Below are 57,671 nucleotides of genomic sequence, written 5' to 3'. Positions count from 1 at the left end.
CCCAGATGCGCTGGCCCACCTTGTAGCTCGGGGCCTGGCCCGGCCAGCCCAGGTAGCGGTTCACCTCGAAGCGGATGAAGGCGTCGTCCATGTTCACGTTCTGCCGCATGAAGTCGAGGGCGTACTCGGCGTCCCACACGCCCGTGCCGTCGAGGCGCGGCTTCTTCAGGTGCACACCGATGTCGAGCACGACGCGCGCCGCGCGCATCCGCTGCCCGTCGAGCATGCCGAGGCGGTCTGCCGGGTCGTCGAGGTAGCCGAGCTCCTCCATGAGGCGTTCGGCGTAGAGCGCCCACCCCTCGGCGTGGCCGCTCGTGCCCGCCAGCTGGCGGCGCCAGGTGTTGAGCTTGGCGCGGTTGTAGACGGCCTGGCCGATCTGCAGGTGATGCCCGGGCACGCCCTCGTGGTAGACCGTGGTGAGCTCGCGCCAGGTGTCGAACTCGGTGACGCCCTCGGGCACCGACCACCACATGCGGCCCGGGCGCGAGAAGTCGTCGGTGGGGCCGGTGTAGTAGATGCCGCCCTCGTGGGTGGGGGCGATCATGCACTCGAGGGCGCGGATCTCTTCGGGGATGTCGAAGTGGGTGGCCCCGAGCTCGGCCACCGCGCGGTCGCTGGTCTCCTGCATCCAGGCCTGGAGCGCCGCGGTGCCGTGGAGCTTGCGCGCCGGGTCTTTCTCGAGGTGGGCGATGGCCTCCTGCACGGAGGCGCCGGGGAGGATCTCCGCGGCGACGGCCTCCTGCTCGCGCACCATGCGAGCGAGCTCCTCGATGCCCCACTCGTAGGTCTCGTCGAGGTCGATCACGGCGCCGAGGAAGCGGCGCGACTGGAGCGCGTAGTGCTCGCGGCCGACCGCGTCGTCGGTGGAGGCGACGGGGGCGAGTTCGTTCTCGAGGAACTGGGCGAGCTTGGAGTAGGCCTCGGATGCGGTGCCCGCACCGCGCTCGAGGTCGGCCTTCAGCGAGGCCGGCAGTTCGCCCTCCTTCGGCGCCGCGGACTCGGCCAGCGCGCCGAAGAAGCTCTCCGGGCCCGAGTTCTTGCGGGCCTGGCCGAGCACCTCCACCACCTGGCGGCGGGCGGGGGTGACGCCGAGGCGCATGCCCTCGCGTAGGGTGACGATGTAGCCGTCGATCGCCTCCTCGACGGCGGAGAGCCGGCGGGCGACCACCGACCAGTCCTCCGCCGTGTCGGTGGGCATGAGGTCGAACACCTCGCGGATGTCTTGGCTGGGCGAGGCGATGACGTTGAGGTCGCGCAGGTGCAGCCGGGCGTCGGAGCTCGCGAGGGTGAGCCGGAGCTCGGCGCCCAGATCGGTCTTGGTGACCTCGTCGACCTCGTCGACGGGCTCGGCGGAGGCCAGTTCGGCGAGCACCGAGGAGACCGCGGCCATCTCGTGCCGGTGGCCCTCGGGCGAGAGGTCGCCGTAGCGGTCGTTCACCTCGGTGCGCCCGATGTAGGTGCCGAGCACGGGCTGCAGCTCGACCAGGGTGTCGACCCAGCGCTCCGCGATGCGGTCGATCTCGGTCTGCGGGCGGAGGCCGCCGTCGGGGGGTGTGGGTACGGTCGAGGTGCTCATGATCCGACCCTACGGCACCCCTCCGACATCGGGTTCGTGAGCTTTCCACAGCCCCTCGCCCGCAATTGACATGCTCGAACATATGTTCGAATATGTCGGCATGACGGATGCCGCACTCGCACTCTCCTCCCCCGCTCCGGCGGGCGAGGAGATCCGGGTGCTGCAGTCGCGCATCCGCGAGATGCAGGCCACCCGGCTCGACACCCGGGCCGTGGCCACCCATCCCGCGCTCGCCGGTCTGCTGCCCGGAGGCTCGTTGCGGGCGGGCGCCGCCTACTCCGTCACGGGGTCGACCGCGCTGGTGATGGCGCTGATGGCGGGCCCGTCGGCCGACGGCGTGTGGTGCGGCGTGGTGGGGCTGCCCGATTTCGGGGTGGAGGCGGCCGCGGGCTTCGGGGTCGATCTCGAACGGCTCGCCCTCGTGCCCCATCCCGGCCCGGAGTGGCTCACCGTGGCGGCGGCGATGGCCGATGTCGTGGGGGTGGTCGTGACGACGGCGCCCTCCCGGGTCGCCCCCTCCGCCGTGGCGCGGCTGCAGGCGCGCATCCGGCAACGGCAGGCCACCCTCATCGTGCTCGGCGACTGGCCGCAGAGCGAGGCGGCGCTGAGCGTCACGGAGAGCCGCTGGGAGGGCATCGGGGCGGGGCACGGTCACCTCTCGGGGCGGCACGTCACCGTCTCGGCCACGGCCAGGAGCGGGTCGGGGCGGCCGCGCCGGGCGAGGCTCTGGCTGCCCGACGGCGGGGAACGGGTGCGCGCGATGGACCGGTTCCCGCCGCACCCTGTGCTGCAGGGGGTCGCGGGATGAGAGCGACGAGAACGATGGTCGTCTGGTGCCCCGACTGGCCGGTGGTGGCGACGGCGGCGTTCCACCGGCTCCCGGTCGACGAGCGCATCGCCGTGACCGACAAGGGCCTGGTGTTCGCCTGCTCGGCGGCGGCGCGCGCCGACGGAGTGCGCCGCGGGCTCCGGCTGCGCGAGGCGCAGGCGCGCTCCCCTCGGCTGCGCGACTTCGCTCTCGATACCGTTCAGGTCGCCCGCGCGTTCGAGCCGTTCATCGCCGCCCTGGAGGAGATGAGCCCGAACGTGCAGGTCGTGCAGGCCGGCAGCTGCGCCGTGCGGGCCAGGGGTCCGCGCCGGTTCTACGGCGGCGAGCACGCCGCCGCGCTGGCGTTCCTCGAGCGCTTCGCCGAGCTGGGGGTGACGGATGCGCGGGTGGGGGTGGCCGACGGGCTCTTCGCCGCCGACCAGGCGGCCAGGCTCCCCGGGGTCGACCTCATCCGCATCGTGCCCGAGGGGTCGTCGCCGGAGTTCCTCGCCCCGCTGCCGCTTCAGCTGCTGCAGGAGGAGGAGCTGAGTCTGCTCCTCTGGCGACTGGGAATCCGCACGCTGGGCGAGTTCGCCGCGCTGCCGGCCGCCGACGTGCGGGCGCGTTTCGGCGAGCCCGGGGCGCGAGCCCATGCCCGGGCGGCCGGGGTCGATCCGCGGCTGGTGGTGCCGCGGGTGCCACCGCAGCTGCGGGAGAGCGTCATCGGCTTCGAGCCGCCGTTGGAACGCATCGATCAGATCACCTTCAGCATCCGCGCCGCCGCCGAGCGGTTCGTCGCCGAGCTCACGCACGCGCGTCTGGTGTGCACCGAGCTCGTGGTGGAGATCGGCACCGAGCGCGGGGAGTCGAGGGAGCGCAGCTGGTTGCACCCCCGCTGGTTCAGCGCCGCCGACGTGGTGGATCGTGTGCGCTGGCAGCTGCAGGGCGGCAGCGCGATCGAGAGCGCGCTCTCGGCACCGGTCACCCGGGTGAGGCTGATCGCCGAGACGGTCGACGACAGCGCGGCGCACGAGACCGGGCTGTGGGGCAGCGGGTCGGAGGAACGGGTGCACCACGGCCTCTCCCGGGTGCAGAGCATCGTGGGCCACGAGGGGGTGCTCACCGCCGCCGTCGGTGGAGGACGGTCGCCGCGCGAGCGGCAGGTGCTGGTGCCCTGGGGAGACCGGGTGGAGACTCGGGCGGGGCGGGCCGTGAGCGGGCGCGAGGGTACCGTGCCGTGGCCGGGCAGCCTGCCGCCGCCCCTGCCCACCACGGTCTTCGAGCTGCGTCGCCCCGTGCTGCTCGTGGCGGCGCGAGGCGAGAGCGTCGAGGTCGACGAGCGGGGTGAACTGAACGGTGAGCCGGTGCGGTTCTCGGAGACCGGGGCGAGTCAAGGGCTCCGTGCGATCGAGGCCTGGGCGGGGCCCTGGCCCGTGGTGGAGCGCTGGTGGGATGCGAGGGCGTCGCGTCGGCTGCAGCGGGTGCAGGTGGTCGATGCCGACGGGTCGGCCTGGTTGCTCGCCCTCGATGACGGGCAGTGGTGGGCGGAGGCGCGCTATGACTGAGCGGTGCGATGCCCGCGGCCGGGGGTGGGGCTGATGGGGTTCGACAATCCCGCCATCCCCTGGTCGGAGCTCGAGCGCACCCTGTCGGGGCGGTCGCGACCCGGTGCGCTCCCCGGAGACGGCGTCACGCAGTCGGCCAAGAGGCACCCCTACGACCCCGGTGACCGTCGACCCGATGTGATCGAGGGGCCCGTGGTGCCGTACGCCGAGTTGCACGCCCACTCCAACTTCAGCTTCCTCGACGGGGCCTCCTCGCCCGAGTCGCTCATCGAGGAGGCCGTGCGGCTGCGGCTGAACGCCCTCGCCCTCACCGACCACGACGGCTTCTACGGCGTGGCGCGCTTCGCCGAGGCCGCCGAGAAGCACGACATCGGCACGGTCTTCGGTGCCGAGCTCTCGCTCGACCTCACCACGCCCCAGAACGGCTTCGCCGACCCGGAGGGCACGCACCTGCTCGTGCTGGCCCGCCAGGAGGAGGGCTACCACCGGCTCGCCGGCGCCATCACCACGGGGCAGCTCGCCACCGATGCCGAGAAGGGCAAACCCCTCTACGACCTGGAGCAGCTCGCCGAGCAGGCCGCAGGTGCCTGGACCGTGCTCACCGGGTGCCGCAAGGGTGCGGTGCGGCAGGCCCTCGAACGGGACGGCTCCACGGGTGCCGGCGCCGAGCTCGACCGCTTGACGGCGCTCTTCGGCCGGGAGAACGTGCTGGTCGAGCTCACCGACCGCTCCGACCCGCTGGACAGCTCGCGCAACGACGCCCTCTTCACCCTCGCCCTCGACCGGGGACTCGGTGCCGTGGCCACCGGCAACGTGCACTATGCCACTCCGCGGCAGCATCGGCTCTCCCAAGCGGTCGCCGCGGTGCGTGCCCGGCGCAGTCTCGACGAGCTCGACGGCTGGCTGCCCGCCGCCCCCACCGCGCACCTGCGTTCGGGGGCCGAGATGACCAGACGGTTCTCCCGCTTTCCGGGGGCGGTGGAGCGCACGGTCGAGGTCGCGGCCGACCTCGCCTTCCCCCTGCGCCGCGCGAAGCCCCGGCTGCCCCGGCAGGAGGTGCCCGAGGGGCACACCCCCATGAGCTGGCTGCGGCACCTGGTGTTCGAGGCGGTTCCGCAGAAGTACCCGCGCGCGAGCCGCGACGATCTCGCCCGCATCGAGAAGGAGCTCGGGGTGATCGAGCAGAAGGACTTCCCCGGCTACTTCCTCATCGTCTGGGACATCGTGCGCGAGGCGAAGTCGCGGGGCATCCTCTGCCAGGGGCGCGGCTCGGCCGCCAACTCGGCGGTCTGCTATCTGCTCGGCATCACCGCGGTCGACGCCATCGCCCGCCACCTGCCGTTCGAGCGGTTCCTCTCGAGCATGCGCGACGAGGAGCCCGACATCGACGTCGACTTCGACTCCGAGCGCCGCGAGGAGGTCATCCAGTACGTCTACACGAAGTACGGTCGGCGGAACGCGGCGCAGGTCGCCAACGTCATCCAGTACCGGCCGAAGTTCGCGGTGCGCGACATGGCGAAGGCCCTCGGCCACAGCCCTGGCCAGCAGGACGCCTGGTCGAAGCAGGTGGAGCGCTGGGGGCCGATGGTCGAGAGCGACGACCACGACATCCCCCCGGCAGTGATCGAGCTGGCCACCGAGGTGCTGAAGTTCCCCCGCCACCTCGGCATCCACTCGGGGGGCATGGTGCTCACCGACCGCCCGGTGGGAGAGGTCTGCCCCATCGAGAACGCCCGCATGGAGAACCGCACCGTGCTGCAGTGGGACAAGGACGACTGCGCCTGGATGGGACTGGTGAAGTTCGACCTGCTGGGTCTCGGGATGCTCTCCGCCCTGCAGTACACGATCGACCTCGTGCGCGAGAGCACCGGGCGCACCTGGTCGCTCGAGAACATCCCCGCCGAGGAGGAGGCCGTCTACGACATGCTCTGCCGAGCCGATTCGATCGGGGTGTTCCAGGTGGAGAGCCGGGCGCAGATGGGCACCCTGCCCCGGTTGCAGCCGCGCACCTTCTACGACCTCGTGGTCGAGATCGCGCTCATCCGGCCGGGGCCCATCCAGGGCGGAGCCGTGCATCCCTACATCCGTCGCAAGCTCGGCGTCGACGAGGTGACCTACCTGCATCCGAAGCTGAAACCGGTGCTCGAGCGCACCCTGGGCGTGCCGCTGTTCCAGGAGCAGCTGATGCAGATGGCGATGGCGGTGGGCGACTGCACCGCCGAAGACGCTGATCTGCTGCGCCGCGCGATGGGCTCCAAACGAGGGCTGGAGAAGATCTCGAGCCTGCGCGAGAAGCTCTACACGGGCATGGCCGGCAACGGCATCACGGGCGCCGATGCCGACGCCATCTACGCCAAGATCGAGGCCTTCGCGAACTTCGGCTTCGCCGAGAGCCACTCCACGAGCTTCGCCCTGCTGGTCTACGCCAGCTCGTGGTTCAAGCTGCACTACCCCGCCGCCTTCCTCGCGGCGCTCCTGCGCGCCCAGCCGATGGGTTTCTACTCGCCCCAGACCCTCACGGCCGACGCCCGTCGCCACGGCGTGGAGGTGCGACGCCCCGACATCCAGCGCTCAGGGGTGCAGCCCGGCCTCGAACCGCTTCTGCTGGCGTCCCCCTCCCCCCAGGCGGCCGAGACCGGGCTCGACGGATGCCTGCACGAGTCCGCTCCCATGCCCCCGACGTTCGATCGCGAGAAGCCCGACGTCTCCGCCGAGCACCGCCGCGACGGCCGGTTCGCCGTGCGCCTCGGGCTGGCCGACGTGCACTCCATCGGCACCGCGCTCGCCGAGAGGATCGTGGCCGAGCGCGAGGCCCACGGCCACTACCTCGACATGGCCGACCTCGCCCGGCGGATCGGCCTCACCACCCCGCAGCTCGAAGCGCTCGCCACCGCCGGGGCCTTCGAGTCGCTCGGCCTCACCAAGCGCGAGGCCCTGTGGGAGGCGGGCAACGCCTCCCAGGAACGTGCGGAGTACCTTCCGGGCACCGTGGTGTCGGTGCAGCCTCCGCTGCTGCCGATGCTGAGCGCCGAGGAGCAGGTGGTCTACGACCTCTGGGCCACCGGCATCTCACCCGACGACCATCCGCTCGCCCACGCCCGCGACGAGTTGCGCGCCCGCGGAGCCCTCACCGTGGCCGACCTCGCCGTCGCCGAGCCCGGGCGGCGCATCGAGGTGGGCGGCGTGGTCACCCACCGGCAGCGCCCGGCGACGGCGAGCGGCATCACCTTCATGAACATCGAGGACGAGACCGGTCTGCTCAACGTCGTCTGCGGCGTCGGGGTGTGGAAGCGCTATCGGAGGCTGGCTCGCGAGGCCCCGGCGCTCATCGTACGCGGCATGCTGGAACGTTCACCCGAGGGCGTCACCAACCTCATCGCCGATCGCTTCGAACCCCTCGTGCTCTCGGCGAAGACCCGCTCCCGCGACTTCCGGTGACGAGACCCGAGGCAGGAGACCCGAGACACGAGACCCGCGGCGCGAGCCCCCTAGTGCGCCGCCGCGTCCCAATCGAGCCCGCGACCCACCTGCACGTCGAGCGGCACCGAGAGCGACGCCGCGCCCGCCATGCGGGTGGTGACGATCGCCTCCAGGGCGTCCCACTCCCCTGCCGCCACGTCGAAGACGAGCTCGTCGTGCACCTGCAGCAGCATGCGCGAGCGCAGCCCGCCCGCCGCGATGTCGGCGTCGATGTCGATCATGGCGAGCTTGATGATGTCGGCCGCCGTGCCCTGGATGGGCGCGTTGAGGGCGGCGCGCTCGTCGTTGTCGCGCAGCACCCGGTTGGCGCTGTTGAGGTTCGCGAACGGCCGTCGGCGCCCGAAGATGGTCTCGGTGTAGCCGTCGACCTTGGCCTGCACCACCACGTTGCGCAGGTAGTCGCGCACCCCGCCGAAACGCTCGAAGTAGTCGGTCATGAGCTGCTTCGCCTCGGCGGTCTCGATGCGCAGCTGCTTCGAGAGACCGAAGGCCGAGAGCCCGTAGGCGAGGCCGTACGACATGGCCTTCACCTTGGTGCGCATGATCGGCGTGACGTCGGCCGGGTCGACCGAGAAGATGCGAGCGCCCACGAAGCGGTGCAGGTCTTCACCGGAGTGGAACGCGTCGATCAGCCCGCTGTCTCCGGAGAGGTGCGCCATGATGCGCATCTCGATCTGCGAGTAGTCGGCCGTGAGCAGGGTCTCGTAGCCCTCGCCCACCTGGAAGGCCTGACGGATGCGCCGGCTCTCCTCGGTGCGCACCGGGATGTTCTGCAGGTTCGGGTCGGTCGACGAGATGCGCCCTGTCGACGAGCCGGTCTGCACGTAGGTGGTGTGCACCCGGTGGTCGGGGGCGATGGCCTTGTCGACGCTCTCGATGATCTGCCGCAGCTTCGTGGCGTCACGGTGCGCGAGCAGCAGGCCCAGGAACGGATGCGGGTTGGTGGCCTGCAGATCGGCCAGCGCCCCGGCGTCGGTGGAGTAGCCCGTCTTGGTGGCACGCGTCTTCGGCATGTCGAGCTGGTCGAAGAGCACCTCCTGGAGCTGCTTGGGCGAACCGAGGTTCACCTCGCGCCCGATGATGCCGAACGCCTCCGTGGCGATGCCCGCCGCGGTCTCGCCGAGCTCGGTCGACAGCGCCGAGAGCTGGCTGTGGCTCACCGTGACACCCGTGAGCTCCATCCGGGCGAGCACCTGCAGCACGGGCAGCTCGATCTCGGTGAGCACCCGCTGGGTGCGCTCGTCGAGCAGGGCGGTGAGCGCCTCGGCGACCCGCCACACGTACCAGGCCTCCTCGGCCGGCCCGAAGGCCGTGTCGGTCTCGGGCACGAGCTGGTTCGGGTCGGGGGTGGGGAGGGTCTCGAGCAGATGCCGGTCGACCAGCTGGGCCAGCGAGCGGTCGGCGCTGGAGTCGGGCTTCAGCAGCCAGGCGGCGATGACCGGGTCGAACGCGAGGCCGCCGAGCGGCAGCCCGGCGGCGGAGAGCGCCTTGATCTGCTTCTTGGCGTCGAACAGGATCTTGGGGCTCGGTCCCGCGAGCCAGCTCTCCAAGGGTGTGTAGTCGGGGCTGTTCGGGATCCACGGGAGGAAGACCGTCTCCGTGGAGGTGCCGAGCCCCACTCCCACGGGGAAGCCGTCGATGGTCTCCACCTGCACGGCGACGGGCGAGTCGCCCTGACGCCCGAACCAGCCCGTCAGCTCCTCGTCGAGCAGCGTCACCGGGGTCGGCGCGTTCTGCACCGCTGCCGCGGCAGCGGCCGCCGCAGCCTGCCCCACCTCGGAGTCTCCCCCGAAGCCCTCGAGCTTGAGCACCCGGTCGAGCAGGGTGCGGAACTCGAGCCGGGCGAAGACCTCGCGCACCTGCTGCTCGTCGGCGGGGCGCCGTTCGAGATCGGCCGGGCCGACCGGCAGCTCGACGTCGGTGAGCAGCCGGTTGAGCTTGCGGTTGCGGATCGCGTTGTCGGCGTACTCCCGCAGGTTGTTGCCCACCACGCCGGTGATCTCGTCCCGGTGCTCGAGGATGGCGTCGAGCGAGCCGAACTGGTTCAGCCACTTCAGCGCTGTCTTCTCGCCCACCTTGGGGATGCCGGGCAGATTGTCGCTGGTCTCGCCGACGAGCGCCGCGATCTCGGGGTACTGCTCGGGGCGGATGCCGTAGCGGTCGTGCACCTTCGCCACGTCGTAGCGGGTGAGGTCGGAGACCCCCTGGCGCGAGGGGTAGAGCAGGGTGACGTCGTCGTTCACGAGCTGGATGGTGTCGCGATCGCCCGAGACCACCAGCACGCGGAACCCCTCGGCGCGGCCCTGGGAGGCGAGGGTGGCGAGGATGTCGTCGGCCTCGAAGTCCTCCTTCTCGAGAGTGGTCACTCCGAGCGCGTGCAGGCACTCCTTGAGGAGAGGCACCTGGCCCACGAACTCCGACGGCGTCTCGCCGCGGGTGCCCTTGTAGTCGGCGTATTCGCGGGTGCGGAAGGAGTGCCGGGAGATGTCGAACGCCACCGCCAGGTGGGTGGGCTTCTCGGCCTTGAGGAGGTTGATGAACATGGCCAGGAAGCCGTGGATGGCGTTGGTGTGCTGGCCGTCACGGGTCTGGAAGCTGTCGACCGGGAGGGCGTAGAAGGCCCGGAACGCGAGCGAATGACCGTCGATGACGAGGAGGGTAGGCTGTTCTTTGTCCGGCACACGGCAAGCCTACACACGGCCTCCGACAGCCACTCGAGACAGGATCCCCATCGATGACGACCTCAGAAACGGCTGCCCAGGAGCCCCTCCCGATCGACGTGATGGAGGTGTTCGGCTACCGCGGCATCGGCGCCCTGGCCGAGCGGATGGGCATCCAGTTCCTCGAGCTGAGCGCCGAGCGCTCGGTGGCCAGGATGCCCGTGGAGGGCAACACGCAGCCGCTCGGCCTGGTGCACGGCGGCGCTTACGTGGTGCTGGCCGAGAGCCTCGGCTCGACCGCGGCGAACCTGCACGCCGGCCCCGAGAAGGTGGCGATGGGCATCGAGATCAACGCCAGCCACTCCGGCTCGGCCACTCAGGGCTGGGTGATCGGCACCTGCACCGCCATCCACCTCGGCCGCAGCCTCACGACCCACCAGATCGAGGTCGACGACGAGAACGGCCGCCGGCTCTCAACGGTCCGCATCACGAACATCATCAAGGACCGACGGCCGAACCAGGTCTTCGAGAAGAGCTAGCGCCGAGAGAACCGAGCCCCTACTTCTTCGGGCTCAGCTGCTCGATGATCGCCTGCGCCACGTCGTGCATGGTGAGCCGGCGGTCCATCGACGCCTTCTGGATCCAGCGGAACGCCTCGGGCTCGGTGAGCCCCATCTTCTCGTTGAGCAGGCCCTTGGCCCGGTCGACGAGCTTGCGGGTCTCGAAGCGCTCGACCAGGTCGGCGACCTCGGCCTCGAGGGTGATGATCTGCGCGTAGCGCGAGAGGGCGATCTCGATCGCCGGCAGCAGGTCGTTGGGGGTGAACGGCTTCACCACGTAGGCCAGGGCACCGGCCTCGGTGGCCCGCTCCACGAGCTCCTTCTGGCTGAAGGCGGTGAGCAGCACGACCGGGGCGATGTGGTCTTTCGAGAGGCGCTCGGCCGCCGAGATACCGTCGAGCTGGGGCATCTTCACGTCCATGATGACGAGGTCGGGGCGGAGCTCGGTGGCCAGGGCGACCGCGGTCTCGCCGTCTCCGGCCTCACCGACGACCTCGAACCCGTTGTCTCGCAGGATCTCGACGATGTCGAGGCGGATCAGGGATTCGTCTTCGGCCACCACTACGCGGCGGGGCGCGATGGTCGTTGGTTCTTGGTCAGTCACGTTTCAACCCTACGGTATTCTTGACCTCGCTCGTAGCAGGCCGGTGTGGCGGAATGGCAGACGCGGCGCACTCAAAATGCGCTGTCCGTGAGGGCGTGTGGGTTCGAGTCCCACCACCGGTACTAGGGGATGGGCGTGGGCGTCACGGTCGGCGTCGGCGTGGGCGTGGCGGCCGCTGCGGCGGCCTCGGAGAAGATGGCGATCGGCACGTACTGGTGCACCACCTGGGTGGTGTACGTGTTCGACAACGGCGCGTTCTCGTAGGAGATCTGCATCGCGAAGTCGAGCATCACACCCTGGGTGTCGCCGGCCAGCACGCCGATCTGCTGCGACTCGAGCTGGAACCCGCCCTTGGGCGAGGTGATCAGCAGCCCCAGCCCCTGGTCGGAGCGCAGCGCCTCGGGGTCGAGGGTGACCTTGATGGGGTCGGTGTTGAGCGTGTACGGCGTCTCGACGGTTCCGGATGCGGTGGTGGTCTGGGCGGTCACCGTGATGTTCGACATGTACACCCGGCGCTTCTGGTCGAACGAGGCCTCGGCCGGCACGCGGTTGTCGTATACGCCGATCACGAACGAGAAGCGCTTGTCGGCGAGTGGGGTCCAGTCGTGGGTCTTCTGCTCGGTCCACACGTCGAGCTGCAGCGCGAGCTGGTCGGCGATGTCGACGGTGGGGTGCACGGAGCCCATGTCGGTGAACACGGAGGCGAACTGCAGCTCGGCCGAGGTGGCGCTGTCCGACGTCGTGCCCGAGGTGGTGCCGGTCTGCGCGGAGTTGCCGGGAACGGTCGGCTGGATGCCGAACAGCGGCATGATCGTCGAGCATCCGGAGAGGGAGACGGCGGTCGCGACGACGGCAACGGCACCGAGGGTGCGGAGGGCGAGGCGCTTGCTGGGCATGTCGGCACACTTTCGTTTCGTGACGGCGGAGGGGCCCACCGAGCGGTGGGACTCCCGAAATCTAGCAGCGCGCATCCGCCCCGAAACGAGGCTGGGCCAAGACCCGATCAACTCCTGATCGAATCTTGGCCCAAACCTGAGCTTGCGCGATCAGGTGTCGAAGGTGTCGGGTTTCAGCGGGTTGTGCGCCGAACCGATGATGTGCACCCGCATGTCGTTGGTGGTGCCCGCGATGCCGGGAGGGGACCCGGAGATGACGATCACCTTGTCGCCGAGCTGAGCGCGGCCGAGGCCGAGCAGCACGTCGTCGACCTGCACCATGAGCTCGTCGGAGTGCGTCACCCGGGGCACGAGGTAGGACTGCACGCCCCAGCTGAGCGCCATGCGGTTGCGGATGCCCGGCAGCGGGGTGAAGCCCAGGATGGGGATGGTCGAGCGAAGACGGGTCATGCGGCGCACCGAGTCACCCGACTCCGTGAACACGCAGAGGAACTTGGCGCCCACGAAGTCGCCCACCTCGGCGGCGGCGAGCGTGACCGCGCCGCCCTGGGTGCGGGGCTTGGTGCCGAGGGCCGGGATGCGCTCCAGGCCGTGCTCCTCGGTGGATTCGATGATGCGCGCCATCGTCTGCACCGTGATGACCGGGAACTCGCCCACGCTCGTCTCGCCGGAGAGCATGACCGCGTCGGCGCCGTCGAGCACCGCGTTGGCGCAGTCGGAGGCTTCGGCGCGGGTGGGGCGCGGCGACGAGATCATCGACTCGAGCACCTGGGTGGCCACGATGACGGGCTTGGCCATGCGGCGGGAGAGCTCCACCGCGCGCTTCTGCACGATCGGCACCGCCTCAAGCGGCAGCTCGACGCCGAGGTCTCCGCGGGCGACCATGATGCCGTCGAAGGCGTCGATGATCTCCTCGAGGTTGTCGACCGCCTGCGGCTTCTCGATCTTGGCGATGACGGGCACACGGCGGCCCTCCTCGTCCATGATGCGGTGCACGTCGACCACGTCGGCGGCGTTGCGCACGAAGGAGAGCGCGATGTAGTCGGCGCCGAGGCCGAGACCCCAACGCAGGTCGGCGACGTCTTTCTCGCTCATCGCGGGCACGTTGACCGCGACGCCGGGGAGGTTGATGCCCTTGTTGTTGGAGACCGCTCCCGGCACCTCGACGCGGGTGGTGACGACGGTGCCGTCGGTCTCGAGCACGCGGAGTCCGACCTTGCCGTCGTCGATGAGGAGGGGGTCGCCCGGCTTCACGTCGCCGGGGAGACCCTTGAACGTGGTGGAGGAGATCTCCTTGGTGCCGATGATGTCTTCGATGGTGATCTTGAAGATGTCGCCCTCGGCGAGCTCGTACGGGCCGTTCTCGAACTTGCCGAGACGGATCTTCGGGCCCTGCAGGTCGACCAGCACAGCCACCGCACGGCCGGAGTCGTCGGCCGCCTGGCGCACGTTGCGGTAGACCTCCTCGTGCACGTCGTAGCTGCCGTGGCTGAGGTTCATGCGGGCGACGTCGACACCGGCGTCGATGATGGCCCGGATGGTCTCGTAACTCGAGGTCGCCGGGCCGAGGGTTGCGACGATTTTCGCGCGTCTCATCTGTGTGTACTGCTCCCAAATCTGCGCCGGAGCGCATGGTGTGGTGGTGGTGGAGTCGGAGTCAGGTGATGTCGAGGGGAGGCTATCAGACCGAGATGGCGCGATCGGTCGGCTTCACCGGGGACGGGAGCTCGGTCGAGCCCTCGAGGTAGCGGTCGACGGCCGACGCGGCGGCACGACCTTCGGCGATCGCCCAGACGATGAGCGACTGCCCGCGCCCGGAGTCGCCGGCGACGAAGACGCCGGGCACCGTGCTCTGGTAGTCGCCGTCGCGCTCGACGTTGCCGCGGCGGTCGAACTGCGTGCCGAGCTGCTCGGTGAGCACCTCGGACTCGGCCCCCGTGAAACCCAGCGCGAGCAGCACCAGGTCGGCGGGGATCTCGTACTCGGTGCCCGCCTTCGGCACCCGGCGGCCGTCGAGGTACTCGGTCTCGGCCACGCGGATGGCGCGCACCTCGCCCGACTCGTTGGAGAGGAACTCGACGGTGGAGGCCAGGAACTTGCGCTCGCCGCCCTCTTCGTGCGCGCTCGCCACCTCGAACAGGGTCGGGAAGGTGGGCCAGGGCTGGTTCTCGGGGCGCTCGACGGGCGGCTGCTTGCCGATCGCGAGGTTGGTGACCGAGAGCGCACCCTGACGGTGGGCGGTGCCGATGCAGTCGGCACCGGTGTCGCCGCCGCCGAGCACGACCACGTGCTTGCCCTCGGCCGTGATCTGGCCGAGCAGGTCGTCGCCCGCGCCGGCCTTGTTCTGCTGCACGAGGTACTCCATGGCGAAGTGCACGCCGTCGAGGTCGCGGCCCGGGATGGGCAGGTCGCGCGGAACGGTCGCCCCGGTGCACACGATCACGGCGTCGTAGCGGGCGCGCAGGTCGTCCCACGAGATGTCGACGCCGATCTCGATGCCGGCGCGGAAGCGGGTGCCCTCGGCCATCATCTGGGTCAGTCGCGCCTCGAGGTGCTTCTTCTCCATCTTGAAGTCGGGGATGCCGTAGCGCAGGAGGCCCCCGATGCGGTCGTCGCGCTCGTAGACGGCGACGGTGTGGCCGGCGCGGGTGAGCTGCTGAGCGGCGGCGAGACCCGCGGGGCCGGAGCCGACCACGGCGACCGTCTTGCCGGTGAGGCGCTCCGGCGGGTGCGGCTGCACCCATCCGTTGGCGAACGCCTGGTCGATGATCGACACCTCGACCTGCTTGATCGTGACAGGGGGCTGGTTGATGCCCAGCACGCACGACGACTCGCACGGCGCCGGGCAGAGCCGCCCGGTGAACTCGGGGAAGTTGTTGGTGGCGTGCAGGCGCTCGATGGCCGCCCGGCCCTCGTCGCGCCAGGTGAGGTCGTTCCACTCGGGGATGAGGTTGCCGAGAGGGCAGCCGTGGTGGCAGAACGGGATGCCGCAGTCCATGCAGCGGCCCGCCTGGCGGCGCGTCGTGGCCGCGTCGCCCTGCTCGTAGACCTCTTTCCAGTCCATCAGCCGCACCGAGACCGGGCGGCGGGCGGGGAGCTCGCGCTCCTGCGTCTTCAGGAAGCCCTTGGGGTCAGCCACCTGTCACCTCCAAAATGCGTCCCCAGACGACGTCGCCGTCGGGGTCGAGTCCTTCTTCCACCGCTTCCTGACGCGTGGCCAGCACGGCCGCGTAGTCGCGGGGAAGCACCTTCGTGAACCGGGCGATCGTCTCGTCGAAGTCGGCGAGCATCCTGGCCGCCAGCGGCGACCCGGTCTCGGCCTCGTGGCGCTCGAGCAGGTCGCGCACGATCTCGACGTCGGCTCCGCCGAGCGGCAGCAGCTGCAGCTCGCCCGAGCTCAGGGAGTCGGCGTTCACGCGCTCCGGGTGGAGCTCGTGGATGTAGGCGGTGCCGCCCGACATGCCCGCACCGAGATTGCGCCCGGTGGAGCCCAGGATGAGCGCGAGCCCACCGGTCATGTACTCCAGCGCGTGGTCGCCCACGCCCTCGACGACCGCGGTGGCGCCGGAGTTCCTCACAAGGAACCGCTCCCCCACGATGCCGCGCAGGAACAGGCTGCCCCGGGTGGCGCCGTAGCCGATCACGTTGCCCGCGATGACGTTGCGTTCGGCCGGGAAGACCGAGCGGCGGTCGGGCCGCAGGATGATCTGGCCGCCGGAGAGGCCCTTGCCCACGTAGTCGTTGGAGTCGCCCTCGAGCCGCAGCGTGATGCCGGAGGGCAGGAAGGCGCCGAGCGACTGGCCGGCCGAGCCGAGCAGCGTGATCTGGATGGTGCCGTCGGGCAGTCCCTGCTCGCCGTGGCGCTTGGTGACCTCGTGGCCGAGCATGGTTCCGACCGCGCGCTCGGTGTTGCGGATCGGCAGCGTGATGGCCACCGGCTCGCCGTGGTCGAGCGCCGACGAGGCCTCGCGGATGAGGCGCACGTCGAAGTGCTTGTCGAGCTCGTGCTCCTGCTGACGCCGGTTGGCGCGCGGCTCGTCGTCGGAGAAGTGCGGGCCGACCAGCACCGGGCTGAGGTCGAGGCCCTCGGTCTTGTAGTGCTCGATGGCGGCGTTCACGTCGAGCAGCTCGTGGTGGCCGATGGCCTCCTCGAGGCTGCGGAAGCCGAGCTCGGCGAGGTACTCGCGCACCTCCTGGGCGAGGAACTCGAAGAAGTTCACCACGAACTCGGGCTTGCCGGTGAACCGGGCCCGCAGCTCGGGGTTCTGCGTGGCGACCCCCACTGGGCAGGTGTCGAGGTGGCAGACGCGCATCAGGATGCACCCCTCCACCACCAGGGGCGCGGTCGCGAAACCGAACTCCTCGGCCCCGAGCAGGGCGCCGACGATCACGTCGCGGCCCGTCTTCATCTGGCCGTCGACCTGCACCACCACGCGGTCGCGCATCCCGTTCAGCATGAGGGTCTGCTGGGTCTCGGCGAGGCCGATCTCCCAGGGCGTGCCCGCGTGCTTGAGCGAGTTGAGCGGGCTCGCGCCCGTGCCGCCGTCGTGGCCGGAGACCAGCACGACGTCGGCGAGGGCCTTCGTCACGCCCGCCGCGACCGCGCCGATGCCGTTCTGGCTCACCAGCTTCACGTGCACGCGCGCCTCGGGGTTGGCCCGCTTCACGTCGAAGATGAGCTGCTTGAGGTCTTCGATGGAGTAGATGTCGTGGTGCGGGGGCGGCGAGATGAGGCCGACGCCCGCGGTCGCGTGACGGGTGCGCGCCACCCAGGGGTAGACCTTCGTGGGCGGCAGCTGACCACCCTCGCCGGGCTTCGCGCCCTGCGCCATCTTGATCTGGATGTCGGTGGCGTGGGTGAGGTACATGCTCGTCACGCCGAACCGGCCCGAGGCCACCTGCTTGATGGCGCTGCGGCGGGCAGGGTCGAGCAGACGCTCGACGTCTTCGCCGCCCTCACCGGTGTTCGATTTGCCGCCGAGCTGGTTCATGGCGATGGCCAGGGTCTCGTGCGCCTCTTTCGAGATCGAGCCGTAGCTCATGGCGCCCGTGGAGAACCGCTTCACGATCGACTCGATCGGCTCGACCTCGTCGATCGGCACGGCCGGGCGCACGCCGTCGCGCAGCTTGAACAGGCCGCGCAGCGTCATGAGGTTCTCGGCCTGGTCGTCGACCAGCTTCGTGTACTCGCGGAAGATGTCGTAGCGGCGCGCACGCGTGGAGTGCTGCAGCCGGAAGACCGTGTCGGGGTTGAACAGGTGCGGCGGCCCCTCGCGGCGCCACTGGTACTCTCCACCGACCGCGAGCGGCTCGTGGGCGGTGACCGCCGCGTCGTCGGGGAAGGCGGCCGCGTGGCGCGCGGCGCTCTCGGCCGCGATGACGTCGATGCCCACGCCGCCGAGCTTCGACGAGGTGCCTGTGAAGTACTCGTCGACGAACTCCGACGAGAGCCCGACGGCTTCGAAGGTCTGCGCGCCCGCGTACGACGACACGGTCGAGATGCCCATCTTCGACATGATCTTGAGCACGCCCTTGCCGAGCGCCTTGATCACGTTCTTGACGGCCTTCTCGGGGGTGACCCCGGCGATCACGCCGGCCCGCACGAGGTTCTCGACCGTCTCCATCGCCAGGTAGGGGTTCACCGCAGAGGCGCCGTAGCCGATGAGCAGCGCCACGTGGTGCACCTCGCGCACGTCGCCCGCCTCCACGATCAGTCCCACCTTCATACGGGTCTGCTTGCGGATGAGGTGATGGTGCACGCCCGCCACCATGAGCAGCGACGGAACCGGCGCGAACTCGCGGTTCGAGTCGCGGTCGGAGAGCACGATGAACTCCGCGCCCGCCTCGATGGCGGCGTCGGCCTCGGCGCACATGGTGGCGATGCGGTTCTGCATCGCCTTCTCACCCTCGTCGAACCGGTAGAGGCCCTTGATGGTGGTGGTGAGACGGCTGCCCGAGTGCGGGTCGATGTGCTGGATCTTCGCGAGCTCGTCGTTGTCGATGACCGGGAAGTCGAGGATGACCTGGCGGGTGTGCCCCGGCGTGGCCGCGAGCAGGTTGCGCTCCGGGCCGAGACCCAGACGCAGGCTCGTGACGACCTCTTCGCGGATGGAGTCCAGCGGCGGGTTGGTGACCTGGGCGAACTGCTGCGTGAAGTAGTCGAACAGCAGTCGCGGCCGGTCGCTCAGCACCGCGATGGGGGTGTCGGACCCCATGGCGCCGAGGGGCTCCGCGGCGTTCTTCGCCATCGGCGTGAGGAGGATGCGGATCTCCTCCTGCGTGTAGCCGAAGGTGCGCTGCCGGCGCTCGACCGAGGCCGGCGTGTGCACGATGTGCTCGCGCTCGGGGAGGTCGCGCAGGTTGATGCGGCCCTCGTCAAGCCAGGAGGCGTACGGCTCGGCGGAGGAGAGCTCGGCCTTGATCTCGTCGTCTTCGATCAGGCGGCCGGCCGCCGTGTCGACGAGGAACATCTTGCCGGGGCGCAGGCGCCCCTTGCGCACGACCTTCGAGGGGTCGATGTCGGGGCTCACGCCGATCTCGCTGGCGAGCACGACCAGGCCGTCGTCGGTGATGAGGTACCGGCCGGGGCGGAGGCCGTTGCGGTCGAGGGTGGCGCCGACGAGCGTGCCGTCCGTGAAGATGAGGGCGGCCGGGCCGTCCCACGGCTCCATGAGCATCGAGTGGTACTCGTAGAAGGCGCGGCGGGCGTCGTCGAAGTCCTTCTGGTTCTCCCACGCCTCGGGCACCATCATCATGATGGCGTGCGGGAGCGAACGGCCCGCGAGGGTGAGCAGCTCCACCACCTCGTCGAAGGAGCCGGAGTCGCTGAGACCGGGCGTGACGATCGGGTAGAGCGGCGAGAGGTCGCCGAGAAGCTCGGACTCGAGCTGCGACTGGCGCGCGCGCATCCAGTTGCGGTTGCCCTGCACCGTGTTGATCTCGCCGTTGTGCGCCATCATGCGCAGCGGCTGGGCCAGCGGCCACGATGGGAAGGTGTTGGTGGAGTAGCGGGAGTGCACGAGCGCGAGCTTCGAGGCGAAGCGCTCGTCGGAGAGGTCGGGGTAGAACGGCTCGAGCTGGAGCGTGGTGACCATGCCCTTGTAGGTGACGGTGCGGCACGACAGCGACATGAAGTACACCTCGTGCTGCAGCTCGGCGCGCTTGCGCAGGCGGAACGCCTGCCGGTCGAGCGCGAGGCCCGAGAGCGTGGCACCCGACTCGGTGGTGCGGGTGGACTGCACGAACAGCTGCCAGATGGCGGGCATGGCGTCGCGCGCCAGGCGGCCGAGCTCGGCCGGGCGCACGGGCACCTCGCGCCAGCCGAGGATGTGCAGCTCCTCCTCCTCGGCGAGGGCACGGATGCGGTCCATGGTCTCCTGGCGCTCGGCGGGGTCGAGCGGCAGGAAAGCGTTGCCGACGGCGTAGCGGCCGACGGGAGGCAGCTCGACGGGTGCGACCGCACGCAGGAACGCGTCGGGGATCTGGGTGAGGATGCCGGCGCCGTCGCCGGTGCCCGCGTCGGAGCCGATGGCGCCGCGGTGCTCGAGGTTGCGCAGGGCGCCGAGCGCGGTGTCGATGATGTCGTGACCGGCGGTGCCGCGCAGGGTCGCCACCATGGCGAGACCGCAGGCGTCTTTCTCGGACGCCGGGTCGTACAGGCCCTGGGCGGGCGGGAGTGCGCTGAAGCGGAAGCTCGATTCGGGCTGAGCGGCCATGGAAACCGTCCTCTCCGTGATTCAAGGGGAGCTGGGACGCCGATGGCCCATCAGGATTTCAGGGTGCCCACCGGCGGTGTGGACCGTGTGGTGAACGGATGCGTTCGCGCCTGGTGCTGTGCTCGCGCGAACGGGCACCTCGTTCCGACATCACTTGTGGCGCGCGGTTCGAGTCGATCGATTCTACCCCCCGCGCGGAGCCGCTAGCGTCCGGTGCCCTTCGCGAGCTCGGCGGCGAGGCGGCCCACGGCCGGAACACCGCCCTCCGCGAGCGCTCGCACGAGGGCCGAGCCCACGATCGCGCCGTCGGCGTAGCCCAGGATCTCGGCGATCTGCTCGGCCGTCGACACGCCGATGCCGACCGCGAGGCTGTCGGCGCCCTGCTCGCGCAGGCGCGACACGAGGGTGCGGGCCGCGGCGTCGAGATCGGCCCGGGCGCCGGTGATGCCCATGGTCGAGACCGTGTAGACGAAGCCCCGGCTGTGCTCGATCGCGAGGCGCAGGCGCTCGTCGCTCGAGGTGGGCGCGGCCAGGAAGACGCGGTCGAGCCCGGTGCGGTCACTCGCGGCCAGCCAGTCGGCACCGGAGTCGACCGTGAGGTCGGGGGTGATGAGTCCGGCGCCTCCGGCCGAGACCAGGTCGTCGGCGAAGCGGTCGACCCCGTACTGCAGCACGGGGTTCCAATACGTCATGAGCAGCACGGGCGCGTCGACGCGGGCACGGATGCGCTCCACGGCGGTGAAGGCGTCGCGCAGCCGAACCCCGCCCTCGAGTGCCGCGACGGTGGCGGCCTGGATGACCGGGCCGTCCATCACCGGGTCGGAGTACGGGATGCCGAGCTCGAGCACGTCGACGCCGTTCTCGACCAGGGCGACCGCGGCGTCGACGCTGGCGTCGAGGCTCGGGTAGCCGACCGGGAGGTAGCCGACGAAGGCTCCGGCGCGGTCGGTGTTGGCGCGTGCGATGGTGCTCGCGACCGGGGAGACGGGAGTCACCGGTGACACGGGCGTGACGGTCTCGCTCATGACTGCACGCTCCCCTCGTCGAGCACGTCGAACCAGCGGCCGGCGGTCGCCACGTCTTTGTCGCCGCGACCCGAGAGCGACACCAGGATGGTGGCGTCGGGCCCGAGCTCCTTGCCGAGCTCGATCGTGCCGGCGAGCGCGTGCGCGGACTCGATGGCCGGGATGATGCCCTCGGTGGTGCAGAGCAGCCGGAAGGCGTTCATTGCCGCCTCATCGGTGACCGGGTGATACTGCGCACGCCCGATGGAGGCGAGCCAGGCGTGCTCGGGGCCCACACCGGGGTAGTCGAGGCCGGCCGAGATGGAGTGCGAGTCGAGGGTCTGGCCGTCGTCGTCTTGAAGCATGATGCTGCGCGAACCGTGCAGCACCCCGGGCCGGCCCATCGTGATGGTGGCCGCGTGCTTCTCGGTGTCGACGCCGAGACCGGCGGCCTCGTAGCCGTGCAGCGCCACGGAGGGGTCGTCGAGGAAAGCGTGGAAGATGCCGATCGCGTTCGATCCGCCGCCGACGCAGGCGGTGACCGCATCCGGCAGCGACCCGGTGAGGTCGAGCACCTGCTGGCGCGCCTCTTCGCCGATCACCTTCACGAAGTCGCGCACCATGGCGGGGAACGGATGCGGACCGGCGACCGTGCCCAGCAGGTAGTGGGTGGTCTCGACGTTGGCCACCCAGTCGCGGAACGCCTCGTTCAGCGCGTCTTTGAGGGTGCGGGTGCCGCTCGTGACGGGGACGACCTCGGCGCCGAGCAGGCGCATCCTGGCCACGTTGAGGGCCTGGCGCTCGGTGTCGACCTCGCCCATGTAGACCACGCAGTCCATGCCGAACAGGGCGGCCGCCGTGGCGGTGGCCACACCGTGCTGGCCGGCGCCGGTCTCGGCGATGAGGCGCTTCTTGCCGATGCGCTTGGCCAGCAGCGCCTGACCGAGCACGTTGTTGATCTTGTGCGAGCCGGTGTGGTTGAGGTCTTCGCGCTTGAGGATGACGCGCGCTCCCCCGGCGTGCTTCGCGAAACGCGGCACCTCGGTGATGATCGACGGCCGTCCGGTGTAACTGCGGCCGAGCTCGGCGAGCTCGGCGTGGAACTCGGGGTCGAGCTTGGCGAGCTGGTAGGCCTCGTCGAGCTCGTCGAGGGCGGCGATGAGCGACTCGGGCATGAAGCGCCCGCCGAAGTCGCCGAAGAAGGGCCCGGCCTCCTGGCGGAGTGAGGTGGTCATACGGAGAGGAATTCCTTGAGGGTGGTCACCGGGTCGTCGCCGGTGACGAGGGCTTCGCCGATGAGCACCACGTCGGCGCCCGAGGCGCGGTAGTGGGCCACGTCGGCCGGGTGCTTGACCGCCGACTCGGCCACCTTGATCGTGCCGGCCGGGATGCGGTCGGAGAGGCGGCCGAACAGGTCGGCGTCGAGCTCGAAGGTGCTGAGGTCACGGGCGTTCACGCCCACGATCCGGGCACCGATGTCGACGGCGCGCGACACCTCGACGGCGTCGTGCGTCTCGACCAGGGCGACCATGCCGAGCGAGGTGGTGAAGGCGTGCAGGCGCTCCAGCGTGAGCTGGTCGAGGGCGGCCACGATGAGCAGCACGATGTCGGCACCCGAGGCGCGGGCCTCGAGCACCTGGTACTCGGTGCCGATGAAGTCTTTGCGCAGCACCGGCACGTCGACCGCGGAGCGCACGGCTTCGAGATCGGCGAGCGACCCCTTGAACCGGCGGCCCTCGGTGAGCACGCTGATCGCGCTCGCTCCGCCCGAGGCGTAGAGCGACGCCAGGGCGGCCGGGTCGGCGATCGAGGCGAGCTCACCGCGCGAGGGGCTCGCCCGCTTGACCTCGGCGATGACCTTGACGGTCTCGGCCGGCGCGAGCGCGGCCAGGGCGTCGAGCGCCGGTGTCTGCGCCAGCGCGCGGGCCTCGAGCGCCGCGATGTCGAGCGCCGACTCCCGCGCGGAGGCGTCGTCGAGCGCTCCCGCCATCAGTTCGGCGAGCAGATCGACGGGCACGGAGCTCAGTGCTCCTTCGCCAGCGTCTTCGCCCCGTTCACGCCGTAACCGGCCTTCGAGAGGATGAAGCCGAGGAGGAAACCGAGGAGCGTGATGCCCGCCGAGGTCCACACCAGCCACTGCACGTCGAAGAAGAACGCGACCGTGCCGATGGCGATGCCGAGCAGCGACACCACAACGGCGGTCCATGCGGCGACCGAGTGGCCTTCGCCCAGTTCATCCTCTTCGTGGCTCATGGCTCTCTTCCTGTCGAATCGGTGAGTACCCGTGAAGTCTATCGGGTGGGGTCGGATCCCCGCGTCAGCTCGTCCCAGTCGTCGACCGCGGCGTCGCGCCGGGCGGCCGCGTCGACCGGTGCGGCGCGCTGGACGGACTCCGCGTCAGCGCCGGTTCCCTCGGTCTCGTCGTCGAACAGCTCAGACGGATCGGCGCTCTGCCGCCCGTCGGCCGACTCGAAGCGCACGGCCTGGTACTTGCGGCCCGAGGCCGGCCAGCGGCGCACCGTGACGATCACCACGACCCCGGCGACGATCATCCCGGCACCGAGCACCACGGCCACCAACGGCCATGCGCTCTCCGCACCGACGGTGACCAGGCCACGGATCGATTCCTCGCCCGCCACGCCGGTGCTCGTCGTGACGACGGAGGCGCCGGCGCCGACCGGGTCGAGCAGTGCGCCGAGCGCCGACCAGAGCACGCTCACGCCGAGCAGCACCTCGAGGGCGCCGAGCACGAGACGCACCACGGGGCCGGCGATCGCGAGAGCGCCCGCGAGCGCGAGCCCGGCCAGCCCGAGAGCCGAGAGCGCGGGTGCGGCGACCGATCCGGGCACGTCGAGGGTGGTCTCGCCGGAAGACCCCGCGACCAGCACGAGACTCCCCCACGACTGCGACCAGGCCAGGAAGGTGAGCGCGCTCAGCAGCAGCACGCCCAGGATGCTGAACAGCTTGATCCGGCGACCGCTCGAGACCGGGGCGGCGGGCCGGCTCATCAGCGCACCCGCGTCATCGCGTTGGCCACCGCGACGGCCCGCAGCGGGGCGGCCGCCTTGTTCTGGGACTCCTGGAACTCGCTCATCGGGTCGGAGTCGGCCACCAGCCCCCCGCCGGCCTGCACGCGCGCGACCCCGTCGCGGATCATCGCGGTGCGGATCGCGATCGCCAGGTCGGCGTCGCCGCCGAACCCGAAGTAGCCCACCACGCCGCCGTAGAGACCGCGCTGCGACGGCTCGAGCTCGTCGATGATCTCGAGCGCCCGCGGCTTCGGCGCGCCCGAGAGCGTGCCCGCCGGGAAGGTGGCCTTGAACACGTCGATGGCGTCGACGCCGTCGCGCAGCGTGCCCTCCACCGAGGAGACGATGTGCATGATGTGGCTGAACCGCTCCACCCGCATGAACTCCGTCACCTCGACCGACGGTGCCGCGCACACCTTGAGCAGGTCGTTGCGCGCGAGGTCGACGAGCATGAGGTGCTCGGCCTTCTCCTTCTGGTCGCCGAGCAGTTCCTGCTCGAGCTCGAGGTCGCGCTGAGGCGTCTCGCCCCGTGGCTTCGACCCGGCGATCGGGTGGGTGTGGGCGCGCCCCTTCTCGACCTTCACGAGTGCCTCGGGGCTCGAGCCCACGATCTCGTAGGGCTCTCCCGCCGCGTCGACGAGCGTGAGCAGATACATGTACGGGCTCGGGTTGAGCGTGCGCAGAACCCGGTAGACGTCGATCGGATGCGCGGTGCAGTCGAGCTCGAAGCGCTGCGCGATGACGACCTGGAAGATGTCGCCCTCACGGATGTGGTGCTTGGCGACCTCGATGGCGTCGAGGAAGGCCTGCTGCTCGGTGCGGTGCGCGGGGGCTGCGGTGACCGAGAAGTCGGCCGTGGCGAGCCAGGCCTCCGACGGCGCGGCCAGGGCGGCCTGCAGGGCGTCGAGCCTGGCTTGGGACTCGGCCCAGAGCTCGTCGGGCCCCGAGGCGGCGGCGACCGCATCCGATTCCGCGTCGGCGAGCACCGTCGTCACGAGCTGCACTGTGCCTAGCTCGTGGTCGACCACCACCAGCTCCGACACGAACGACAGGCCCTGGCTGGGCATCGGGTAGTCGGCCACGGGCCGGTTCGGGAGGCGCTCCAGCTGGCGCACGGACTCCCACCCGATGAAGCCGACGAGACCGCCCGTGAGGGGCGGGTGCCCGGGCACGGCCGGGGTCTTCCAGTGCTCGTAGAGCGCGCTCAGCGCATCCAGGGGCCCCTCGGGCATGCCGCCGGGGAACACGCGCGACTCGGGCAGTCCGAGGTCGATCCACGCGGCGCGATCGCCCTGCTCGGTGAGGAGGCCGAAACTCGACACCCCGATGAACGAGAAGCGCGACCAGATGCCGCCCTGCTCCGCCGACTCGAGCAGGAAGGTGCCGGGCCGGCCTCCGGCGAGCTTGCGGTAGATGCCCACCGGGGTCTCGCCGTCGGCGAACAGCTCGCGCACGACGGGGATCACCCGGTGGCTGCCGTGCAGACGGTCGAACTCGGCCCGGGTGGTGGTGGCCGTCGTGGTGGAGGTCATGGTTCTTGCAGTATCCCAGGTGTGAGAGGGTCGACGTCGAAGCAGCGGCGGGCGCCGGTGTGGCAGGCGGCGCCGATCTGGTCGACCTCGACGAGGAGGGTGTCGGCATCGCAGTCGAGGGCGGCACCCTTCACGTATTGCACGTGACCCGAGGTGTCGCCCTTGCGCCAGTACTCCTGACGCGAGCGCGACCAGAAGGTCACGCGGCCCTCGGTGAGCGTGCGCCGCAGCGCCTCCGCGTTCATGTACCCCAGCATCAGCACCTCTTTGCTGTCGTACTGCTGGATGATGGCCGGCAGCAGCCCGTCGGCGCCGAAGCGCACGCGGTCCACGACCTGCTCGGCGGTCTCGCTCATCGCACGACCACCCCTTCCTTGCGCAGCTCGTCCTTCACGTCGCCGACGGTCATCTCCCTGAGGTGGAAGACGGATGCGGCGAGCACGGCGTCGGCTCCGGCCCGCACCGCCTCGGCGAAGTGCTCGACCTTCCCGGCCCCGCCGGAGGCGATCACCGGCACGCTGCTGAGCTCGCGCATGAGGCCCACCAGTTCGAGGTCGAAGCCGTCCTTGGTGCCGTCGGCGTCGATGGAGTTGACCAGCAGCTCGCCGGCACCCCGGTCGATCGCCTCGCGCGCCCAGTCGAGGGCGTCGAGCTCGGTCTCGCGACGGCCGCCGTGCGTGGTGACGACGAAGCCCGAGGGCGTGCGGCCCGGTTCGGCCGTGCGCTTCACGTCGAGCGAGAGCACGAGCACCTGGGCGCCGAAGCGGTCGGCGATCTCGTCGAGCAGGCCCGGCCGGGCGATGGCGGCGCTGTTCACGCCCACCTTGTCGGCGCCATGGGCGAGCAGCTTCGCCACGTCGTCGGTGGAGCGCACTCCCCCGCCGACCGTGAGCGGGATGAACACCTGCTCGGCCGTCTGCCGAACCACCTCGTACATGGTGGCGCGCTCGTCGACCGTGGCGGTGACGTCGAGGAAGGTGAGCTCGTCGGCGCCCTGCTCGGAGTACAGGCGGGCGAGCTCGACCGGGTCGCCCGCATCCCGCAGGTTCTCGAAGTTGACGCCCTTCACCACGCGGCCGGCGGCCACGTCGAGGCAGGGGATCACACGGACGGCGAGGGGCATCAGATCCTCGCGGCGTGGATGGGGCTCACGAGGATGGCTCGCGCGCCCACGGCGTAGAGCGCGTCCATCACCTGGTTGGTGTCGGTGCGCGGCACCATGGCGCGCACCGCGACCCACTCCGGGTCGTGCAGCGGCGAGATGGTGGGCGACTCGATGCCCGGGGTGAGGGCGACGGCCTCGTCTAGGTGGGCGACCGGCACGTCGTAGTCCATGAGCACGTACTGGCGGGCCACGAGCACGCCCTGCAGGCGGCGCAGCAGGGTCTCGGCGCCCGGGTGCTCGGTGCCCGAGCTGATGAGCACGGCGGTCGACTCGAGGATGACCGGGCCGAAGATCTCCAGGCCCGCCTTCTTGAGGGTGGAGCCGGTCGACACGACGTCGGCTACCGCATCCGCCACCCCGAGCCGCACCGCCGACTCCACGGCACCGTCGAGGCGCACGAGGGTGGTGGTGATGCCGTGGGTCTTGAGGAAGGCGCCGACGAGGCCCGGGTAGCTCGTGGCCACGCGGGCGCCCTGCAGGTCGGGGAGCTCGATCGCGGTGCCCTGCGGGCGGGCGAAACGGAAGGTCGACTCGCCGAACAGCAGCTCGGCGGTCTCGGTGGCGGGCGACTCGGAGTCGAGCAGCAGGTCGCGCCCGGTGATGCCCACGTCGAGGGCGCCGGAGCCCACGTAGGTGGCGATGTCGCGGGGGCGCAGGTAGAAGAACTCGACGCCGTTGCGCGGGTCGGCGACGACGAGTTCACGGGAGTCGCGCCGGCCCTGATAGCCCGCCTCGGCGAGCATCTGGGCGGCGGTCTCGGAGAGGGAGCCCTTGTTGGGCACCGCGATCTTGAGCATGGGGGTCTTTCGGGTGGGATGAATTCAGGATGCGGACGCGGGTTTACAGATGTCGGTAGACGTCGGCCGGGGTGAGGCCCTTGGCGAGCATCAGCACCTGAAGGTGGTACAGCAGCTGGGAGATCTCCTCGGCCGCATTCTCATCGGTCTCGTACTCGGCCGCCATCCACACCTCGGCGGCCTCCTCGACGATCTTCTTGCCGATGAAGTGCACACCGGCGTCGAGCTCGCGCACCGTGCCGGAACCCTCGGGGCGCTCGGCGGCCTTGGTGCTGAGCTCGAGGAACAGCTCGTCGAAAGTCTTCACCCGTCCAGGGTACCGGTCTCAGTGGGTGTGCTCGCCCGCGAGGAGGCGCAGCCGCTCGATCTGGGCGGCGGCGTTCTCGGCACCGAACACGCTCGAGCCCGCCACGAAGGTGTCGGCGCCCGCCGCGGCGGCGATGCCGATGGTGTTGTCGTTGATGCCGCCGTCGACCTGGAGCCAGACGTCGAGGCCCGAGCGCTTCACCGCATCCGAGAGCTGGGTGAGCTTGGGCATCGTGCTCTCGAGGAAGGACTGGCCGCCGAAGCCGGGCTCGACGGTCATGACGAGCACCATGTCGAACTCGGGCAGCAGCTCGAGGTAGGGCTCGGCGCTCGTGCCGGGCTTGAGCGCGAGGCCCGCCCGCGCGCCGCGGGCGCGGAGGCTGCGGGCGACCGACACGGGGTCGGAGTCGGCACCGACGGCCTCGGCGTGGAAGGTGACGGAGTAGACGCCGAGCTCGGCGTACTGCGGGGCCCAGCGCTCGGGGGCGTCGATCATGAGGTGGAGGTCGAGCGGTACCGGGGTGACCCGCTGCAGGGCTTCGACCACGGGCAGGCCGAGGGTGAGGTTCGGCACGAAGTGGTTGTCCATCACGTCGACGTGCGCCAGATCGGCGGTCGCGATGCGCCCGAGCTCGGACTCGAGGTTCGCGAAGTCGGACGCGAGGATGCTGGGGTCGATGCGCACTGCCACCCTGCGACCCTACCGGTCGCGCCCGGTGTCGCCGTCGCCGTCGCTCGCGAGGCGCAGCCGCTCGACCGGCTGTCCGGTGAGCGACGCGATCAGCTCGAAGTCCTTATCGAGGTGCAGCACGGTCAGGTGCGCGATCTCAGCGGTGGCCGCGAGCAGGATGTCCGCCAGGGACGGGCCTCGGTGGTGTCCACGCGCGGCGAGCTCCTCCTGCACCTGCAGCGCACGTTCTTCGACGGCGGGCGTGATGCTCTCGGTCACGAGCGCTGCGAGCGGGGGCGTGCCTCGGAGTGTGCGCAGATCGTCGAGCGAGCGGGCGGAATAGCCCACCTCGAGCTGGGTCACCACGCAGATACGCACGCGGCCGCGTTCGATCCGATCCGCCCACACGTCGGGCTCGGCGCTGCGACCAAGTCGCGCGAGCGCGGACTTGTCGATGAGCCAATTGCTCATCGCCAGGCGTCGTCCATCAGCCGCTCGTCGAGGAGGTCGTCGAGCAGCGCGTCGGAGCGGCCGAGGTCGGCAGCGGTCACGGTCGAGCCGTGGCGCCGTGCATCGCTCACGAGCTGACGGCGGAGGTATTCTGCCCGGGACAGACCTTCGCGAGCTGCCTGCGTGTCGATACGCGCGACAACATCGTCGGGGACGTCTCGGATGAGCAAAGTGGCCATCGATACCTCCTCGTGCGGGTGTTATCCCATGATATCACACACGAGGATCGCTCGGGAGTTGGGCGTAGAGGGCCGCGTCGAGGCGGCGGTCGCCGAGCGGGAGGGCTGCGCGGAGCACGCCCTCGAGGCGGAAGCCGAGGCGTTCGGCCACCCGCCTGCTGCGGGTGTTGGTGACGGCGGCGCGGAGCTCGATGCGGGCCAGGCCGAGGGCGAAACCGGCGTCGCGCAAGGCCGCGGCCGCCCGCGTGACGAGGCCCTCCCCCTCGTGTCGCCCATCGATCCAGTAGCCGATCTCGCCGACGCGGGTGACAGGGTCGACCTTCAGCGTGATGCTCCCGACGGGTGCGCCGTCGAGCGTGATCAGTGCGGGCACCGAGCGTCCCTGCGCGTGGAGCGCGAGCACGTAGTCGGTATAGGCGCGCGACTGGGCGAGGCTCTGCTCCGCCTGGGCCCACTCCTCCCAGGCCCGCAACCGTTCCACATTGCGCAGCAGCAGCTCGTGCGCGGGCACGAGCCTGGCCCGGTCGCGCAGCTCGAGCACGAGTCCGCCGCCGAGGTCGAGCGGGAGGAGGCCCTCATAGGGATTCGCGGCCACGGCGGCTCAGCGCTTCACGAACAGCGAGACGAACATGGCGTCGGTGTTGTCGCGATGCGGCCACAGCTGCGCCGCGAGATCGTCGGCACCGAGTTCGACCCGGCCGTCCGACACCTCGCGCAGCACGGCCTGGGCGTCGAGCTGCTCGAGCACTCCCTCCCAGCGCCTCAACAGGCCCTGCACCTGGCCCCGGGTCTCGGCCAGGTGCGGCGAGCAGGTCACGTAGGCGAGCAGGCCCCCCGGCTTCAGCGCCTCCACGGCGGAGTCGAGCAGCCGCTCCTGCAGTCGCACGAGCTCCGCCACGTCGGAGGGCTGCTTGCGCCAGCGCGCCTCCGGCCGCCGCCGGAGCGCGCCGAGTCCGGTGCACGGGGCGTCGACCAGGATGCGGTCGAAGCTCGCGGGGTCGCTGTCGCCCACGGTCGTGCCGTCGCGCTCCCACACCAGCGGAGCATCCGGGATCGCCGCCACCGAGCGGCGCACCAGGCCCGCGCGGGCGGGAACTGGCTCGTTCGCCACCACGACGGCGCCGCCCAGGCGGGCCTCTGCGGCGAGCACGGCGGTCTTGCCGCCGGGGCCGGCGCAGAGGTCGAGCCAGCGCTCCCCCGCCTCGATCGGCCGGGCGCGCACCAGAGTGAGCGCGGCGAGCTGCGACCCCTCATCCTGCACCCGGACGAGGCCCTCACGCACCTCGGACAGCGCCGTCGGGTCGCCCTGGGGCGCCAGCAGGCCGAGCGGCGACAGCGGCGCGGGCGCGATCGAGTCGGAGACGAGCGCTTCGCGGTCGGCCAGACCGGGCAGGGCGACCAGGCTCAGCCGGGCCGGAGTGTTGTCGGCGACGAGCAGACGGTCGAGCTCCTCGGGCAGCTCGGCCTCCGGCACCCCGTCGGCCGCGAGGGCGCGGCGGAACGCACGGATGACCCAAGCCGGATGCGAGGTGAGCGCGGCGAGGCGGTCGTCGGCGTCGACCGCGGCGTCGGAAACGCGCTGCCGCCACCCCTCGGGAGCCGTGCGGGTGACGGTGCGTAGCACGCCGTTCACGAACCCGGTGGCCGAGCGCGAGGCCACCCGGCGGGCGAGCTCGACCGACTCGTTCACCGCGGCGTGCTCGGGCACGCGCATGGAGAGGATCTGGTGGCAGCCGAGCTCGAGCACGTCGCGCACCGGGCCGTCGAGTTCGTCGACCGGGCGATTCGCCGCCAGCGCGATGACACGGTCGTAGTAGCCGCGCAGGCGGAGGGTGCCGTAGGCGAGCTCGGTGGCCAGTGCCGCGTCGGCCGCGCCCAGGCCCGCCTCGGCGATCTTCGCGGGCAGCAGGAGGTTCGCGTAGGCGTCGTCGGCGCGCACCGCCGTGATCACCTCGAGCGCCACCCTGCGGGCAGGCTGCACGGCGCTCGGCCCGGGCGGGGGCGTCGCGGGCTTGCGTCGCTGCTGTCCACCACGCGAGTGGTTGCGCTGCCCGCGGCCTCGGCCCTCGGCCTGGCCGTGCCCGCGCCCTCCGGCCGACCCGCTTCCGCGTTCGCTCATCGGCTCACCTCCGCCTGCATCGTGGCCGCACCCAGGCCCCGCCACCAGTCTGCAGCGCGCATGGCCTTCTTGCCGGCCGGATGCACGGTCACGAGTTCCAGGGGCTCCGTTCCGGTGCCGAGGAAGACCGCGCGCCCGTCGCCCTGGAGTTCGCCCGGAGCCAGCCGGGCACGGTCACGAGCCGGCGCCGCTTCGAGCACCTTGACGCGCATCCCGTCGATCTCGACAAATGCCCCGGGTTCGGGCGTGACTCCGCGGAGGCGGCTGTAGACGCGCTCTGCGGGCTCCGCTAGGTCGAGCCGGGCGTCGTCGAGGGTGAGTTTCGGGGCGAGCGTGACCTCGCCGGTCTGCTCCCGCGCGCTCGCAGTGCCGACGGCGATCGACCGCATCGTGTCGGCGAGCTGCTCGGCGCCGCTCTCCGCCAGCCGGGCGAGAAGGTTGCCGGCCGTCTCGTGCGGGCCGATCGGCGTGCGGCTCTGGGTGAACACCGGGCCGGCGTCGAGGCCCGCCACGAGCTGGAAGACGGCCGCCCCGGTCTCGGTGTCGCCCGCGATGACGCTGTGCTGCACCGGAGCAGCGCCGCGCCAGCGCGGCAGCACGGAGAAGTGCAGGTTGATCCAGCCCAGACGCGGGGTGGAGAGCAGTGGCTCGCGCACCAGACCGCCGTAGGCGACGATCACCCCGAGGTCGGGCGTGAGTGCGGCGATCCGCGCCGTCGCCTCGTCGCCCAGCCGGTTGGTCTTGATGACGTCGAGTCCGAGCCGATCGGCCGCCTCGGCGACGGGAGAGGGCGTGAGCACCCGCTTCCGGCCGAGCGGTGCGTCGGTACGCGTGATCACCGCGGCGATCTCGACCGCGGGCGCGAGCAGAGCGAGCCGCTCGAGGCTCGGCACCGCGGGCGCCGGGGTGCCGGCGAACACGATCTTCATTCCAGGATCTCCGAATCGTCGAGGCGCACGCGCAGGGTGGGGGCGGGCCGCGACCCGGAACCCGGGGTCTTCGACCGCCTGCTGGTGGCGTTCTTCACCACCAGCGCACGCAGGTGCCCGGCCACCGCCGCGCCGACCGCGTAGTCGAACCGCACGATCGCACGCACCGACCCGTCGTCGACGGGCACGGGGCCGAGGGTATCCATCTTCGCCCATTCGGCGTCGGTGACGAGCCCGCGCAACGCGGTGAGCGCATCCGTCACCACCGCGGAGGTACCGGTGAGGGTGGCCAGGCGGACGGCCGGCGGGAAGCGGAGGGCTCGGCGGTCGGCGAGTTCGCTCGAGGCCACTCCGTCTTGACGCCAGGTGGCCAGCGCCCGCGCGAGCTCGCCCCCGACGCCGACGAGCACGCTCGTGGCGCCGGGGGCGGCGAGCGCGATGGCGTTCGACCACCAGCGCAGGCAGTCCTCCGCCACACGGAGCGACTCGCGGGCGAGCATGCGCGGACCGTCGAGCAGGAGCACGGCGCGGTAACCGTGCGCCGCCACGGGCTCGGCGCCCCGCGTGGCCACGACGATCGCCGGGCGGTCGTCGACGGTGAGCACCTCGCGCTCGCCGTCGGAGACGACCACCCGTACGCCGGGGAAGGCGCGCCCGAGCTCGTCGGCGGTGCGGGCGGCGCCCACGACGCTGGAGCGGAGCGTGGTGCCCTGGCAGTGGCGGCACACCCACGAGGTGGCCAGGGCGCCGCACAAGGTGCAACTGGGAGGGTCTCCTGCACGAGTGACGTGCAGTGCTCCCCCGCAGACCGTGCAGGCCGCCGCCGTTCCGCAGCTGCGGCAGGCGAGCACCGGCGCGTAGCCCGGCCGTGCCACCTGGATGAGCACGGGGCCGTGCTCGAGGGCCGACCGGGCGACCTTCCAGGCCGACGACGGGATGCGCGCGGCGTTGCGCGGCGCGTCGGCGTCGTCTTGCTCGGCGGTGGGCACCACTCTCGGCAGGTAGCGCGGTGCAGGCTCCACCCGGTGGAGGAAGCCGATCTCCACCAGGCGCTCCACCTCGGTGCTGCGGGAGTGGGAGAGGAATACGAGTCGGCAGCCTGACTGCTCCTGCCGCACGAGCGCGGCGTCGCGCGCGTGCACGTAGGGCGCGAGGGGTTCGCTCTGCAATGGATCGCCGTCGTCCCAGATGATGATCTGGCCCAAGTGGCCGACCGGGGCGTACACGCTGGAGCGGTTGCCCACGACGATGCAGGGGTCACCCGAGAGGGCGGAGAGAAAGTTCGCGTAGCGCTCGGTGCGCGCCTGCCGGGCGTCGAGCCGCACCACGGAGTCGCCCGCCCCGAGGTGGGCGAGCGCGGCCTCGAGCTGGGCCTGGTCGCGGTGGTCGGGCAGCACGACGATGGTCGACTCGCCGCCCGCCAAGACGGCGACCGCGAGCTCGGCGGCGGTCAGCGCCCAGTGCCCCATTGTCGCGTGCCCATGCGCGAGCGAGACGGGTCGCGCGTCGGCCGGAGGAGCGGCGTCCGCCGTGCCCAGCCCAGCCACGGTCGCCACCGCCGAGATGGCGCTCCGGGCGCCCGGCTCGAGCAGGTGCCGTGCATCCGCCTCGACGTATCCGGTCAGGTGAGGCACCCGGGCAAGGACGGTTTCGCCACTCGACAAGCCCATCGAGCCCGTTACGGCGTCGGTCGAGGCCTCGCGTGGCGAAGCGGCCCCCCGCGCGGCGAGGAACGCCTTCTCCACCCGCACGAAGCGCGGCGGCACCGCGAGCCGCACGATGTCGCAGGCGCTCCCGGCCGCCCTGTCGGCCAGGCGCCGCGCCAGCGCCCACACCTCGGGCGTGAGCACCGGCAGCGGAGACACCACCTCGTCGAGCTCGCTCAGCGTGCGCGAGGTGTCGGTGTGCTCGGCCAGCGACACGATGTAGCCGCGCGCGGTGCGCCCCGCCGAGCGCAGCGGGACCTTCACGCGCACTCCGGGCTGCGCATCCTGCACCAGTGCTTCGGGCACGAGGTAGTCGAACAGCCGGTCGAGCTGCGGCAGCGGCGACTCGAGCATCACCCGGGCGATCACGCGCTCGCCCGCCACGGTCAGAGCCCTGCGGCCGCCCGGAGCTCGTCGACACGGTCGAGGCGCTCCCAGGTGAAGTCGGGCAGCTCGCGGCCGAAGTGCCCGTAGCTCGCCGTCTGCGCGTAGATGGGCCGCAGCAGGTCGAGCTGCTCGATGATGGCGGCGGGGCGCAGGTCGAACACCTCCTGCAGCGCCGCCGTGATGACCTCGTCGGAGACCACCCCGGTGCCGAAGCTCTCCACGTAGAACCCCACGGGAGCCGCCTTGCCGATGGCGTACGCCACCTGCACCTCGAGGCGCTCGGCGAGCCCGGCCGCCACCGCGTTCTTGGCCACCCAGCGCATCGCGTAGGCGCCGGAGCGGTCGACCTTCGACGGGTCTTTGCCGCTGAACGCCCCACCGCCGTGCCGCGAGGCGCCGCCGTAGGTGTCGACGATGATCTTGCGGCCGGTGAGCCCGGCGTCGCCCTGCGGCCCGCCGATCTCGAACCGGCCGGTGGGGTTGATGAGAATGCGCGCCGCCTGCGACGACAGCGAGAGGCCTTCGGCCTCGGCCGCCTCGAGCACGGGACGGATGACCGTCTCCTCGACCTCGGCGCGCAGTTCGTCGAGGCCGACGCTAGGTGCGTGCTGCGTGGAGAGCACCACGGTGTCGACCGTGCGCGGCACGACGCCCTCGTAGCCGACGGTGACCTGGGTCTTGCCGTCGGGGCGCAGGTAGTCGAGCACGCCCTCCTTGCGCACCTCGGCGAGGCGCTGCGAGAGTCGGTGCGCCAGCCAGATCGGCAGCGGCATGAGCTGCGGGGTCTCGGTGGTGGCGTAGCCGAACATGATGCCCTGGTCGCCGGCGCCCTGACGATCGATCTCGTCGGTGGAGCTGCCCTCACGGGTCTCGAAGGCGTTGTCGACGCCCTGTGCGATGTCGGGCGACTGACCGCCGATCGACACCGACACGCCGCAGGAGCGGCCGTCGAACCACACGTCGGAGGAGGTGTACCCGATCGACGTGATCTTCTCACGCACGATCGCCGGGATCTCGACGTAGCCCTCGGTGCTCACCTCGCCCGCGACGTGCACCAGCCCGGTGGTCACGAGCGTCTCGACCGCCACGCGGGCGCGCGGGTCGACGGCCAGCAGCGCGTCGAGGATGCTGTCGGAGATCTGGTCGCAGATCTTGTCGGGGTGCCCCTCGGTGACGGACTCGGAGGTGAACAGGCGGAGGGAGGTCATGCGGCTCCAGAAGGTGCGGAGGGGGAAGCGGCGAGGGCTGCGGCGAACACCCCGAGGATGTCATCGGCCACCGACATCTTGGTGCCGGAGGCCTCGAGAACTCTATCCCCTGCGCCGTCGAGCACGACCACCGTGTTGCGCTCCGAGACGAACCCGGCGTTCCACCCCACGGCGTTCAGCACGAGGAAGTCGCAGCCCTTGCGGGCCACCTTCGCGCGGCCGAGCGCGAGCAGCTCGGCGTCGTCGCCCGCGGTCTCGGCGGCGAACCCCACGATCAGACGTCCGTGCCGGGGTTCGGCGGAGATGCTCGCGAGGATGTCGGGGTTCTGCACGAGCTCGAGCGTGAGCCGCTCCCCCGTGTTCGCCTTCTTGATCTTGGCGTCGGACACGGCCACCGGCCGGTAGTCGGAGACCGCGGCCGCCATGATGGTGAGGTCGTGCCGCGGTGACAGGTCGGTGACGACGGCGAGCAGCTCGGCGGCCGTCTCGGCGCGCACGACCTCGACCCCGGTGGGCACGGGCACCTCGAGGTGCGCGGCCACGAGGGTGACGGATGCGCCACGGTCGCGTGCGGCCTCGGCCAGGGCCACACCCTGACGGCCGCTCGAGCGGTTGCCGATGTAACGCACGGGGTCGAGCGGCTCGCGCGTGCCGCCCGCGGTGACGAGCACCGTGCGACCCTCGAGGCGGGTCTCCCCCGGCACCGGAGCAGCACCCGTGACGACGGCCAGCGCCTCCGCCACGATCTGCTCGGGCTCGGCCATCCGCCCTGCCCCGGAGTCCTTTCCGGTGAGCTGACCGCTCACGGGACCCACGAGGTGCACTCCGCGCGCGCGGAGTGTCGCGACGTTCGCGACGGTGGCCGCGTTCTGCCACATCTCGGTGTGCATCGCCGGCGCCACGACGAGCGGGGCCTTCGTGGCGAGCACCGTGTTGCCGAGCAGATCGTCGGCGATGCCCGCGGCGAGCTTCGCCAGCGTGTTGGCGGTGGCGGGCGCGATCACCACGAGGTCGGCGGCCTGGCCGATGGCCACGTGCCGCACCTCGGCGACGCCCTCGTAGAGCTCGGTGTGCACCGTGTTGCGCGAGATCGCCTCCAGAGTGGGGCGACCGACGAACTTCAGTGCCGCCTCGGTGGCCACGACGTGCACGTCGTGACCGGCGAGCACGAGGCCGCGCACCACTCCGACCGCCTTGTAGGCGGCGATGCCGCCCGTGATGCCGACGACGATGTTCACGTGCGGCGGCGCCGGTTACTCGACGGGTGCGTTGGGGCGGATCTCGAGCTTGTCCTCGTTGATCTCGTGCATCGCGACGGAGAGCGGCTTGTCGTCGATGGTGGAGTCGACCAGCGGGCCGACGTTGTCGAACAGCGAGCCCTCGTGCAGGTCGGCGTAGTAGTCGTTGATCTGGCGGGCGCGCTTCGAGGCGAAGATGACCAGTGCGTACTTCGAGTCGACCTTCGCGAGGAGGTCGTCGATGGGCGGGTCGATGATGCCGAGCTTGTTGGTGGCCATGTGTTCTTACTCCTTGCCGTGAAGGTCGATCGCCTTCTGAATCCGCATCAATTCTACGACCTCTCGCGCGGCGGCCTCGACATCGCTGTTCACGACCCGGTGATCGAACTCGCTCTGGGCCGCCAGCTCGACCCGCGCGGTGCTCAGCCGGCGCTCCTGCTCCTCGGCCGATTCGGTGCCGCGGCCGATGAGGCGGCGCACCAGTTCGTCCCAGCTGGGCGGCAGCAGGAACACCAGTGTGGCCTCGGGCATCGCCTCTTTCACCTGGCGGGCGCCCTGGATGTCGATCTCGAGCAGCACGCTCTTGCCCTCGGCGAGGGCGCGGTCGATCGGCGGCCGGGGGGTGCCGTAGCGCGACTTGTTGTGCACCACGGCCCACTCGAGGAACTCTCCGTCGGCGATCATCCGGTCGAACTCGGCGTCGTCGAGGAAGTAGTAGCTCACGCCGTCCACCTCGCCCGGGCGCGGTGCCCTCGTGGTGGCCGAGACCGAAAGGCACACCTCGGGGTGGTTCTCGCGGATGAACGTGGAGACGGTGCCCTTGCCCACGGCGGTGGGGCCGGCGAGCACCACGAGGCGGCTCAGCGCGGACTCGTCGATCGTGGGGGCGCGATGCTCCAGGTACTCCTGCAGGCGCTCCTGCTGGTGCACCCCAAGGCCCGCGAGCCGCTTCGAGGGCGAGATCTCCAGACGCTGCATCACCCGATCGACCCGCACGGGGCCGAGGCCGGGGATGCTGAGGAGCAGGTCGCGCACGCGGAGGGTGGCCTCGATGCTCTCGGAACTGGCCAGAGCGGTGTGCAGCACGGTCACCGCGCTCAGCCGCCGCTCGTTCACGGCGTGCTTCACCGCCGCGCGGGCCCGCCGGGCAGCGACGGCGGCCCGGGAGGCGGCGACCCGGTCGACCTCGGGCGGGTTCACGCGATCACCTCCGCCAGGGCGGCGGAGTCGCGTTCCAGGGCGCCCGCGAGGCCCGTTGCGCCGTGTTGCAGCACCGAGCGCGACACGCTCACCACCACGTCGGGCGCGAGCGGCCCGAACACGTGCGGGATGCTCGTGAACTCGGCCCCCTGGAACCCGAAGCCCGGGGCGAGCACCGGGGTGGTCGACAGTGCGCGCAGGGCTTCGGGCGTGAACCCGTAGTCGTCGAGCCGCTTGGTGGCGCCCAGCACAAGACCGAAGTCGCCGAGCCTCGTGCGGTCGGCGTTGTGCGCGGCCACCTCCTCGGCCACGAGCCGCGACACCGTCGAACCCTCCGGCGTGCGCGCCGTCTGCAGCGCACGCGACTCCGGGTTGGAGGTGGCGCTCAGCACGAACAGCCCCTTGCCCGCCGCGGTCGCCGCGGCGACGATGCCGTCGAGAGCGCCCACGCCGGTGTAGGCGGTGACCGTCAGCGCATCCACCTCGAGCGGCGAACCGGGTGTGAGCCACGCGGCCGCATAGCCGTCGTTGGTCGACCCGATGTCGCCGCGCTTCGCGTCGCCGATCACCAGCAGGCCGGCCGCCCGCGCCGCGGAAAGCACCTCTTCGAGCGCGGCGAACCCCGAGGATCCGTAGCTCTCGAAGAACGCCACCTGCGGCTTCACGATGCCCACGCGGCCCGAGGCGGCGACGGCCTCGACCACGGTCAGCCCGAACGACCGCACACCGGAGGCGTTCGCCGGCAGCCCCCACTGCTCCAGCAGGTAGGGGTGCGGGTCGACCCCGACGCACAGGTGCCCGCGCGACCCGAACACGGAGTCGAGTCGCGCACCGAACGGCGCTGCCGGGGTCTGACCGTCGGTCATCCGCGCGCGCTCCGGGCGAGGGCGTACTCCTGCAACGAGGTCACCTCGAAGCCCTCGGTGAGCGCCTCGAACGAGGCCACCGCGGCGCCGAGCTGGGCGATCGTGGTGAACAGCGGCTTGTCGGCCGCCACCGCCGCGGCGCGGATCTCGTAGCCGTCGACCCGGGCCGAACGCCCCGACGGGGTGTTCACCACGATGTCGACCTTGCCGTCGTTGATGAGGTCGACGATCGACTCGCTCCCGGTCTCCTTGCCCGCCGTGTACTTCGCCACGATACGGGCGTGGATGCCGTTGCGGTTGAGCACCTCGGCCGTGCCCTCGGTGGCGAGCACCTCGAAGCCGAGCTGCTGCAGCCGCAGCACCGGCAGCACGATCGCGCGCTTGTCGCGGTCGGAGACCGACACGAACACGGTGCCCGAGGTGGGCATGCCGCCGTAGGCCGCATCCTGGCTCTTCGCGAACGCCCGGGGGAAGTCGCGGTCGATGCCCATCACCTCACCGGTGGAGCGCATCTCGGGGCCGAGCACCGAGTCGACCACGAGGCCCTCCTTGGTGCGGAAGCGCTTGAACGGCAGCACGGCCTCCTTCACGGCGACCGGGGAGTCGAGCGGCACGACGGAGCCGTCCTGCGCGGGCAGCAGCCCCTCCTCGACCAGCTCGTCGATCGTGGAGCCCACCATGATGCGCGACGCGGCCTTGGCGAGCGGGATGCCCAGGGCCTTCGACACGAACGGCACGGTGCGGGAGGCCCGCGGGTTGGCCTCGAGCACGTAGAGGATGCCGGCGCCGATGGCGAACTGCACGTTGAGCAGTCCCTGCACGCCGATGCCGCGGGCGATCGAGAGCGTGGCCTCGCGCACGGCGTCGATCTGCTGACGGCCGAGCGTGACCGGGGGCAGCGAGCAGCTGGAGTCGCCCGAGTGTACCCCGGCCTCCTCGAGGTGCTCCATGATGCCGCCGACGTAGAGTCGCTCCCCGTCGTAGAGGGCGTCGACGTCGATCTCGATCGCGTCGTCGAGGAAGCGGTCGACCAGCAGCGGGTTGCCCGCGCCGACCATGCCCTGGCCCGCGATGCGCTCGAAGTAGTCGGCCAGCGACGGCGTGTCGTAAACGATCTCCATGCCGCGGCCGCCGAGCACGTACGAGGGGCGCACGAGCACCGGGTAGCCGATCTCCTCGGCCACGCTCACGGCCGACTCGAAGTCGAGCGCGGTGCCGTTCTTCGGCGCCAGGATGCCGGCCGACTCCAGGATGCCGGCGAACAGGCCGCGCTCCTCGGCGAGGTCGATGGCGCTCGGGGTGGTGCCGAGGATCGGCACGCCGGCCTCCTCGAGGCCCTTGGCGAGACCGAGGGCGGTCTGACCGCCGAGCTGTACGACCACGCCCACGAGCTCGCCGGACTGCGACTCGGCGTGGATGACCTCGAGCACGTCTTCGAGGGTGAGCGGCTCGAAGTAGAGCCGGTCGCTCGTGTCGTAGTCGGTGGAGACCGTCTCGGGGTTGCAGTTGATCATGATGGTTTCGAACCCGGCGGCCGAGAGCGCGAACGACGCGTGCACGCAGGAGTAGTCGAACTCGACGCCCTGGCCGATGCGGTTCGGGCCCGAGCCCAGGATGACGACCTTGCGGCGGTCGGAGGGCTCCACCTCGGTCTCGAGGTCGTAGCTGGAGTAGTGGTAGGGCGTGAGCGCGGGGAACTCGCCTGCACAGGTGTCGACCGTCTTGTAGACCGGGCGGATGCCGAGGATGTGGCGCACCTCGCGCACGTCCTTCTCACCGAACCCGCGCAGCGACGCGATCTGCGCATCCGAGAACCCGTGCTGCTTGGCCAGGGTGAACATGGCGTGGTCGGCGTTCTCGGAGGCGCGGATGGCCTCGGCCACCTCGTTGATGAGCACGATCTGGTCGATGAACCAGGGGTCGATCTTGGTGGCCTCGAAGACCTCCTCGATGCTCGCCCCGGCGCGAAGCGCCTGCTGCACGGTCACGATGCGGCCGTCGGTGGGCACCGAGGCGATGGCGAGCAGCTCGTCCTTCGAGGCCGACAGCGGCTCCCAGTGGAACGACGAGCCGCGCTTCTCGAGCGAGCGCAGCGCCTTCTGCAGCGCCTGCGAGTAGTTGCGGCCGATGGCCATCGCCTCGCCCACCGACTTCATGGTGGTGGTGAGCGTGGGGTCGGCGGCCGGGAACTTCTCGAACGCGAAGCGCGGCACCTTCACCACCACGTAGTCGAGCGTGGGCTCGAACGAGGCGGGGGTGACCTTGGTGATGTCGTTGGGGATCTCGTCGAGCCGGTAGCCGATGGCGAGCTTCGCCGCGATCTTGGCGATCGGGAACCCGGTGGCCTTCGAGGCCAGGGCGCTCGAGCGCGACACACGCGGGTTCATCTCGATCACGATGATGCGCCCGTTCGACGGGTCGACCGCGAACTGGATGTTGCAGCCGCCGGTGTCGACGCCCACGGCGCGGATGATGTCGATGCCGATGTCGCGCAGCCGCTGGTACTCGCGGTCGGTGAGGGTGAGCGCGGGCGCCACGGTGATGGAGTCGCCCGTGTGCACGCCGACCGGGTCGACGTTCTCGATGGAGCAGACGACCACCGTGTTGTCGGCGGTGTCGCGCATGAGCTCGAGCTCGTACTCCTTCCAGCCGAGTATCGACTCCTCGAGGAGCACCTCGGTGGTGGGGCTCTGGTGGAGGCCGTCGCCGACGATGCGGCGGAGCTCGGTCTCGTCGTAGGCGAAGCCCGAACCGAGACCGCCCATGGTGAACGAGGGCCGCACCACGAGCGGATAGCCGAGGTCTTCGGCGTAGCCGACGGCCTCCTCGACCGTGTGCGCGATGTAGGAGCGGGCCACGTCGGCGCCGGCGTCGATCACCAGCTGCTTGAAGATCTGGCGGTCCTCGCCCTTGTTGATGGCCTCGAGGTTCGCGCCGATGAGCTCCACGCCGTACTTCTCGAGGATGCCGTGCTCGTCGAGCTGGATGGCCGCGTTGAGCGCGGTCTGGCCGCCCAGGGTCGGCAGGATCGCATCCGGCTTCTCCTTGGCGATGATCGACTCGATCACCTGCCAGGTGATGGGCTCGACATAGGTGGCGTCGGCGAAGTCGGGGTCGGTCATGATGGTGGCCGGGTTGGAGTTCACCAGGATGACGCGCACGCCCTCCTCGCGGAGCACGCGGCAGGCCTGGGTGCCGGAGTAGTCGAACTCGCAGGCCTGGCCGATGACGATCGGGCCGGAGCCGATGACGAGAACGCTCTGGATGTCGTCTCTCTTGGGCATTACTGGTTGTCTCCTTCGGAGAGCGCGGGGGTCTTCGTCGCGAGGATCATGTCGCGGAACCGGTCGAACAGGTACATGGAGTCGTGCGGGCCGGCGGCGGCCTCGGGGTGGTACTGCACCGAGAAGGCGTCGAGGTCGAGGCAGCGGATACCCTCCACGACGTCGTCGTTGAGGCTCACGTGGCTCACCTCGACGCGACCGAAGCCGGCGGGCGAGTCCACCACGCCCTCGCGCGGGGCGTCCACCGCGAAACCGTGGTTCTGACTGGTGATCTCTACCCGGCCGGTGGTGCGGTCGAGCACGGGCTGGTTGATGCCGCGGTGGCCGAAGGGCAGCTTGTAGGTGCCGAAGCCGAGCGCACGGCCGAGCAGCTGGTTGCCGAAGCAGATGCCGAAGTAGGGCAGCCCGCCGCGCAACAGCTCCTGCAGCAGGGCGACGTGGGTCTCGGATGCCTCCGGGTCGCCGGGGCCGTTGCTGTAGAACAGGGCGTCCGGTGCGAGGTCGCGCACCTCTTCGGCCGTGATCGACTCGGGCAGCACCTCCACGTCGAAGCCGCGCTCGGCGAGGTAGTTGAGGGTGGAGGTCTTCACGCCGAGGTCGAGCACGGCCACCGAGCCGATGCGCTCGCCCACGGCGGGCACCTGGTAGCGCTCCTTCGTGGAGACGACGGTGGAGAGCTTCTGCCCCGCCATCTCCGCCCCGCCGCGCACGGCGTTGAGCTGCTCGACCGCGTTGAGCTCGTACTCGGCACCCGAGAAGATGCCGGCCCGCATGGCGCCGAGGCTGCACAGGTGACGGGTGAGCGCGCGGGTGTCGATGCCCGAGATTCCCACCACCCCGTCGGTCTGCAGGTCGTCGTCGAGCGAGCGCTGGGCGCGGAAGTTCGACACCACCCGGGAGGGGTCGCGCACCACGTAGCCGGCCACCCAGATCTTCGACGACTCCTTGTCGGTGTCGTTCACGCCGGTGTTGCCGATGTGCGGTGCGGTCTGCATCACGATCTGACCGGCGTAGCTCGGGTCGGTGAGGGTCTCCTGGTAGCCGGTCATGCCGGTGGCGAAGACGGCCTCGCCGAGGGTGCGGCCGCGGGCGCCGTAGGCGCGCCCCTCGTAGCGTCGTCCGTCCTCCAGCACGAGAACGGCGGGTTCGGTAGAGATCACGACGAGGTTCCTTCCTGTTGCGGGACGAGCGAGGTCGCGGCGTCGATGAGACGCCGCGCATCGCCGAGTTCGAGGGCGCGCACGTAGCTCTCCACCTCGGCCGGGCCGTCGGTGGAGGGGTAGGTCCAGTCCAGGCGCACCAGTCCACCGGTCTCGACCACGCGGTCGATGGCCCAGGTGGAGGTGCCCACGGAGCGCAGGGATGCACGCGGGATGTAAGTCTCGGGCTCGCCGGGGATGGTGAGCGAGACGCCCTGCTCCCACACCGCCAGCTCGCCCCGGCCGCGGAACGCCAGGCCGGGGATGGTGAGGCGCTCGAGGGGCTCGTCGGCCTTCGTGGTGGCGACGTAGAGAACGGATGCGCGGGCGAGCTCGGCGCCCCGGCCGGTCGTCGCGGCCTCCACCGCGGGCGCCGAGAACGCCGCCTGCCGGCGGCGCCGCCCGCGCCAGGCCCACAGCATCAGGCCGAGCAGCACCAGGGCGAGCAGCGTCACGAGGATGCCGGGGACCAGTCGTTCCATCACCGCACCGCCGCTTCGCCGACGGGCGCCAGTTCTCCGTCGCGGAGGGTGGCGAAGCCCTCGTGGAAGGTCCAGCGCACGCTGCCCGAGAGGGTCACGCCCTCGTAGGGCGTGTTGCCGCTGCGGCCGTGCAGACGGTCGAGGCCGAAGACGCTCGACGAGGCCGGGTCGACGAGCACGACGTTGGCCGGCGAACCCGGCTCGAAGGCGTGGCTGTGGTCGTTCAGGCGCCCGATCTCGGCGGGCTTCTGCGAGAGCAGCCGGGCGACGTCGGCCCATCCCACCAGCCCGGTGTCGACGAGGGCCGTCTGCACCACGGGGAGGGCCGACTCGAGCCCGACCATGCCGAACGACGCCGCATCCCACTCGCACTCCTTGCTCTCGCGCGGGTGCGGGGCGTGGTCGGTGGCGATGATATCGATGGTGCCGTCGGCCACGCCCTCGCGGAGCGCGAGCACGTCTTCGTCGCGGCGGAGCGGCGGGTTCACCTTGTAGCGGGCGTCGTAGCTGCGTACGAGCTCTTCGGTGAGGAGCAGGTGGTGGGGGGTGGCCTCGGCCGTCACCGCGATGCCGCGGGCCTTCGCCCAGCGCACCACGTCGACCGAGCCGGCCGTGGAGAGATGGCAGATGTGCAGGCGGGCGCCCACGTGCTCGGCGAGCAGCACGTCGCGGGCGATGATCGACTCCTCAGCCACCGCCGGCCAGCCCTTGAGGCCGAGCTCCGATGAGAGCGCGCCCTCGTTCATCTGGGCGTTCTCGGTGAGGCGCGGGTCTTGCGCGTGCTGGGCGATCACGCCGTCGAAGGTCTTCACGTACTCCAGCGCGCGGCGCATGAGCAGCGAGTCGTGCACGCACTTGCCGTCGTCGGAGAACACCCGCACGGCGGCCCGCGAGTGCGCCATCGCACCGATCTCGCTGAGCCGCTCCCCCGCGAGCCCGACCGTCACGGCACCGATCGGCCGCACCGTGGCGTAGCCCGCGTCGCGGCCGAGTGCCTGCACCTGTTCCACCACACCGGCCGTGTCGGCGACGGGGAGGGTGTTCGCCATGGCGAAGACCGCTGTGAAGCCACCGGCTGCGGCGGCGCGCGTGCCGGTGAGCACGGTCTCGCTCTGCTCGAAGCCGGGCTCGCGCAGGTGGGTGTGCAGGTCGACCAGTCCGGGCAGTGCCACCAGGCCGGCGGCGTCGACCACGACGGCGCCGGCGGGTGCAGCCGTGCGCGGCTCGGTCGAGACGATCCGCCCGGCCTCCAGCAGGATGTCGGCGACGGTTCCGTCGGGGAGGGTCGCCCCCTTCAGCAGGTGAGTGTTCGCGCTCAACTCAGGGCCTCTCGTTCGCCGGAGAGCAGGAGGTAGAGCACTGCCATCCGGATGGACACCCCGTTGGCGACCTGTTCGAGCACGGTCGACTGCGGTGAGTCGGCGGCACCGGCGGAGATCTCCAGGCCGCGGTTCATCGGTCCGGGATGCATCACCATGCTATCCGGGCCGAGCGCCACCAGCCTCTCGTCGTCGAGGCCCCATTCCCGTGCGTACTCGCGGGCGGAGGGGAAGAAGGCCGCGTTCATCCGCTCGCTCTGGATGCGGAGCATCATGAGCACGTCGGGGCGGATGCGCGCGAGGGCCGCGTCGAGGTCGAACTCCACCTCGACCGGCCACGAGCCCACGCCCACCGGCACGAGGGTGGCGGGGGCGACGAAGGTGACCTCGGCGCCGAGGGTGCGCAGCAGCCACAGGTTCGACCGGGCCACGCGGGAGTGCAGGATGTCGCCGACGATGACGACCTTCACACCGTCGAGGGCCTTGCCGCGGCTGGCCGCTCCGTGCAGACGACGCCGCATGGTGAACGCGTCGAGCAGAGCCTGGGTGGGGTGTTCGTGCGTGCCGTCTCCGGCGTTCACCACCCCGGCGTCGATCCAGTCGCTCTGCGCGAGCACCTGAGGGGCGCCCGAGGCGGAGTGCCGGATGACGACCCCGTCAGCACCCATCGCCGCGAGGGTCTGCGCGGTGTCTTTGAGGCTCTCGCCCTTGGAGACGCTGGAGCCCTTGGCGGCGAAGTTGATGACGTCGGCCGAGAGCCGCTTCGCGGCCGCCTCGAACGAGATGCGGGTGCGCGTGCTGTCCTCGAAGAAGAGGTTCACCACCGTCCTGCCGCGGAGCGCCGGGAGCTTCTTCACCTCGCGCGTCTGCACCGCCGCCATGTCCTCGGCGAGGTCGAGGATGCGCACGGCCTCGTCGCGGGTGAGGTCTTTCGTGGAGAGCAGGTGCCTCATCCTTCGATGCTCACCTCTTCGACGCCGTCGATCTCGCTCAGTCGCACGTTGATGCGCTCCTCCCTGGAGGTGGGCAGGTTCTTGCCCACGAAGTCGGCCCGGATGGGCAGCTCACGATGGCCCCGGTCGATGAGCGCCGCGAGCCGCACGGCGCGCGGCCGGCCGATGTCGCCGAGGGCGTCGAGGGCGGCCCGGATGGTGCGCCCGGAGTAGAGCACGTCGTCGACGAGTACCACGGTCTTGCCGTCGATGCCGCCGCGCGGAACCTGGGTGGGCGCGGGGGTGCGCACCGGGTGGTGGGCGAGGTCGTCGCGGTACATCGTGATGTCGAGCGAGCCCACGAGCGCCGCCGGGTCGACCCCCGACTCGATCTCGGCGATCTGCCGCGCGATGCGGTCGGCCAGGATCGATCCGCGGGTGGGGATGCCCAGCACCACGAGATCGGCCGCTCCACGGTTGGACTCCAGGATCTCGTGGGAGATGCGAGTCAACGCCCGGGTGATGTCAGCCTGCTGCAGCACGATACGCGCCACGGAACCGACCTCCTTCCCCGCCTCTCGGACGGATTTAAAGGATGTCTCTGTCTTGCATCGTCCACACTACCAGCCCCGGGGCCTCGGGCGCGTTCACGGTGGCGACACCCGCGCGTCACCGCCGGTTCACCCGCGTGCGGTCGGCTGGTCATCACGTCCATCCGTCCCCCCATTCTCCCGAGGAGACCCATGCCCGCCCGCCGTGTCGCGCTCTGCGCACTCGCCACCGCCACCGCCTTCGCCGGTGTCGCCTTCACCTCCACGGCCGCGTTCGCCGCCTCCGCCGCCGAACCCGTCAGCTACAGCGCCGGCGACGCCTCGCTCGCGCTCAGCCCGCTCGGCAGCTACGAGACCGGGGTGTTCGACGAGAGCGCCGCCGAGATCGTGCAGTTCCACGGCGCCACCGGGCGGGCGTTCGTCGTGAACGCGCAGGCCGGCGTGGCTCAGGTGCTCGACCTGTCGGCGCCCGCCACCCCCGAGCACCTGTTCGACCTCACCACCGCGGGTGTCGAGGCGGCCGACGGTTCGACCGTGCCCGCCTCCGCCGTCGCCAACTCGGTCACCGTGCGGGCCGACGGGCTCGTCGCCCTCGCCGTCGAGAGCGACCCGAAGACCGATGCGGGCTGGGTCGTGTTCTTCGATGCGGCCGGCAACGGCACCGCTCTCGGCGCGGTGCGCGTGGGCGCCCTGCCCGACATGGTGACCTTCTCGCCCGACGGCAGCCGCGTGCTCGTGGCCAACGAGGGCGAGGTCGCCGAGGACTACTCGGTCGACCCCGAGGGCTCGGTCTCGATCATCACCGTGCCCGCCGGCATCGCGGCCCCCGCGCAGTCGGCCGTGGCCACCGCCGGCTTCCACGCCTTCGAGGAGGGCGGTTCGAAGACGCTGCCCGCCGACGTGCGCATCTTCGGCGGCATCGAGGGCTCGGCCTTCCCCGTCTCCGAGAACCTCGAGCCCGAGTACATCACCGTCTCCGCCGACGGCACCACCGCCTGGGTCTCGCTGCAGGAGGCGAACGCCCTCGCCGTCGTCGACGTGGCGTCCGCCACGGTCACGGACATCCACGCCCTCGGCTTCCAGGACTTCTCGGTCACGCCGTTCGACGCCTCCGACCGCGACGACGCCATCACCATCACCACCTGGCCGGTGCTCGGCATGTACCAGCCGGATGCGATCGGCAGCTACCAGGCCGGTGGCGAGACCTACATCGTGTCGGCCAACGAGGGCGACAGCCGCGACTGGGAGGGCTACTCCGAGGTCGCGCGCGTGAAGGACCTCGGCGAGGACGGCCTCGCGCCCGTGTGCGACGACCTCGCCGGCTACGTGACCGACGACCAGCTGGGCCGCCTCAACATCACCACCGCCAACGGCTACGACGAGGCCGCCGGATGCTACAGCGAGCTCTACGCGTTCGGCTCGCGCTCGTTCTCGATCTGGGCGGCCGACGGCACCCAGGTGTTCGACTCGGGCAGCGACTTCGAGGAGATCACCGCGGCGGCTCTCCCGGACGGCGCCTTCAACTCCAGCCACACCGACGTCGCCTTCGACAACCGCAGTGACGACAAGGGGCCCGAGCCGGAGGGCCTCGCGATCGGTCGCATCGGCACCCACACCTTCGCGTTCATCGGCTTCGAGCGCGTCGGCGGTGTGATCGTCTACGACGTCACCGACCCGGCCGCGCCATCGTTCGTCACCTACGTGAACAACCGCGACTTCTCGATCACCGACCCGTCGGAGTCGGCGGAGGCGCTGTCGGCCTCGGGTGACCTCGGCCCCGAGGGCCTCGCGTTCGTCGCGGCGGCGGACTCCCCCACGGGCGAGCCGATGCTGCTGGTCGGCAACGAGGTATCGGGCACCACGACCGCGTTCGGCGTCGATGTCCTCGCCGATCTCGGCGAGGAGCCCGTCGCCACGCCCACGCCGACCGCCACCCCGGCGCCCACCACGCCGGCTGCCCCGGTCGACGGTGGTGACGAGGCAGGTGGGGCGTCGCTCGCCGCCACCGGCGCCGAGCCGCTCCCGCTCATCGCGGGCGTGGTGGCCGTGCTGGCCGCCGGAGTCGCCGCCCTCGTCGGCACGCGCATCCGCACCCGCCGTCGCGCGTAGTACCGATCCACCAGTCGCAAAGGGCCCCCGTCCTCTTCGGATGGGGGCCCTTTGCGACTACTCGAGTGCGTCTCGGCAGGTGTAGCGGCTGGCTGCGATCAGGCCGACTGGGCGATCTTGCCGAGCACGCCGTTGATGAAACCGGAGGACTCCTCGGTGGAGAGCGTCTTGGCGGCCTCCACGGCCTCCGAGATGGCGACGCCGGCCGGCACCTCGTCGTTGTAGAGCATCTCCCAGATCGCGATGCGCAGCAGCGCCCGGTCGATCGTGGGCATGCGCGCGAGCGTCCAGCCCTGGGCGTAGCTCACGATCGTCTCGTCGATCTCGCTCTGGTGCCAGAGCACGCCGTCGACGATCTCGCGGGCGTAGAGCCAGGAGTTCTGCCGGTCGGGCTCGCCGGCGGCGCGCTCCGCCTCGGCCGCGAGGGCCTCGGCCACGGGGATCTGCCGCACGTCGGCGGCGTACAGGATGTCGAGGGCGCGCTTGCGCGCCTTCGTGCGGGCGCTCACTAGTCGTTCACGCGGCCGAGGTAGTCGCCCGAACGGGTGTCGACCTTCACCTTGGTGCCGGTCTCGAGGAAGAGCGGAACCTGGATCTGGTAGCCGGTCTCGACGGTGGCGGGCTTGGTGCCGCCGGTCGAGCGGTCGCCCTGGAGACCCGGCTCGGTGTAGGTGATCTCGAGCACGACCGAGGCCGGCATCTCGACGTAGAGCGGGTTGCCCTCGTTGAGGGCGACCGTCACGCTCTGGTTCTCGAGGAGGAAGTTCGCGGCGTCGCCGACGACGGCCTCGCCGATGGTGATCTGGTCGTAGTCGGTCGAGTCCATGAACACGAAGTCGTTGCCGTCTTTGTAGAGGTACTGGAAGTCGCGGCGGTCGACGTTGGCCGTGTCGATCTTCGCGCCCGCGTTGAACGTGCGGTCGACCACCTTGCCGGTCACGACGTTCTTGATCTTGGTGCGCACGAACGCACCGCCCTTGCCGGGCTTCACGTGCTGGAACTCGATCACGTTCCAGAGCTGACCGTCGATGCTCAGCACGGTGCCGTTCTTGATGTCGTTCGTTGAAGCCATGGAGGAGTTCTGTCCGTTCGGTTCTGGGGGTGACCGGCGTTTCGGTCCTGAAAGAGTGTAGCGGCTCAGGCTTCCGGCAGCAGGAGCGACTGCAGTGCCAGCCGGTACGAGCCGAAGCCGAAGCCGGCGATGACCCCGCTCGCGATCCCCGAGATGACACTCGTGTGCCGGAAGACCTCGCGGGTGTGCGGGTTGGAGATGTGCACCTCGACGAGCGGGATGCCCGCCTTGGTGACGAGGGCCGCCGCGTCGCGGAGGGCGTAGGAGTAGTGCGTGAACGCCGCAGGGTTCAGGATGACGGGCGTCGCGGTGTCGACCGCCTCGTACAGCCAGCCGATCAGCTCGGCCTCGTCGTTGGTCTGCCGGAGGTCGATGGCGATGCGCCCCGCGGCGTCGGCCTCGAGCAGCGCCTGCAGCGCCGGCAGGTCTTGCGACCCGTACACGTCGGGCTCGCGGCTGCCGAGCCGCCCGAGGTTGGGTCCGTTCAGCACGAGCACTCGCGACATGGTCACTCCCGACATGGCGGCCCCCTAGGAGGCGATCTCTTGGTAGGCGGCGAACAGCAGGGCCGTCTCCGGCCCCTGCAGCACGGTCGGGCGGGCCACGTCGTCGAGCACGATGAACCGCAGCATCCCGCCCCGCGACTTCTTGTCGCGCTGCATGGTGGCCAGCAGCGTGTTCCAGCGACCCGCGGGGTAGCTCGTGGGCAGCCCGAGTGAGGTGAGGATGCGGCGCGTGCGGTCGACGACCGGCTCCGGCAGCGAGCGGGTCAGCCGCGACAGCTCGGCCGCGAACATCATGCCCACCGCCACCGCCGCGCCGTGCCGCCACTGGTAGCGCTCGGCGTGCTCGATGGCGTGCCCGAGGGTGTGCCCGTAGTTGAGGATCTCGCGGAGCCCGGCCTCCTTGAAGTCGCTCGAGACCACGCGGGCCTTCACCCCGATCGACAGCTCGACCAGCCGGCGGAGCTCCGGCGAACGCGGGTCGGTGGCCACCTCGACGTCGGCCTCGATGATGTCGAGGATCTCAGGCTCGGCGATGAAACCGCACTTCACCACCTCGCCGAACCCGGCCAGGATCTCGTTGCGGGCGAGGCCGTCGAGCAGCTCCAGGTCGGCCACCACGAGCTTCGGGGCGTAGAACGCTCCCACGAGGTTCTTGCCCTCGTTGGTGTTGATGCCGGTCTTGCCGCCGACCGCGGCGTCGACCATGCCCAGGAGGGTGGTGGGCGCCTGCACGAGCGTGACGCCGCGCAGCCACGTGGCGGCCACGAATCCCGCGAGGTCGGTCACGGCACCCCCGCCGAAGCCGATCACGGCGTCGGTGCGCGTGAAGTCGGCCTGGCCCATGACCTGCCAGCAGAAGGCCGCGACCTCCACGCGCTTGCCGGCCTCCGCATCCGGAATCTCGGCGAGCAGCACCTCGTAGCGCCCGAGCAGCGATTCGCGCAGCTCGGCGGCGCGGGCCGCGAGCGTGGGCGGGTGCACCACGAGCACCTTCTTCACGCCGGGGCCGAGGCCGTCGGCGACGCACTCGAGGATGCCCCGGCCGACGAGCACCTCGTAGGGGTCGTCTCCGGTGACGGGGATGGCGGTGACGTCGGTGCTCACCGGGTGTACTCCTTCGTGCTGTGGGCCGAGGCCTTGTGCGCGGCCTCGGGGCTCCTGGCCCAGTCGGCGATGTCGGCGGCCACCTCGTCTGTGGGCCGGAACGACGAGTCGATCACGTGGTCGGCGAGCCGCTGGTAGAGCTCGCGACGGCGCTCGTAGACCCTGATCCACGACTCCACATCGGGCACCAGCGGGCGCTTGCCGTTGCCGAGCCTGCTCTCCACCGCCTCGGGCCGCACGGTCAGCAGCAGCACCGGCACGCTCTCCAGATCGCGCTGGGTGTCGGCGTCGAGCACCGCGCCGCCGCCGAACGCCACGACGGCGTCGGCGCTCAGCGCCTTCACCACCTGCGCGCGCTCGAGCGAGCGGAAATGCGGCTCACCTCGCGACGAGAAGATGTCGGGGATGGCGCCGTGCTCGGCCTCGATCAGCTTGTCGGTGTCGACGAACGGCACGCCCAGGATGCGCGCGGCGCGCTTGCCGATGCGCGTCTTGCCGGCCGCGGGCGGGCCGATCAGCACGAACCTCATACCTGCACGCCGTCGGCGTTCACCACTCCGGTGCGCAGCGCCTCGGGAATGGCGGCGAGGTACGACTCGAGGTTGCGGCGGGTCTCGCCCACCGAGTCGCCTCCGAACTTCTCGAGCACGGCGTTCGCGAGCACCAGCGCGGTCATGGCCTCGGCCACGACGCCGGCGGCGGGCACGGCGCACACGTCGGAGCGCTGGTGGTGCGCCGCGGCGTCTTCTCCGGTGGCGACGTCGATGGTGTGCAGCGCGTGCGGAACCGTGGCGATGGGCTTCATGCCGGCGCGCACGCGCAGCACGGTTCCCGTCGACATCCCGCCCTCGGTGCCACCGGCGCGGTCGGTCTCGCGCGAGATGACGCCGTCCTGCCGGTAGAGCTCGTCGTGGGCGGCGGAGCCGCGGCGGCGCGTGGTCTCGAACCCGTCGCCGACCTCGACACCCTTGATCGCCTGGATGCCCATGAGGGCGGCGGCCAGTTGCGAGTCGAGCCGGCGGTCCCAGTGCACGTGCGACCCGAGCCCGGGCGGCAGCCCGTAGGCGAGCACCTCCACGACGCCGCCGAGGGTGTCCCCCTCCTTGTGGGCGTCGTCGATCTCGGCGACCATGAGCGCACTGGTGGCGGCGTCGAAGCAGCGCACCGGGTCGGCGTCGAGCGCGTCGACGTCGGCGGGCACCGGCAACGCAGCACCTTCGGGCACGCGGACGGGCCCGATGGCGAGGGTGTGGCTCACGAGCTCGATGCCGAGCTCCTCGAGGAAGGCCTTCGCGACGGCGCCGAGGGCGACCCTGGCGGCCGTCTCGCGGGCGCTCGCGCGCTCGAGGATGGGCCGGGCCTCGTCGAAGTCGTACTTCTGCATGCCCACGAGGTCGGCGTGGCCGGGCCGGGGCCGGGTGAGCGGCGCGCTGCGCCCACGCCCCGGAAGGTCTTCGGCCAGGGGCTCGACGCCCATCACCTCGGTCCACTTGGGCCACTCGGTGTTGCCGATGCGCACCGCGACCGGGCTGCCGAGGGTCTTGCCGTGCACGACGCCGCCCGACAGGGTGAGTTCGTCCTGCTCGAACTTCATGCGTGCGCCACGCCCGTAGCCGAGCTTGCGGCGGGCGAGGTCGGCACGGAGCCGATCGAGGGTGACGGGGATGCCGGACGGGAGTCCCTCGACGATCGCGATGAGTTCTTGACCGTGGGATTCGCCGGCGGTGAGCCAACGGAGCATGCTCCCAGTCTAGAGCGCCGCACCTCGGCACCTCACCAGCAGGGGCCGTCGATCAGAGCGGTGCCCCCTCGGCGCTGAGATCGAGTGCGGCCAGCAGGGATGCGGTGACGCGCTCTTCGTCGGGGAGGGGCACGAGAGGGTCTCCGTGCACGAAGATGCGGATCTGGGCGACGGCCTGGTGGGCGAGCATGGCCAGGCCCGGCACGGCTCGGGCCCCTCTGCTCTCCCAGAGCCCGGCGAGTGCGCTCGGCCAGGGGTGGTAGGCCACGTCGAGAAGCGGGGCGGCGTGCAGGCCCTCGGCGTGCGCCAGGGCAGGGGTCGCAGCAGCGTCACCCGGGAGGGTGCTGATGGTGAGATCGGCGCCGAGCGCCCTCACCGCGGACTCGTCGCGCAGCGCCACCACCGACGAGCTGAGCCCCGCCAGGCGTGCCGATTCGACCACCGAGGCCGCCTTGGCCGGTGAGCGCAGCACCACGTCGGCGTGCTCGGCGCCGAGCTGGGCGGCGGCCACCACGGCCGAGCGCGCGGTCGCTCCCCCGCCGATCACCGCCACGCGGCGCACCGAGTCGATCCCGGCCCGCACGAGCGCTTCGCGCATCCCGTACACGTCGGTGTTGAAGCCGTCGAGCCGTCGCCGCCCGTCGTGATGGGTCACCAGGACCGTGTTCGCCCCGCCCGCGGCGGTGGCCACTGTGTCGATCGAGTCGAGCAGGGGCAGCACCGTCTCCTTGAGCGGCATGGTGAGCGACAGTCCCCGCCAGCCCGCGTCGAGCCCTGCCACGAAGCCGGGCAGCGATGCCGAGTCGACGTCGATCGCGTCGTAGCTCCACGGCAGCCCGAGCACCGAGTAGGCGGTACGGTGCAGCAGCGGCGACCGCGAGTGCGCGATAGGCGAGCCCAGCACCGCCAGGCGGTACGGCAGGTGCAGCCGGTCGCTCTCGTCGTCGAAGAAGGTGGAGCCCATGTGGCTACTCGATCTCGGGATGCGCGGCCCACCACTCCTGCAGGCGCTCCACCGCCGCGGCGTGCTCGTCGACCGTCTCCGAGAACACGGTCTCGCCGGTGTCGAGGTCGACGGTCACGAAGAACATCCACGGTCCGTCGGCGGGGTGCAGCACGGCGTTGATGGCATCGTCGCCGGGGTTGGAGATGGGGCCGGCGGGCAGTCCCGGGTAGAGGTAGGTGTTGTAGATGTTCGACGGGTCTTCGCGCTCGGCCTGGGTGGTCTCCACCCGGCTGTGCCCGGCGCCGTAGGCGATGGTGGCGTCGGACTCGAGGTTCCAGCCGTCGTCGAGCCGGTTCTGGAACACGCGGGCGACCTTCGCCATGTCCTCCACACTGCCCGCCTCCTTCTGGATGAGGGCGGCGAAGGTGATGACCCGCAGACGGTCCTCGGGGGCGACCCCGGCGGCGTCGAGCGACTGGAAGGTGCGCTGCACCATCGTGGTGATCATGTCGGCGGCGGTCTGCCCCGGCTGGAACACGTAGGTGGCGGGGAAGAGGAAGCCTTCGATCGACGGGGCCTCGGCGGGAACGCCCAGGGCGGCGTAGTTCGCGCCCACGGCCTGGAACTCCTCGATCGGGAGGCCGGTCACGTCGGCGAGCTCCTGATAGATGCCCGCCGCGCTCGACCCCTCGGGGATCGTCACGGTGTAGTCGACCTTGTTCTCGGAGTTCATGAGGGCGTCGAGGGCCGACTGCGCGCTCATCTGCTCGGCCAGCTTGAAGGTGCCGGCCTGGAACACCGGAGCCTCCGACTGCGCGAGCAGCAGCTGGTAGAACGCCGCCGAGCTCTTCACGATGCCCTGGGCGGCGAGGTTGTCGCCGATGGTCTCGCCCACGTCACCGTCGTTGATGACGAACATCACCTCACCCGTGCCCGAGCCCTCGTAGTCCTCCACCTGGTTGCCGGCGAGGAGGGACTGCACCTGGGCTCCGAAGGTGTTGAACAGGAACACCCCGGCGCCGGTGAGGAGCCCGACGATGACGACGATGGTGATGGTGGGCACCAGCCAGCGGCGCTTGCGGCGGCCTCCCCCGGTTCCGCCCGATCCTCCGGAGCGACCGCCGTGACCGGAACGGCCGCTCGACGACGACCTGTGTTGCGTGGCCCGGGAGTCGGCACGCCGGGAGTCCCGGCGCGAGGGGGTCGTGGTCGCGGGTCGTGTGCCCTGGGCAGCGTCGGGACGGAAGAACTCGGCGAACGGATGGTCGGCGGGGGTCTGTCGCTCAGTCACTGCCTTCTCCAGGGTTCGGGATGAGGAGGGCGCCGGCTGGTCTACCTGACGAGCGCTCCGAATCGAGCGCATGCTGCACGAGTATAACCGCAGCGACCTGGTCGATCACAGAGCGGGAGTTCTTGGTGGTACGCCCCGAGCGGTGGAGGGCGGACTGGGCCGAGACCGTGGTGAGGCGCTCGTCGACCAGCCGCACCGGGATGTCCGACTCGGCGGCGAGGCGTTCGGCGAAGCCCCGCGCATCCTGGGTCGAGGCCGTCTCGGAGCCGCTCATGGCCAGCGGCAGACCCACCACGAACTCGAGGGCGTCGAGCTCGGCGGCGATGCTCACGATGCGCGCCAGGTCGGTCCGGTCCCCCTCCGGTGAGCGGGGAACGGTCTCGACGGGCGTCGCGAGCATGCCGTGCAGGTCGGTGCGGGCGACCCCGATGCGGGCCTTCCCCACGTCGATGCCGATCCGGACCCCGCTGCGCATGGAGCCCGGCCTCAGCCCGCCACGGCGGTCGCGACCGCGTCGAGGGCGGCGGGCACTGCCGCCGGATCGGTGCCACCGCCCTGCGCGAGGTCGTCCTTGCCGCCTCCGCCGCCGCCGAGCACCCCGGCTGCGAGCTTGGCGAGAGCGCCCGCCTTCGCTCCGCCTGCGCGAGCGCCCTCCGTGGTGGCCACGATCACGACGGGCTTGCCGCCCGCGACCGCGCCGAGCGCGACCACGGCGGCGTCCGAGCCGCCCGCGAGCAGCGTCTCCCTCACGCCCGTCGCCAGCTGACGCAGGTCGTCGGCGGAGCGCAGGTCACCGAGGTCGGTGGTCACCAGGGTGACCGCGCCCGCCGGCCGCGCGGTGGCGGCCAGGGCGGGAACCCTCCCCCGCAGGGCGTCCGCCTCGAAGGCGGCGATGGTCTTCTCAGCCGCCTTGAGGCTGGCGCTCAGATCGGCGATGCGGCCGGCGATCTCGTCGCGCGGGGCCTTCAACGACGAGGTGAGCTGCGCGACCAGGGCGCGCTCCGCGGCGAACTCGCGGAAGGCGTCGACGCCCACGAGCGCCTCGATGCGACGATTGGTGGCGCCGATCGACGACTCGCCCTGCAGGTTGATCAGCCCGATCTGGGCGCTCGAGGCCACGTGGGTGCCGGCGCACAGCTCGCGCGACCACGGCCCGCCGATGTCGACCATGCGCACCACGTCGCCGTACTTCTCGCCGAACAGCGCCATCGCGCCGAGCGACCTGGCCTCGTCGAGCGGCAGCTCGCGGGTGACCACCTCGAGGTCGTCGCGGATGGCCTGGTTGGCGATCTCCTCGATCTCGGTGCGGGTCTCGGCCGACAGCGGCTGGCTCCAGCCGAAGTCGAGGCGCAGGTAGCCCGCCTTGTTGTACGAGCCGGCCTGGTGCGCCTCCTGACCCAGCGTCTGGCGGAGGGCGGCGTGGATGAGGTGGGTCGCCGAGTGCGCCTGGGTGGCACCCCGGCGCCAGCCACGATCGACCACGCTGCGGGCGAGATCGCCGACGGCGACCTGGCCGCTCGTGACCTCGGTGCGGTGACTGATGAGCCCCTTCACGGGCTTCTGCACGTCGAGCACCGTGAGCTCGAAGCCGTCTCCGACGATGGTGCCGGCGTCGGCCTCCTGGCCACCCGATTCGGCGTAGAGGGCGGTCTCGGCGAGGATGACCTCGACCTGCTCGCCCGCCACGGCCGAGCTGACCGACTGGCCGTTCACGATCAGCCCGAGCACCGATGACTCGGCCTCGAGCTCGTCGTAGCCGCGGAACACGGTCTCGCCGAGTGCGCGGAACGGGCTGTAGACGCTGAGGTCGGTGATGCCGAGCTTCTTCGCCTTCGCGTCGGCCTTGGCACGCTGCTTCTGGGCCGACATGAGCGACTCGAAGGCCACCCGGTCGACCGCGAGCCCCGACTCCTCCGCGATCTCGAGCGTGAGGTCGATGGGGAAGCCGTAGGTGTCGTGCAGCAGGAACGCCGTGTCGCCCGCGAGCGACGGCGAGCCCTTCTGCTTGGTCTCCGACACGGCCGTGTCGAGGATGGTGGTGCCGGCGGTGAGGGTGCGCAGGAACGACTCCTCCTCGGCGTAGGCGCCCCGCGAGATGCGGTCGAAGTCGGTCGCCACCTCGGGATAGGCGGCCTTCATGGCGTCGCGCGACGCGGTGAGCAACTCGGGCATCGTGGCCGTGTCGACCCCGAGCAGCCGCATCGAGCGCACCGTGCGGCGCAGCAGGCGGCGCAGGATGTAGCCGCGACCCTCGTTCGACGGGGTGACCCCGTCGCTCATGAGCATGAGGGCACTGCGCACGTGGTCGGCGACCACGCGCATCCGCACGTCGTCGTCGTGGTCGGCGCCGTAGCGGCGGCCGGCGAGCGCGGAGGCGCGGTCGAGCACCGGGCGCACCTGGTCGATCTCGTAGAGGTTCTCGACAC

Annotated in this window: 50 protein-coding genes and 1 tRNA gene (2 of these 51 only partly in view); 6 read left to right on the top strand and 45 right to left on the bottom strand. The window is 71.0% G+C overall.

Features of this window, described 5'->3' with window-relative positions:
- Positions 1-1,576 carry the 5' portion of a DUF885 domain-containing protein gene (locus N1031_RS02675; RefSeq protein ID WP_259478026.1) on the bottom strand. It extends 125 nt beyond the left edge of the window, so 1,576 of the gene's 1,701 nt are visible here — the first part of the coding sequence; it begins with the start codon at positions 1,574-1,576; its stop codon lies off the left edge, out of view.
- Positions 1,577-1,658: 82 nt separating this feature from the next.
- On the opposite strand from N1031_RS02675, the gene imuA' reads away from it, so the two are divergent.
- From imuA' to N1031_RS02660, 3 genes are read left to right on the top strand one after another with little or no spacing between them, the layout of a single operon-like run.
- Positions 1,659-2,384 carry a DnaE2-dependent mutagenesis accessory factor ImuA' gene (imuA', locus tag N1031_RS02670; protein ID WP_259478025.1) on the top strand — a complete coding sequence of 242 codons (726 nt, stop codon included), beginning with the start codon at positions 1,659-1,661 and terminating at the stop codon, positions 2,382-2,384.
- The gene (locus N1031_RS02665; protein WP_259478024.1) at positions 2,381-3,949 is read left to right on the top strand and encodes a DNA polymerase Y family protein; all 1,569 of its coding nucleotides are present in this window, start codon (positions 2,381-2,383) and stop codon (positions 3,947-3,949) included. The genes imuA' and N1031_RS02665 overlap by 4 nt, the downstream gene beginning before the upstream one ends.
- A gap of 33 nt (positions 3,950-3,982) precedes the next feature.
- On the top strand, positions 3,983-7,387 hold the full coding sequence (locus N1031_RS02660; RefSeq protein WP_259478023.1) for an error-prone DNA polymerase: 3,405 nt from the start codon (positions 3,983-3,985) through the stop codon (positions 7,385-7,387).
- Positions 7,388-7,437: 50 nt separating this feature from the next.
- Here N1031_RS02660 and polA read toward each other — a convergent pair whose 3' ends face one another.
- Positions 7,438-10,110 carry a DNA polymerase I gene (polA, locus tag N1031_RS02655; protein ID WP_259478022.1) on the bottom strand — a complete coding sequence of 891 codons (2,673 nt, stop codon included), beginning with the start codon at positions 10,108-10,110 and terminating at the stop codon, positions 7,438-7,440.
- A 101-nt stretch (positions 10,111-10,211) separates the two neighbouring features.
- On the opposite strand from polA, the gene N1031_RS02650 reads away from it, so the two are divergent.
- Positions 10,212-10,628 (top strand): PaaI family thioesterase, encoded by a 417-nt coding sequence (locus N1031_RS02650; RefSeq protein ID WP_259478063.1) that lies wholly within the window; start codon positions 10,212-10,214, stop codon positions 10,626-10,628.
- A 19-nt stretch (positions 10,629-10,647) separates the two neighbouring features.
- Here N1031_RS02650 and N1031_RS02645 read toward each other — a convergent pair whose 3' ends face one another.
- Positions 10,648-11,253: an ANTAR domain-containing response regulator gene (locus tag N1031_RS02645; RefSeq protein WP_259478021.1), complete on the bottom strand. Its 606-nt coding sequence runs from the start codon at positions 11,251-11,253 to the stop codon at positions 10,648-10,650.
- 39 nt (positions 11,254-11,292) lie between these two features.
- Between N1031_RS02645 and N1031_RS02640 the strand changes: the two genes are divergently transcribed.
- A tRNA-Leu gene (locus N1031_RS02640) sits at positions 11,293-11,375 on the top strand.
- Here N1031_RS02640 and N1031_RS02635 read toward each other — a convergent pair.
- The 32 genes from N1031_RS02635 to pyrR all read right to left on the bottom strand — a co-directional run bounded on the left by N1031_RS02635 (position 11,376) and on the right by pyrR (position 46,479).
- Positions 11,376-12,149 carry a hypothetical protein gene (locus N1031_RS02635; RefSeq protein ID WP_259478020.1) on the bottom strand — a complete coding sequence of 258 codons (774 nt, stop codon included), beginning with the start codon at positions 12,147-12,149 and terminating at the stop codon, positions 11,376-11,378.
- A 150-nt stretch (positions 12,150-12,299) separates the two neighbouring features.
- Positions 12,300-13,745 (bottom strand): pyruvate kinase, encoded by a 1,446-nt coding sequence (gene pyk, locus N1031_RS02630; RefSeq protein WP_259478019.1) that lies wholly within the window; start codon positions 13,743-13,745, stop codon positions 12,300-12,302.
- Between the two features lie 85 nt (positions 13,746-13,830).
- A complete protein-coding gene (locus tag N1031_RS02625) occupies positions 13,831-15,288 on the bottom strand; it encodes a glutamate synthase subunit beta (RefSeq protein ID WP_259478018.1) in 1,458 nt (485 codons plus the stop codon).
- Positions 15,281-19,864 (bottom strand): glutamate synthase large subunit, encoded by a 4,584-nt coding sequence (gene gltB / locus N1031_RS02620; RefSeq protein ID WP_259478017.1) that lies wholly within the window; start codon positions 19,862-19,864, stop codon positions 15,281-15,283. The genes N1031_RS02625 and gltB overlap by 8 nt, the downstream gene beginning before the upstream one ends.
- Positions 19,865-20,067: 203 nt before the next feature.
- Positions 20,068-20,889, bottom strand: coding sequence for a tryptophan synthase subunit alpha (trpA, locus tag N1031_RS02615; RefSeq protein WP_259478016.1), 822 nt, complete (start codon positions 20,887-20,889; stop codon positions 20,068-20,070).
- Positions 20,886-22,103: a tryptophan synthase subunit beta gene (trpB, locus tag N1031_RS02610; protein WP_259478015.1), complete on the bottom strand. Its 1,218-nt coding sequence runs from the start codon at positions 22,101-22,103 to the stop codon at positions 20,886-20,888. The genes trpA and trpB overlap by 4 nt, the downstream gene beginning before the upstream one ends.
- Entirely contained in the window at positions 22,100-22,873 is a 774-nt protein-coding gene (gene trpC, locus N1031_RS02605) for an indole-3-glycerol phosphate synthase TrpC (RefSeq protein ID WP_259478062.1), read from the bottom strand. Before trpC ends, trpB begins: the two co-directional genes overlap by 4 nt.
- 17 nt (positions 22,874-22,890) lie before the next feature.
- The gene (locus N1031_RS02600; protein WP_259478014.1) at positions 22,891-23,121 is read right to left on the bottom strand and encodes a DUF6704 family protein; all 231 of its coding nucleotides are present in this window, start codon (positions 23,119-23,121) and stop codon (positions 22,891-22,893) included.
- Between the two features lie 38 nt (positions 23,122-23,159).
- A complete protein-coding gene (locus N1031_RS02595; RefSeq protein WP_259478013.1) occupies positions 23,160-23,876 on the bottom strand; it encodes a Trp biosynthesis-associated membrane protein in 717 nt (238 codons plus the stop codon).
- A complete protein-coding gene (locus N1031_RS02590) occupies positions 23,876-25,429 on the bottom strand; it encodes an anthranilate synthase component I (RefSeq protein WP_259478012.1) in 1,554 nt (517 codons plus the stop codon). Before N1031_RS02590 ends, N1031_RS02595 begins: the two co-directional genes overlap by 1 nt.
- Positions 25,426-25,785, bottom strand: coding sequence for a phosphoribosyl-AMP cyclohydrolase (hisI, locus tag N1031_RS02585; RefSeq protein ID WP_259478011.1), 360 nt, complete (start codon positions 25,783-25,785; stop codon positions 25,426-25,428). Before hisI ends, N1031_RS02590 begins: the two co-directional genes overlap by 4 nt.
- The gene (gene hisF, locus N1031_RS02580) at positions 25,782-26,552 is read right to left on the bottom strand and encodes an imidazole glycerol phosphate synthase subunit HisF (protein ID WP_259478010.1); all 771 of its coding nucleotides are present in this window, start codon (positions 26,550-26,552) and stop codon (positions 25,782-25,784) included. Before hisF ends, hisI begins: the two co-directional genes overlap by 4 nt.
- A complete protein-coding gene (hisG, locus tag N1031_RS02575; protein ID WP_259478009.1) occupies positions 26,552-27,391 on the bottom strand; it encodes an ATP phosphoribosyltransferase in 840 nt (279 codons plus the stop codon). Before hisG ends, hisF begins: the two co-directional genes overlap by 1 nt.
- A gap of 43 nt (positions 27,392-27,434) precedes the next feature.
- The gene (locus tag N1031_RS02570) at positions 27,435-27,698 is read right to left on the bottom strand and encodes a phosphoribosyl-ATP diphosphatase (protein WP_259478008.1); all 264 of its coding nucleotides are present in this window, start codon (positions 27,696-27,698) and stop codon (positions 27,435-27,437) included.
- Between the two features lie 18 nt (positions 27,699-27,716).
- Positions 27,717-28,388 carry a ribulose-phosphate 3-epimerase gene (gene rpe, locus N1031_RS02565; RefSeq protein WP_259478007.1) on the bottom strand — a complete coding sequence of 224 codons (672 nt, stop codon included), beginning with the start codon at positions 28,386-28,388 and terminating at the stop codon, positions 27,717-27,719.
- 9 nt (positions 28,389-28,397) lie between these two features.
- On the bottom strand, positions 28,398-28,838 hold the full coding sequence (locus N1031_RS02560) for a PIN domain nuclease (RefSeq protein WP_259478006.1): 441 nt from the start codon (positions 28,836-28,838) through the stop codon (positions 28,398-28,400).
- Complete coding sequence (gene vapB / locus N1031_RS02555; RefSeq protein WP_259478005.1) at positions 28,835-29,056, bottom strand: type II toxin-antitoxin system VapB family antitoxin; 222 nt, start codon at positions 29,054-29,056, stop codon at positions 28,835-28,837. The genes N1031_RS02560 and vapB overlap by 4 nt, the downstream gene beginning before the upstream one ends.
- A 34-nt stretch (positions 29,057-29,090) precedes the next feature.
- The gene (locus N1031_RS02550; protein WP_259478004.1) at positions 29,091-29,651 is read right to left on the bottom strand and encodes a GNAT family N-acetyltransferase; all 561 of its coding nucleotides are present in this window, start codon (positions 29,649-29,651) and stop codon (positions 29,091-29,093) included.
- 6 nt (positions 29,652-29,657) lie between these two features.
- A complete protein-coding gene (locus tag N1031_RS02545; protein ID WP_259478003.1) occupies positions 29,658-31,175 on the bottom strand; it encodes an RsmB/NOP family class I SAM-dependent RNA methyltransferase in 1,518 nt (505 codons plus the stop codon).
- The gene (gene fmt, locus N1031_RS02540) at positions 31,172-32,104 is read right to left on the bottom strand and encodes a methionyl-tRNA formyltransferase (RefSeq protein WP_259478002.1); all 933 of its coding nucleotides are present in this window, start codon (positions 32,102-32,104) and stop codon (positions 31,172-31,174) included. The genes N1031_RS02545 and fmt overlap by 4 nt, the downstream gene beginning before the upstream one ends.
- Positions 32,101-34,164 (bottom strand): primosomal protein N' family DNA-binding protein, encoded by a 2,064-nt coding sequence (locus N1031_RS02535; RefSeq protein ID WP_259478061.1) that lies wholly within the window; start codon positions 34,162-34,164, stop codon positions 32,101-32,103. The genes fmt and N1031_RS02535 overlap by 4 nt, the downstream gene beginning before the upstream one ends.
- A 32-nt stretch (positions 34,165-34,196) precedes the next feature.
- Positions 34,197-35,405: a methionine adenosyltransferase gene (gene metK, locus N1031_RS02530; RefSeq protein ID WP_259478001.1), complete on the bottom strand. Its 1,209-nt coding sequence runs from the start codon at positions 35,403-35,405 to the stop codon at positions 34,197-34,199.
- The gene (gene coaBC / locus N1031_RS02525) at positions 35,402-36,643 is read right to left on the bottom strand and encodes a bifunctional phosphopantothenoylcysteine decarboxylase/phosphopantothenate--cysteine ligase CoaBC (RefSeq protein ID WP_259478000.1); all 1,242 of its coding nucleotides are present in this window, start codon (positions 36,641-36,643) and stop codon (positions 35,402-35,404) included. Before coaBC ends, metK begins: the two co-directional genes overlap by 4 nt.
- Before the next feature lie 15 nt (positions 36,644-36,658).
- Positions 36,659-36,922 carry a DNA-directed RNA polymerase subunit omega gene (rpoZ, locus tag N1031_RS02520; RefSeq protein ID WP_259477999.1) on the bottom strand — a complete coding sequence of 88 codons (264 nt, stop codon included), beginning with the start codon at positions 36,920-36,922 and terminating at the stop codon, positions 36,659-36,661.
- A gap of 6 nt (positions 36,923-36,928) precedes the next feature.
- Positions 36,929-37,843, bottom strand: a complete 915-nt coding sequence (gene gmk, locus N1031_RS02515; protein ID WP_259477998.1) for a guanylate kinase — start codon at positions 37,841-37,843, stop codon at positions 36,929-36,931.
- Positions 37,840-38,709 (bottom strand): orotidine-5'-phosphate decarboxylase, encoded by an 870-nt coding sequence (pyrF, locus tag N1031_RS02510; RefSeq protein ID WP_259477997.1) that lies wholly within the window; start codon positions 38,707-38,709, stop codon positions 37,840-37,842. Before pyrF ends, gmk begins: the two co-directional genes overlap by 4 nt.
- Complete coding sequence (carB, locus tag N1031_RS02505; RefSeq protein WP_259477996.1) at positions 38,706-41,993, bottom strand: carbamoyl-phosphate synthase large subunit; 3,288 nt, start codon at positions 41,991-41,993, stop codon at positions 38,706-38,708. The genes pyrF and carB overlap by 4 nt, the downstream gene beginning before the upstream one ends.
- Positions 41,993-43,153, bottom strand: coding sequence for a glutamine-hydrolyzing carbamoyl-phosphate synthase small subunit (carA, locus tag N1031_RS02500; protein ID WP_259477995.1), 1,161 nt, complete (start codon positions 43,151-43,153; stop codon positions 41,993-41,995). The genes carB and carA overlap by 1 nt, the downstream gene beginning before the upstream one ends.
- On the bottom strand, positions 43,150-43,674 hold the full coding sequence (locus N1031_RS02495) for a PH-like domain-containing protein (protein WP_259477994.1): 525 nt from the start codon (positions 43,672-43,674) through the stop codon (positions 43,150-43,152). The genes carA and N1031_RS02495 overlap by 4 nt, the downstream gene beginning before the upstream one ends.
- Positions 43,674-44,993, bottom strand: coding sequence for a dihydroorotase (locus tag N1031_RS02490; protein ID WP_259477993.1), 1,320 nt, complete (start codon positions 44,991-44,993; stop codon positions 43,674-43,676). The genes N1031_RS02495 and N1031_RS02490 overlap by 1 nt, the downstream gene beginning before the upstream one ends.
- The gene (locus tag N1031_RS02485) at positions 44,990-45,946 is read right to left on the bottom strand and encodes an aspartate carbamoyltransferase catalytic subunit (RefSeq protein WP_259477992.1); all 957 of its coding nucleotides are present in this window, start codon (positions 45,944-45,946) and stop codon (positions 44,990-44,992) included. The genes N1031_RS02490 and N1031_RS02485 overlap by 4 nt, the downstream gene beginning before the upstream one ends.
- Complete coding sequence (gene pyrR / locus N1031_RS02480) at positions 45,943-46,479, bottom strand: bifunctional pyr operon transcriptional regulator/uracil phosphoribosyltransferase PyrR (RefSeq protein ID WP_259477991.1); 537 nt, start codon at positions 46,477-46,479, stop codon at positions 45,943-45,945. Before pyrR ends, N1031_RS02485 begins: the two co-directional genes overlap by 4 nt.
- A 189-nt stretch (positions 46,480-46,668) precedes the next feature.
- Here pyrR and N1031_RS02475 point away from each other — a divergent pair, with 189 nt between their 5' ends.
- Positions 46,669-48,585, top strand: a complete 1,917-nt coding sequence (locus N1031_RS02475) for a choice-of-anchor I family protein (RefSeq protein WP_259477990.1) — start codon at positions 46,669-46,671, stop codon at positions 48,583-48,585.
- Between the two features lie 98 nt (positions 48,586-48,683).
- Here N1031_RS02475 and nusB read toward each other — a convergent pair whose 3' ends face one another.
- From nusB to alaS, 10 genes are all read right to left on the bottom strand, one after another.
- A complete protein-coding gene (nusB, locus tag N1031_RS02470; RefSeq protein WP_259477989.1) occupies positions 48,684-49,094 on the bottom strand; it encodes a transcription antitermination factor NusB in 411 nt (136 codons plus the stop codon).
- Positions 49,094-49,657, bottom strand: coding sequence for an elongation factor P (gene efp, locus N1031_RS02465; protein ID WP_259477988.1), 564 nt, complete (start codon positions 49,655-49,657; stop codon positions 49,094-49,096). Before efp ends, nusB begins: the two co-directional genes overlap by 1 nt.
- Before the next feature lie 65 nt (positions 49,658-49,722).
- Entirely contained in the window at positions 49,723-50,163 is a 441-nt protein-coding gene (locus tag N1031_RS02460; protein WP_259478060.1) for a type II 3-dehydroquinate dehydratase, read from the bottom strand.
- Between the two features lie 24 nt (positions 50,164-50,187).
- Positions 50,188-51,267, bottom strand: a complete 1,080-nt coding sequence (aroB, locus tag N1031_RS02455; protein WP_259477987.1) for a 3-dehydroquinate synthase — start codon at positions 51,265-51,267, stop codon at positions 50,188-50,190.
- On the bottom strand, positions 51,264-51,797 hold the full coding sequence (locus N1031_RS02450; protein WP_259477986.1) for a shikimate kinase: 534 nt from the start codon (positions 51,795-51,797) through the stop codon (positions 51,264-51,266). The genes aroB and N1031_RS02450 overlap by 4 nt, the downstream gene beginning before the upstream one ends.
- A complete protein-coding gene (aroC, locus tag N1031_RS02445) occupies positions 51,794-53,008 on the bottom strand; it encodes a chorismate synthase (protein WP_259477985.1) in 1,215 nt (404 codons plus the stop codon). Before aroC ends, N1031_RS02450 begins: the two co-directional genes overlap by 4 nt.
- Before the next feature lie 52 nt (positions 53,009-53,060).
- The gene (locus N1031_RS02440) at positions 53,061-53,972 is read right to left on the bottom strand and encodes a shikimate dehydrogenase (protein WP_259477984.1); all 912 of its coding nucleotides are present in this window, start codon (positions 53,970-53,972) and stop codon (positions 53,061-53,063) included.
- 4 nt (positions 53,973-53,976) lie between these two features.
- A complete protein-coding gene (gene mltG / locus N1031_RS02435) occupies positions 53,977-55,245 on the bottom strand; it encodes an endolytic transglycosylase MltG (protein ID WP_259477983.1) in 1,269 nt (422 codons plus the stop codon).
- Complete coding sequence (gene ruvX, locus N1031_RS02430) at positions 55,238-55,720, bottom strand: Holliday junction resolvase RuvX (protein WP_259477982.1); 483 nt, start codon at positions 55,718-55,720, stop codon at positions 55,238-55,240. The genes mltG and ruvX overlap by 8 nt, the downstream gene beginning before the upstream one ends.
- A gap of 11 nt (positions 55,721-55,731) precedes the next feature.
- Positions 55,732-57,671 carry the 3' portion of an alanine--tRNA ligase gene (alaS, locus tag N1031_RS02425; protein ID WP_259477981.1) on the bottom strand. The gene runs 727 nt beyond the window's last position, so only the last 1,940 of its 2,667 coding nucleotides appear in the window; the start codon falls outside the window, past its right edge — the gene reads right to left on this strand; the stop codon is at positions 55,732-55,734.

Source organism: Herbiconiux moechotypicola, from assembly GCF_024979255.1.
GTDB classification, from domain to species: domain Bacteria; phylum Actinomycetota; class Actinomycetes; order Actinomycetales; family Microbacteriaceae; genus Herbiconiux; species Herbiconiux moechotypicola.
This window is presented reverse-complemented; position numbering and strand designations above follow the sequence as displayed.

Coding starts and splice junctions, on each gene's coding strand:
- imuA' (WP_259478025.1), top strand. CDS start 1,659: ATGTTCGAATATGTCGGCATGACGGATGCCGCACTCGCACTCTCCTCC.
- N1031_RS02665 (WP_259478024.1), top strand. CDS start 2,381: ATGAGAGCGACGAGAACGATGGTCGTCTGGTGCCCCGACTGGCCGGTG.
- N1031_RS02660 (WP_259478023.1), top strand. CDS start 3,983: ATGGGGTTCGACAATCCCGCCATCCCCTGGTCGGAGCTCGAGCGCACC.
- N1031_RS02650 (WP_259478063.1), top strand. CDS start 10,212: ATGGAGGTGTTCGGCTACCGCGGCATCGGCGCCCTGGCCGAGCGGATG.
- N1031_RS02635 (WP_259478020.1), bottom strand. CDS start 12,149: ATGCCCAGCAAGCGCCTCGCCCTCCGCACCCTCGGTGCCGTTGCCGTC.
- pyk (WP_259478019.1), bottom strand. CDS start 13,745: ATGAGACGCGCGAAAATCGTCGCAACCCTCGGCCCGGCGACCTCGAGT.
- gltB (WP_259478017.1), bottom strand. CDS start 19,864: ATGGCCGCTCAGCCCGAATCGAGCTTCCGCTTCAGCGCACTCCCGCCC.
- trpA (WP_259478016.1), bottom strand. CDS start 20,889: ATGAGCGAGACCGTCACGCCCGTGTCACCGGTGACTCCCGTCTCCCCG.
- trpB (WP_259478015.1), bottom strand. CDS start 22,103: ATGACCACCTCACTCCGCCAGGAGGCCGGGCCCTTCTTCGGCGACTTC.
- N1031_RS02600 (WP_259478014.1), bottom strand. CDS start 23,121: ATGAGCCACGAAGAGGATGAACTGGGCGAAGGCCACTCGGTCGCCGCA.
- N1031_RS02595 (WP_259478013.1), bottom strand. CDS start 23,876: ATGAGCCGGCCCGCCGCCCCGGTCTCGAGCGGTCGCCGGATCAAGCTG.
- N1031_RS02590 (WP_259478012.1), bottom strand. CDS start 25,429: ATGACCTCCACCACGACGGCCACCACCACCCGGGCCGAGTTCGACCGT.
- hisI (WP_259478011.1), bottom strand. CDS start 25,785: ATGAGCGAGACCGCCGAGCAGGTCGTGGACCGCGTGCGCTTCGGCGCC.
- hisF (WP_259478010.1), bottom strand. CDS start 26,552: ATGCCCCTCGCCGTCCGTGTGATCCCCTGCCTCGACGTGGCCGCCGGC.
- hisG (WP_259478009.1), bottom strand. CDS start 27,391: ATGCTCAAGATCGCGGTGCCCAACAAGGGCTCCCTCTCCGAGACCGCC.
- N1031_RS02560 (WP_259478006.1), bottom strand. CDS start 28,838: ATGAGCAATTGGCTCATCGACAAGTCCGCGCTCGCGCGACTTGGTCGC.
- vapB (WP_259478005.1), bottom strand. CDS start 29,056: ATGGCCACTTTGCTCATCCGAGACGTCCCCGACGATGTTGTCGCGCGT.
- N1031_RS02545 (WP_259478003.1), bottom strand. CDS start 31,175: ATGAGCGAACGCGGAAGCGGGTCGGCCGGAGGGCGCGGGCACGGCCAG.
- fmt (WP_259478002.1), bottom strand. CDS start 32,104: ATGAAGATCGTGTTCGCCGGCACCCCGGCGCCCGCGGTGCCGAGCCTC.
- N1031_RS02535 (WP_259478061.1), bottom strand. CDS start 34,164: ATGCTCGAGTCGCCGCTGCCGCAGCTCGACCGGCTGTTCGACTACCTC.
- metK (WP_259478001.1), bottom strand. CDS start 35,405: ATGACCTCCCTCCGCCTGTTCACCTCCGAGTCCGTCACCGAGGGGCAC.
- rpoZ (WP_259477999.1), bottom strand. CDS start 36,922: ATGGCCACCAACAAGCTCGGCATCATCGACCCGCCCATCGACGACCTC.
- pyrF (WP_259477997.1), bottom strand. CDS start 38,709: ATGACCGACGGTCAGACCCCGGCAGCGCCGTTCGGTGCGCGACTCGAC.
- carB (WP_259477996.1), bottom strand. CDS start 41,993: ATGCCCAAGAGAGACGACATCCAGAGCGTTCTCGTCATCGGCTCCGGC.
- N1031_RS02495 (WP_259477994.1), bottom strand. CDS start 43,674: ATGGAACGACTGGTCCCCGGCATCCTCGTGACGCTGCTCGCCCTGGTG.
- N1031_RS02485 (WP_259477992.1), bottom strand. CDS start 45,946: ATGAGGCACCTGCTCTCCACGAAAGACCTCACCCGCGACGAGGCCGTG.
- N1031_RS02475 (WP_259477990.1), top strand. CDS start 46,669: ATGCCCGCCCGCCGTGTCGCGCTCTGCGCACTCGCCACCGCCACCGCC.
- efp (WP_259477988.1), bottom strand. CDS start 49,657: ATGGCTTCAACGAACGACATCAAGAACGGCACCGTGCTGAGCATCGAC.
- N1031_RS02460 (WP_259478060.1), bottom strand. CDS start 50,163: ATGTCGCGAGTGCTCGTGCTGAACGGACCCAACCTCGGGCGGCTCGGC.
- N1031_RS02450 (WP_259477986.1), bottom strand. CDS start 51,797: ATGAGGTTCGTGCTGATCGGCCCGCCCGCGGCCGGCAAGACGCGCATC.
- aroC (WP_259477985.1), bottom strand. CDS start 53,008: ATGCTCCGTTGGCTCACCGCCGGCGAATCCCACGGTCAAGAACTCATC.
- N1031_RS02440 (WP_259477984.1), bottom strand. CDS start 53,972: ATGGGCTCCACCTTCTTCGACGACGAGAGCGACCGGCTGCACCTGCCG.
- ruvX (WP_259477982.1), bottom strand. CDS start 55,720: ATGCGCAGCGGGGTCCGGATCGGCATCGACGTGGGGAAGGCCCGCATC.